The sequence below is a fragment of the Pseudomonas sp. ADAK13 genome (assembly GCF_012935715.1).
Taxonomy (GTDB): domain Bacteria; phylum Pseudomonadota; class Gammaproteobacteria; order Pseudomonadales; family Pseudomonadaceae; genus Aquipseudomonas.
On record NZ_CP052860.1, the window covers coordinates 57,672 to 115,342 of the forward strand.

A 57,671-nucleotide genomic window follows, 5' to 3' on the forward strand; every position below is an offset into this window, starting at 1 on the left:
GAACTTGGCTTCGCGGCTGTGCCACGCCAGCTCGTCGGCGAGCAGGCCCGGCAGGCGGCGCAAGGCACTCAGGTCGCGTTGCTGGTGGTTGAACATCACCTGGAACAGGCCTTGTTCCCGGGCTTGCGGAAAGGCTTCCAGCAACTGCTCGAACGGCAGGTCCTGATGGGCCTGGGCACCCAGCGCGGTGGTTCGCGTCGCCGCCAGCAACTCGGCGAAGGGCAGGCGTGCATCCAGTTCGGCGCGCAGCACAAGGGTGTTGATAAAGAACCCGATCAGGCCCTGGGTTTCCTGGCGCGGACGGTTGGCGTTGGGCACGCCGATGCGGATATCGCGCTGGCCGCTGTAGCGATGGAGCAAGCTCTGGAACGCGGCGAGCAACAGCATGAACGGGGTGGATTCGTGGGTTTGGGCGGTCTTGCGAATGGCTTCGCCGAGGCTCGCACTCAAACGCACACTGTGGCGTGAAGCACTGCGTACCGTTTGAGCCGAGCGCGGGTGATCGGTGGCCAGGCTCAGGGTCGGGTGTTCGTCGCCAAGCTGTGTTTTCCAGTAAGCCAGTTGCCGCTGGCTCTCGCCTTCGGCCAGCCACTGGCGCTGCCAGCTGCCGTAGTCGGCGTATTGCAGGGCCAGCGCCGGCAGCTCAAGGGTTTGGCCCTGGGACGCTGCGGCATACAGGCGCGAGAATTCGTCGATCAATACTGTGAGCGACCAACCGTCCGCGATGATGTGGTGCATCGTCACCAGCAATTGGTGGTCTTCGTCGTCCAGGCGCACCAGCGTCACCCACAGCAACGGGCCTTTCTCCAGGTCGAACTGGGTGCGGGCTTCGTCTTCGCGGATCTGGTTCGCGCGGGCTTCGCGCTCGGCGGCAGGCAGGTCGCTGAGGTCGATGACTTGCAGCTCGAAATCAACCTTGGCGTCGACTCGCTGGAAGGCTTGGCCATCGCGTTCAAAGAAGCGCGTGCGCAAGGCTTCGTGGCGCTGGATCAGTTGCTGGAAGCTCACACGCACCGCGTCTTCGTCCAGCTCGCCGCGCAAACGCAGGCCGCCGGGGATGGTGTAGGCGCTGCTGTGCGGGTCCAGTTGCCAGGTGATCCACAGGCGGTTTTGTGCCAGGGATTGCGGCAAGTCTTCCTGACGCGACAGGGCATGGATCGCGCCTTGGGCGACGCCGCCGTCCTGCTGCAATTGCGCGACGCTGGCGGCGAAGGCAGCCAGGGTTGGCGCTTCGAACAACAGGCGCAGGTTCAGCTCCAGACCCAGGGTTTCCCGCAGCCGGGCGACCACCTGGGTGGCGCTGATGGAGTTGCCCCCCAGCAGAAAGAAGTGATCGTCGGCAGCGACTTGCGCCACCTGCAATTGCTCGCACCAGATCGCGGCAATCTGGCTGTGCAGTTCGGATTCCAGCGCCGCATCACCGGCCTGGGCCTGCACGCCGGGGAACTGCGCATAACTGTCGAGACTGCCATCCGCCAGGCGCGTGCGGCAAGCCGAACGCTGCACCTTGCCGCTGGAGGTTTTCGGCAAGCCACCTGGGTTAAGCAACACCACCACGCTCGGGGCTTCCTGGCAGGCTTCGGCCACCGCTTGGCGGATCGCCTTGATCAACGCTTCGGGCGGCAGGATTTTTTGCACGCTGCGGCTGATTTCCGCGGCGATGCCGATGCCTTCCTGGCCGTTGTCATTCACCGCAAACGCCGCGACGCGGCCCTTGCGCACCACTTCCACTTCACGCTCGATGGCTTGCTCGATGTCCTGAGGGTAAAGGTTGTGGCCCCGCACGATCAGCAGGTCTTTGAGGCGGCCGGTGATGAACACCTCACCTTCGCGGATAAAACCCAGGTCGCCGGTCCGCAGCCAGGTGCGACCAGCGTGCTGGACGAAGGTCTTGGCGGTGGCTTGCGGGTTGCGCCAGTAACCGTGGGCGATGCTCGGGCCGGCAGCCCAGATTTCACCCACGGCATTGTCAGGGAGCGTCATCAGGCTGGCGGGGTCGGCAATCAACACGGCATGTTCAGGCTGGCTGGTGCCGCAACTCATGATCGCCGCGCCCTGCCCCGGCTCGGCGCGGTTGGCGGCCAGGGCCTTGTCGTCCAGGCGCAGGGCCGGGATGCCCTGGCCTCGGGTGCCGCCGGCAACAAACAGCGTGGCTTCAGCCAACCCGTAGGAGGCGAAGAAACTGTTCGGGGTGAAACCGCAGGCGGCGAACTTCTCGGCGAAGCGTTCCAGGGTATCGAGGCGGATCGGCTCCGAGCCGGAATACGCCACGCGCCACTTGCTCAAGTCCAGGCGCTCCAGGGCCGAATCACTGACCCGCTCGCTGCACAGCCGATAGGCAAAGTCCGGCCCGCCGCTGATGGTGCCGCCGTATTCGCTGATCGCTTCCAGCCAGCGCAGTGGCCGGCCGAGGAAGTACGCCGGCGACATCAAGACGCACGGCACCCCACTGAAGATCGGTTGCAGCAGGCCGCCGATCAGGCCCATGTCGTGGTACAGCGGCAGCCAGCTGACGATCACGTCATCGGGGTTCAGGTCGATGCCAAAGCCCCGGCGAATCAGCAGTTCGTTGGCCACCAGGTTGCCGTGGGTGACTTGCACCCCCTTGGGCAACGCGGTGGAGCCGGAGGTGTATTGCAGGAACGCGATGTCATCGTCCGAAAGGTTCGGCGCCACCCAGTCGGTGGCGATGTCGGCACTCAGTTGGTCGACGCACAGCAGCTGCGGCGCACCTTCCAGTTGCTGCAGCGAATCACCGAGGCTGGCGGTGGTCAGCAGTAACCGGGGCTCGGCGTCCGCGATGATCGACAGCAGCCGCTCCTGATGATGACGGCGAGCGGACTCCGGCGGATACGCCGGCACCGCGATCACCCCGGCATACAGGCAACCAAAAAACGCCGCGACGTAATCCGGCCCACTGGGGAACAACAGCACCGCGCGATCACCCAGCCCGGCGCTGGCCTGCAAGGCGGCGGCGATCGTGCGGGCGCGCAGGTCAAGGTCACGGTAGCTGAGGACAGCGCCCTGCTCAGCCGTCTCGGCGAGAAAGCGCAACGCCGTTTGATCCGGGGTTTGCGCGGCGCGGCGTTGAAGGGACTGAACCAGGGTGCGGGGAAGTTCGAAGGCGTCCATCATGGGGTTCCTGCCTGAAATCGGCTTACTGGGAAATCGGGGAATGTGTGGCCGGAGTGGGCTGGTTCAGCCGGTCGCCCGGGCCATCTGCCGCGCCGCGCCATTGCGCCAGCGGGCCAGGTGTTCGTCGGCATAGCGCCGCACACAGCGCAGTACAGAACTTTCGTGCTGCACCAGGAAGAAGTGGTGACCGTCAAACATGTCGAGGGAGAAACCGCTGGCGGTGTCTTGCTGCCAATCCAGTAGTTGATCGGCGCGCACACTGTCCTGCTTGCCGCCAAACACATGGATGGGCAGGGCCAACGGCTCACGTTCGCCGTATTCAAAACTGCCGCACAGGAGGAAGTCGGCCCGCAGGATCGGCAGCATCAACTGCATCAGCTCGGCATTGGCCAGCACGTCTTCGCCGGTGCCCTTGAGTTCACGCAGGCGGGCGATCAGTTGTTCGTCGTTTTTCTCGATGGCGTACTCGCTGACATCCCGACGGGCCGGGCCGGCAGTGCCCGACGCAAACAACGCCAGTGGCTGCGGCACACCTCGCTCACGCAGGGCATGGGCCAACTCGAATGCCAGCAGACCGCCGAGGCTGTGGCCAAACAAGGCGTAGGGGCCGTCCAGCTCCGCACTGATCTCTTCGGCGAGTTGCCCCGCCAGGGCCTTGATGTCGCGCTGCAACGGCTCGTCCATGCGCATGCCGCGCCCCGGCAACTCCAGCGGCCGCACCTGCAACCACTCGGGCAGCACCCGCCGCCAGCGGCTGTAAACCATGGCGCTGGCGCCGGAATAAGGCAGGCAAAACAGGCGTAATCGAGCCGGCGTGTTCATTTCAGACCACTCCCGCTCACACGATAAAAACCCATTTTGTCCTCCTCCAGGCGCTGATCCTTGGCCGGTTTGTTAACTGGCCTGTCACCCATGAGAACGGATGGCCCCTGGAAATAATTAGTCAGCGAGACGCGGTTCACACCTCTCGATAAGGCATAAGATTAGTTCGTCTTCTCATTTGACAATCATTATCATTAAGCATAATTTGTTGCCCGATGTGTAGGAGGCCTCAGCAAGGACGCCCTCCCCCAACCTTCTCTTGCAACAAGGTGATTTCCATGACGGAACAAGTATCCACAGGCAGGTGCGACTCACCCCTCCTCCAGGCCTTCGTCGATAACCGGCTGATCCTGGTCAAGATCGCGGCGCGTATTACCGGCTGTCGCTCCCGCGCCGAAGATGTGGTGCAAGATGCCTACTTCCGGTTGCAATCGGCACCGACTATCACCTCATCGTTCAAGGCGCAGCTCAGTTACCTGTTCCAGATCGTGCGTAACCTGGCCATTGATCATTACCGCAAGCAGGCGTTGGAGTTGAAATATTCCGGCACTGAAGAGGAAGGGTTGAATGTGGTTATTCACGGGGCTTCACCTGAGACTTCGCACATCAATTTTTCTACGCTGGAAAACATCGCGGATGCGTTGACGGAGTTGCCTCAGCGCACGCGTTATGCGTTTGAGATGTACCGGTTGCATGGGGTGCCGCAGAAGGATATTGCCAAGGAGCTGGGGGTGTCGCCGACGCTGGTGAACTTTATGATTCGGGATGCATTGGTGCATTGCCGCAAGGTTTCCGGGACCCATAGCGACACGTTTGCGCGGCGGGTTTGATTGGCTTTGCTTTGCCCCGCCCTGCCCTGCCCTGCCCTGCTGCTGAGTGCATATCCGTTATTTGGGTGATGGCTGGTATGGGTTCCGCTCTTACAGCGGGTCACTTTTGAAAGGAGCCCAAAAGTAACCAAAAGGCTCTTGCCCCACCACTCGGCACCTCGCCTAGGCTCGGTGTGCCCGCACTCCGGCATTACTACGCGGGCCGCCGCGACGGGGCGTCCCTGCCCCGTCGCGGCTAAACCGGCGTCCTGCCGGTTTACCCGCTCCGTACTACCTGCGTTCGGCCAGCGTGGTTTAACGGGGCGCCTAAGATCAAGATCAAAAGCAGATCAACAGCACAGCGGCCTACAGGCCGGCTTGAGTGGTGTGGAGCAAAAGCAAAATCAAAATCTAAAGCGGCCACGATCCCCTGTAGGAGCTGGCTTGCCGGCGATGGCATCAACTGGGTGTACCTGAAAAACCGAGGTGTCTGCATCGCAGGCAAGCCAGCTCCCACAGAAAAGCAGAGCTGCATCAGTTTCAGATTTGGCTTTGGCTTTTGCTCTGGCTTCTACCACTCAAGCCGGCCTGTAGGCCGCTGTGCTGTAGATTTTGATCTTGATCTGACTGCCCCAATAAGCCCGAGGCCGAACGCAGGGATTGAGGAGCGGGTAAACCGGCAGGACGCCGGTTTAGCCGCGACGGGGCAGGGACGCCCCGTCGCGGCGGCCCGCGGAGCAATGCCGGAGTGAGGGAACACCGAGCCTAGGCGAGGTGCCGACAGGCGGGGCAGAGCCCTTTGCTTACTTTGGGGCTCTTCCAAAGTGAGTCGCTGTAAGAGCGAAACCATATTCAGCCGTTACCTAAATAACGGATATGTACACACTCAAACCAACCCACACCGCTCAAAAAACCGCTCCCGCCCCAGGATCATCAACGCCGCCCGCTTATGCGGAAAATCAAACTCCTTCTCACAGTGGAAACACTGATTCTGCATATACCCAATCATCTTCCCGTTATCCGCCCGAGGCTCAGCCACCACCCGCTGCGTACGCGGATCATCCAGAAACAGGTAATGCACCAACGCCGACAACCAACTCGCTACCTTGTGCGGCCCCCGGTGATGCTCTTCCCCCACCAGCATATGAATCCCACGATCGTAATCCGCCACGTCATAGAACGGCGCAATCCGATCCTCCTTGGCCCAATACGCCTCGAAATACGCAAACGGCTCATCATCGAAACAGCCGATCAACGTCAACGCATGAGGATCCGCTTCCAGCGTGTCCAGATACTCCCGATGCTGCTCAAGGCTGCCACTTTCCTGCCAGAAATTCGCCACGCGCGTGCTGTTCTGCCACCGATTAAACCGCGCCAGGTCAACATCAATCTCCACCGTGCGCAGTGAAATCCACGCCCCCAACCGCGCATCGAACCGTCGATAAACCTCACCCCGAGGCTTCGGCGCACGGGCAGGATGACGCTTACCCGCGCTGATAATCATCTGCTGCGGATAAGTCCCTGTGAGGGATTGCCCCAGCCACGGTTGCGGCAATTGCCAAAACAACGTGCGCTCGCAATAAAACTGCCCGGCAACCTCGGTGGCCACCAGCAACCCACTGCGCAAGGCATCCTCCGGCACATGCTCAAGGCGCCAGACCAGCCGCTGCCGCCCGGGCTCCCTGGCAAACAACCAGTAACAGGCCGCCCACAACGCACGGGCAGCCGGCACACTGCCGGGCTCCTGCAAGTGCACCTGCAGCTCATCGCCCCGCTCAAGGCGCAGGCGAATCAGCGGCTGCCCTTCAAGGGTAAGGCTCAGGCGCGTGTCAGTTTCATCAGCATTCAGGGCAGGCCCCGCCGGCAACGGCAGGGAAGACAGGTCATTCAGATTGGACATGGGGTGGGCTCACGAATCGTCGACAGTTCAACAAGTGACGTGAGCCACGGGCAAAAATTTAGACGATCAGGGCACCGGCATCACATCAATGCGGTAAGGCTCGAAGATCTTCAACAACTGGCCATTGTCCCGCAACTGCTTGAGCAGCCCGGCGAACGCCGGCCCGGTGATCGGTGCCTTGGGCCGCAGCAATGCGTAGTGGTGGTACACCTGGTCAATTCGCTCGGACACCAGGAATTGCCCCGCCGTGTCGGCATTGCGCACCAGGAAATCGCTGAGGTAGGAGCGCGTCACCAGGGCGATGTCGGCCCGACCCCGGGCGACCATCAGCAGGTTGCTGTCGTGGGAATAGGTCAAGGTGGCGTTGAAGTGCTCCGCCATGTACTTGGGGTCCGGGTTGAAATTGGCGAACGCGTAGTGATAACCGCTGAACACCGCCAGGCGCTTGCCGGCCAGGTCGGTGAAATAGGATTGGTCGCGGCCGGGCTCCCGCTGAGCGACGAAGATTTCGGCGTCTTCCAGGCCCATGTCGACCGCCGTATGGGGAATATCCTGCCAACCCCATTTCGGGTTTTCGAAGATCGCCATGTCGACCCGACCTTGCTGGAAATCGCGAAAACGCCGGGGAATCGAGGTGGGCACCAGCACAAACTGGTAGTCGGTTTGCAGCGCGTTCAAGGCTTCTACCAGTTGCGGCAACAAACCGGTGTCGGCGCCCTGCTCCGGGCGCACGGTGTACGGCGGAAAATGCGCAGCACCGATCCTCACCAATTGGGCAGCCGAAGCCGGCATCAGCCACAGTGCGCCAAGCGCCAATATTGAGAGTCCTGCAGCCAGTCGCCAAGGCGAAAACATCAAGGCACACACCGTCGAAAACTTTGATCCCGCTAAGCTAGGCGTTTTTGTCTATCGAGACAACTTTCTGCCACACAATTAATAGCTTGCACGAACGGGCTAGTCAGCTTTCAACACCATCAGCAAGGCTTCATCGGCCAGTTGCTCCAGGGTCATGCTGCCCTGGGCGCGAAACCAGGTGGTGGTCCAGGACAACGCGCCGGTCAGAAAGCGCCGGGTGATAAATACATCGCCCCTGATATAACCGGCCTCCTTGGCCTCTCCCAGCACCTGCAACCAGATGTCTTCATAAATATCACGCAGGGCCAGCACCTGGGCCTGGCCCTCGGCCGAGAGTGAGCGCCACTCGTACACCAGCACCGCCATGGCCTCGCCGCTGCCGCCCATGATCGACTGCAATTCGCAGCGAATCAGCGCCAGCACCCGTTCACGCACGTTATTCGCTTCGGCCAGGGAAGCGCGCATCAGGGCGGTGTTGTAGTGGATGGTTTCCTCCATCACCGCCCGCAGGATTTCGTCCTTGCTCTTGAAGTGATGAAAGATACTGCCGGACTGAATCCCGACCGCGCCGGCCAGGTCACGCACGGTGGTGCGCTCAAAGCCCTTATTGCGAAACAGGTGCGCCGCGGTTTGCAGCAGCTTGCCACGGGCACTGTCGGGGTCGGTCAATTGGCCGGCGTCGACCATGGTGCGCATCACCCGCAGGGCTTTTTGCTCATCCATGCTGCTCTCCTTAACTTCTGATTACGTCTTGGCCGGCAATTTAGGCCGTGGCAGCCAACCAAGCAAGCGCTTGGGGCAAAGTTGTGACCAGAGTTTACAAACCAAGCGCTTGCTTGGTAGTCTCGACTCATCCAACCGGAGGAAGGACGCCCCATGAACAAGACGGTACGCATCGGCTGCGCCAGCGCCTTCTGGGGCGACACCTGCACCGCCGCTGCTCAGTTGGTGCACGGCGGCGCGCTGGATTACCTGGTGTTCGACTACCTGGCGGAAGTCACGATGTCGATCCTGGCCGGGGCACGGATGAAGGATCCCCAGGCCGGCTATGCCACGGACTTCGTCGAAGTGCTGACGCCGCTGTTGGCGGATATCCAGCGCCAGGGCATTCGCGTGATCAGCAATGCCGGCGGGATCAACCCCCAGGCCTGCGCTGCCGCGTTGCAGGCGGCCTGCGACCTGGCCCGAATTCCATTGAAGATCGCCGTGCTGCTGGGGGATGACCTGCAACCGCAGTTCAAGCAGTTGCACGGCATCACCGACATGTTCAGCGGCGCGCCGCTGCCGGCGATGTGCGTGTCCACCAACGCCTACCTCGGCGCGCCGGGCATCGTGCAGGCGCTGAAGCTCGGTGCCGATATCGTCATCACTGGCCGTGTGGTCGACAGCGCGGTGGTCAGCGCGGCGCTGGTGCATGAGTTCGACTGGTCCTGGCAGGATTACGACCGCCTGGCCCAGGCGGCATTGGCCGGGCATATCATCGAATGTGGCGCCCAGTGCACCGGCGGCAACTTCACCGATTGGCGGGAAGTGCCGGACTACGAACACATCGGTTTCCCGATTGTGGAGGTCAGTGCCGACGGCCAGTTCACCGTCAGCAAAGTAGACGGCACCGGCGGGCTGATCAGCGAACTGAGCGTCGCCGAGCAACTGTTGTATGAAATCGGCGACCCGCGCGCCTACTTATTGCCCGACGTGATCTGCGACTTCAGCCAGGTGAAACTCCAACAGCAAGGCAAAAACCGCGTGCACCTGCACGGCGCCAAAGGCCTGCCACCGACCGACCAATACAAGGTCAGCGCCACCTACCCGGACGGCTTTCGCTGCACCGCCAGTTGCCTGATCGCCGGGATCGACGCAGTGGCCAAGGCCGAGCGGGTCAGCCAGGCGATCATCAACAAGACATCAGAACTGTTCAGCCAGCGCGGCTGGGCGCCCTACACCGACATCAACATCGAACTGCTGGGCAGCGAAGCCACCTACGGCCCCCACGCCCAACGCCAGGACTGCCGCGAAGTGGTGGTGAAACTGGCGGTGCGTCACCCCAACAAACAGGCGCTGGTGCTGTTCGCCCGGGAGATTGCCCAGGCAGCCACCGGCATGGCGCCGGGGCTTACCGGCATCGTCGGCGGGCGGCCCACGGTGTACCCGCTGATTCGGCTGTTTTCGTTCCTGATCGATAAAAGCGTCTGCCCATTGCAGGTCGATTTCCTTGGCGAACGGCATGCCTGCGAGTTGCCTGTCGCCGAACCGTTGAACACGTCAATCGAATTGATTGACCCGCCCAAACCCCAGGGTCGCGCCGACGCCAACGTGCCGCTGGTCAAACTGGCCGTGGCCCGCTCCGGCGACAAGGGCAACCACAGCAACATCGGGGTGATCGCCCGCGACCCCGAGTACCTGCCGTGGATCGCCGAAGCGCTGACGCCCGAAGTGATCGTCGACTGGATGAGCCACGTGCTCGACCCGATTCACGGCCGCGTCGAACGCTGGTACTTGCCCGGCAGCCACAGCCTGAACTTCCTGCTGGAAAACGCCCTGGGTGGCGGCGGGATTGCCAGCCTGCGCATCGACCCGCAAGGCAAGGCCTTCGCCCAGCAACTGCTGGAAATCCCGATTGCCGTGCCGCAGCACATCGCCGATCAACTCACTTAAAGGACCCACGCCGTGGCCTTCGACTCGATCTTCAAAGCCGACCTGTTCCAGGGGCAGAGCATTATCGTCACCGGCGGCGGCAGTGGCATTGGCCGCTGCACCGCCCACGAACTGGCGGCCCTTGGCGCCCATGTGATTCTGGTGGGGCGCAAGCCGGAAAAACTGCAAACGGTGGCGGCAGAGATTGTTGAAGACGGCGGCCGCGCCAGTTGGCAGGCCTGCGACATCCGTGATGAAGAGGCGGTCAAGGCGCTGGTCAGCCAGGTTCTGCAGGAACACGGCCCGATTCATGGCCTGGTGAATAACGCCGGCGGCCAGTACCCCTCGCCGCTCGCGTCGATCAACCAGAAGGGCTTTGAAACCGTGTTGCGCACCAACCTGGTGGGTGGTTTCCTGATGGCTCGGGAAGTGTTCAACCAGTGCATGAGCAAGCACGGCGGGTCGATCGTCAACATGCTCGCCGACATGTGGGGCGGCATGCCGGGCATGGGCCACTCCGGCGCGGCGCGTTCGGGCATGGACAACTTCACCAAGACCGCCGCCTTCGAATGGGGTTACGCCGGGGTGCGGGTCAACGCCGTGGCGCCCGGCTGGATTGCCTCCAGCGGCATGGACACTTACGAAGGTGCGTTCAAGGCGGTGATTCCGACCTTGCGCGAGCATGTGCCGCTCAAGCGCATCGGCACCGAATCGGAAGTCAGCGCGGCGATTGTGTTTTTGCTCAGCCCCGCCGCCGCGTTCGTCAGCGGCAGCACCCTGCGCATCGACGGCGCCGCCAGCCTCGGCAGCCGCGCCTGGCCGCTGCACAAGGCGCAACCACCGAGCGTGTCCTTTAATGGTTTCCACCGGGCCTACGTGCCGGATGTGCTCAAGGAGGAGAAATAAGCCATGCCGGTGATCGACTCGCAACTCGACGCCCACAGCGTGCCATTCGCGCAGAACCGCGAAGCGATGCTCACGGGCGTCAATCAACTGCGCCAGTTGGAGCAAAACCTGCTGGCCAAGGCAGCTGAAGCCAAGGCCAAGTTCGACAAGCGCGGGCAACTGCTGCCGCGGGAACGCCTCAATTTGCTGCTGGACCCCGGCGCGCCGTTCCTCGAACTGGCAAGCCTGGCCGGCTACAAGCTGCACGACGACAAGGACGGCAGCGCCGCCGGCGGCGGGTTGATCGCCGGTATCGGCTACGTCAGCGGCGTGCGTATGCTGGTGGTGGCCAACAACAGCGCGATCAAGGGCGGGACCATCTCCCCTTCGGGCCTGAAAAAATCCCTGCGCCTGCAACAGATCGCCATGGAAAACAAACTGCCGGTCGTGACCCTGGCGGAAAGCGGCGGCGCCAACCTCAACTACGCCGCCGAGATTTTCGTCGAAGGCGCCCGCAGCTTCGCCAACCAGGCGCGGATGTCGGCCATGGGCCTGCCGCAGATCACCGTGGTGCATGGCTCGGCCACGGCGGGCGGCGCGTATCAGCCAGGGCTTTCGGATTACGTGGTGGTGGTGCGCGGTAAAGCCAAACTGTTTCTGGCCGGCCCGCCACTGCTCAAGGCCGCCACCGGCGAAATCGCCACCGACGAAGCGTTGGGCGGCGCCGAAATGCACGCACAAACCGCGGGCACCGCTGAGTACCTGGCGGAAAACGACGCTGACGGTGTGCGCATCGTGCGCGAGATCGTCAGCCTGTTGCCGTGGGATGACCGTTTGCCGGTCGTGCAAAAACGCACGTATAGCGAGCCGCTGTACCCGATTGAAGAGCTGCTGGGACTGATCCCCGACGACCCGAAAAAACCCTATGACGTGCGGGAAATCCTCGCGCGGCTGGCGGACGGTTCCAACTTCCTCGAATTCAAGGGCGAGTTCGACCCACACACCGTCTGCGGCCACCTGCATATCCAGGGCCGCGCTTGCGGTTTTATCGGCAACAACGGGCCGATCACGCCGAAGGGCGCGAGCAAGGCCGCGCAATTTATCCAGCTGTGCGACCAGAGCCGGACGCCCCTGCTGTTCTTCCATAACACCACCGGCTTCATGGTGGGCACCGAGTCGGAACAGCAAGGCGTGATCAAGCACGGTGCGAAGATGATCCAGGCGGTGGCCAATGCCCGGGTACCGAAGCTGACCATCGTCGTCGGCGGCTCCTACGGCGCCGGCAACTACGCGATGTGCGGCCGAGGCCTCGACCCGCGTTTTATCTTCGCCTGGCCCAACAGCCGCACCGCCGTGATGGGCGGCGCCCAGGCCGGCAAGGTGCTGCGGATCGTCACCGAGGCCAAGCAACTGAAAGACGGCCTGGTGCCTGATCCCAAGGTGCTCGACATGCTCGAACAGGTCACCGCCCAGAAACTCGACAGCCAGTCCACCGCGCTCTACGGCAGTGCGAACCTGTGGGACGACGGGCTGATTGATCCACGGGACACCCGGACCTTGCTGGGGTTTCTGCTGGACATCTGCCATGAGGCCGAAGTGCGGCAGTTGCAGCCCAACAGCTTTGGTGTGGCGCGGTTCTAAACCCTCAGGAGAACAATAAAAATGATCTTCACCCAGGAACACGAAGAATTGCGCCGCACCGTCCGCGGCTTTGTCGAGCGCGAGATCAACCCGCACGTGGATGAATGGGAAAAGGCCGGGCGCTTCCCGATCCACGAGATCTTCCGCAAGGCCGGTGACCTCGGATTACTGGGCATCTCCAAGCCGGAAAAATTCGGTGGCATGGGTCTCGACTACAGCTATTCCATCGTCGCCGCCGAAGAGTTCGGCAGCATCCGTTGCGGCGGCATCCCCATGTCCATCGGCGTGCAAACCGACATGTGCACCCCGGCCCTGGCCCGCTTCGGCTCCGATGAACTGCGCGACGAATTCCTGCGCCCGGCCATCAGCGGCGAACAGGTGGGCTGCATCGGCGTCTCGGAAACCGGCGCCGGCTCCGACGTGGCCGGGCTGAAAACCCATGCCCGCAAGGACGGCAGCGACTACGTGATCAACGGCAGCAAGATGTGGATCACCAACTCGCCGAGTGCCGACTTTATCTGCCTGCTGGCCAACACGTCGGACGACAAGCCACACATCAACAAGTCACTGATCATGGTGCCGATGAACACCCCCGGCATCAGCGTCAGTCCGCCGCTGGAAAAACTCGGCATGCACAGTTCGGAAACCGCCCAGGTGTTTTTCGACGACGTGCGCATCCCCCAGCGCAACCGCATCGGCCACGAAGGCGCGGGGTTCATGATGCAGATGTTGCAGTTCCAGGAAGAGCGGCTGTTTGGCGCGGCCAATATGGTCAAGGGCCTGGAGTACTGCATCGACAGCACCATCGAGTACTGCAAGGAGCGCAAGACCTTCGGCAAGGCGTTGATCGACAACCAGGTGATCCACTTTCGCCTGGCCGAACTGTCCACCGAAATCGAGTGCCTGCGGGCGCTGGTGTACCAGGCCACCGAGCAGTACATCAAGGGCCAGGACGTGACACGCCTGGCCTCCATGGCCAAGCTCAAGGCCGGGCGCCTGGGTCGGGAAGTCAGCGACAGTTGCCTGCAATACTGGGGCGGCATGGGATTCATGTGGGACAACCCGGTGGCCCGGGCTTATCGGGATGTGCGGCTGGTGTCGATTGGCGGGGGGGCGGACGAGATCATGCTGGGGATCATCTGCAAATTGATGGGCACCCTGCCGGGGAAAAAGTCGTGAATACGTTGCTGCTGGAGCCGCATAACGGGGTGTTGCACGTGACCCTCAACCGGCCCGACAGCCGCAATGCCATGAGCTTGGAGATGGTCGAGGAACTGCGCGCGGTGCTGGCGGATGTGGCTGGGGACCAGAGCGTACGGGCACTGGTTATCAGTGGCGCGGGTGGGCATTTTTCGGCGGGCGGGGATGTGAAGGACATGGCTCGCGCGGGGGCCGCGGGTGGCTTGCAGGCGTTGAACCGGGCGTTTGGCACGCTGTTGCAGGAGGTTGAGGCGCTGCCGCAGGTGGTGATCGTGGTGCTGCAGGGGGCGGTGTTGGGCGGTGGGTTTGGGCTGGTGTGTGTCAGTGATGTGGCGATTGCGGATCATCAGGCGCAGTTTGGGTTGCCGGAGACCAGCCTGGGGCTGCTGCCGGCGCAGATTGCGCCGTTTGTGGTGAAGCGCGTTGGGTTGACTCAGGCACGGCGGCTGGCTTTGACCGCGGCGCGGTTTGATGGGGTTGAGGCGCAGCGGTTGGGGTTGGTGCATTTTGTGGAGCACGATTCGCAGGCGTTGGCGGAGCGGGTGGATGAGGTGTTGGGGCAGGTTTTGCGCTGTGCTCCCCGGGCTAATGCGCGGACCAAGGCGTTGGTGTTGGCCAGTGGTGAGCAGGCTTTGGGGCCTTTGCTGGACCAGGCTGCCGAGTGGTTTGCCGAGGCGGTGGGTGGGGAAGAAGGGATTGAGGGGACTCAGGCTTTTGTGCAGAAGCGTAAGCCGGGGTGGGCGCGATGAATCGGGGGCATATCCGTTTTTTGGGTGATGGCCGCTTAGGGTTCCGCTCTTACAGCGGGTCACTTTTGAACAGCGCAAAAGTAACCAAAACGCTCTTGCCCCACCACTCGGCACCTCGCTCAGGCTCGGTGTGCCCGAACGCAGGCATTACTCCGCGGGCCGCCGCGACGGGGCGTCCCTGCCCCGTCGCGGCTAAACCGGCGTCCTGCCGGTTTACCCGCTCCGTACTACCTGCGTTCGGCCAGCGTGGTTTAACGGGGCGCCTAAGATCAAGATCAAAAGCAGATCAAGAACACAGCGGCCTACAGGCCGGCTTGAGTGGTGTGAAGCAAAGGCAACATCAAAATCTAAAGCCAGAGCGGGCACGGTCAAATGTGGGAGCTGGCTTGCCTGCGATAGCATCGCCTCGGTGCACCTGAGAGACCGAGTTGTCTGCATCGCAGGCAAGCCAGCTCCCACAGAAAAGCAGAGCTGCATCAGTTTCAGTTTCAGATTTGGTTTTCGCTTTGGCTTTTGCTGTGGCTTCTACCACTCAAGCCGGCCTGTAGGCCGCTGTGCTTTTGCTTTTGATCTTGATCTGGCTCTGACTGCCCCATTCAGCCCGAGGCCGAACGCAGGTGGTGCGGAGCGGGTAAACCGGCAGGACGCCGGTTTAGCCGCGCTGGGCCAAGGATGGCCCATCGCGGCGGCCCGCGGAGCAGCGCCGGAGTGAGGGAACGCCGAGCCTAGGCGAGGCGCCGACAGGCGGGGCAGAGCGTTTTGGTTACTTTTGCGCTCTTCAAAAGTGACCCGCTGTAAGAGCGGAACCAATAGCAGCCGTTACCGCAGGAATGGATATGTACACGGTAAACGCCAACCCAAGGGATCACTCATGTTCAACAAAATCCTGATCGCCAACCGTGGCGAAATCGCCTGCCGCATCCAGCGCACCGCCCAAGCCCTGGGCTACCGCACAGTAGCGGTCTACAGCGACCCCGACGCCAACAGCCTGCACGCCCAGATGGCCGACGAAGCCGTCAACATCGGCCCCGCCCCGGTCAACCAGTCCTACCTGAACATCGAAGCCATTCTCGAAGCCGCCCACCGCACCGGTGCCGACGCCATCCACCCCGGCTACGGCTTCCTCTCCGAAAACCCCGACTTCGCCCGAGCCTGCGCAACAGCCGGCCTGACCTTCATCGGCCCCAGCCCCGAAGCCATCGAATTGATGGGCAGCAAACGCCTCTCGAAAATCGCCATGCTCAACGCCGGCGTCCCCTGCATCAAAGGCTACCAGGGCCCCGACCAGGACGACCCCACCCTGCAACAACACGCCACCCACATCGGCTACCCCCTGATGATCAAAGCCAGCGCCGGCGGCGGCGGCCGTGGCATGCGCCTGGTGCACAGCCCCGACACCCTGCTGGAACACCTGCGCACCGCCCGCTCCGAAGCGCAAAACGCCTTCGGCAGCGCCGAACTGATCCTCGAACAAGCCTTGATCGACCCACGCCACGTCGAAATCCAACTGTTCGGCGACACCCATGGCAACCTGATCTACCTCGGCGAACGCGACTGCTCGATCCAGCGCCGCCATCAAAAAGTCATCGAAGAAGCCCCCTGCCCCGTCATGACCCCGGAGCTGCGCCAGGCCATGGGCGAAGCCGCGCTCAAGGCCGCCCGCGCCGTCAGTTACGTCGGCGCCGGCACGGTCGAATTCCTGCTCGACCGCAACGGCAACTTCTACTTCCTGGAAATGAACACTCGCCTGCAGGTCGAACACCCGGTCACCGAACTGATCACCGGCCTCGACCTCGTCGCCTGGCAACTGCACATCGCCGCCGGCCAACCCCTGCCCTTGCGCCAGGAACAAGTCACCCTCAGCGGCCACGCCATGGAAGTGCGCCTCTACGCCGAAGACCCGGCCCAGGGCTTCCTGCCGCAAACCGGCGACGTGTTGCGCTGGGAACCGACAGCCGGTGTGCGCGTCGATCATGGCGTGCTCGAAGGCCAACGCATCACCCCGTTCTATGACCCGATGCTGGGCAAGATCATGGCCCACGGCGCCACCCGCGAAGAGGCTCGGCGCAAGCTGGTACGGGCGGTGGAAGACTGCGTGCTGCTCGGCGTTTCCACCAACCAGCGCCTGCTGGCCAGCCTGCTCAAGCACCCGCAATTTATCGCCGCAGACTTCAGCACCGGCTTTATTGCCGAACACTTCAGCGAAATCGCTCTCACCAAAGCGACCGACGATGAACTGGCGCTGGCCGCCGCCCTGTTTTATCACCACAGCGCCAGCGCTCATGCCACGCCGCTCTCCGGCTGGCGCAACAACGCCAGCGTGCCGTGGACCTGGCAGTTGGCCGAACAGGATGAGTCCCGCACAGTCAGCCTCAGTGTGCTGGCAGACAACTGCCTGCACGTCGAGATTGACCGGCACGCTATCGACTTACGCGACCTCACCACCGACGGACGCTGGGCCACCGCCGTTCTCAACGGCATTCGCCGTCGCATCGCGTACCACCTGCAAGGCACCCGGCTCTGGCTGCCTGGCGTGCGCATCGATAACCGCACCCAGGCCGTTGCCACCCGCCAGGCCGAGGCCGGCAACGGCACGGTCAAGGCGCCGATGGATGGGGCAATTGTCGAAGTTCGGGTCAGCGAAGGCGATTCGGTCAGCAAGGGCCAGCTGTTGCTGGTGCTGGAGGCGATGAAAATGGAGCACCCACTCAAGGCCGGCATGAGCGGCGTGGTCAAGCGGATCCAGGCAGTTGCAGGAGATCAGGTGAGGAACCGTCAGATTTTGCTGGAGATCGAGTAACCCCTGGGCGGAACTAGCAGGCTTGGCTACGCTCTATCCCCATCAGGACGGGAAGAGTACGGGAACCTGCGATGCCTCATTGGCTGATTATTGATCTTGAAGCCACAACGGATGAAGGCGGCTGGCCCGTGACCGAGATGGAAATCATCGAAATCGGGGTGAGCCTGGTCAACCGCCAGGGCCGTGAGCTGGACCATTTCCAGCGTTTCGTGCGGCCGTTGCGCAGGCCGCTGCTGACGCCGTTCTGCCGCCAGTTGACCCACATCACCCAGGCGAATATCGATGCTGCCGCGCCGTTGAATGACGTGTGGCCGTTGTTCGAACGCTGGCTCGGCCAACACCAGGCACGCCTGGAAGGCTGGGCGAGCTGGGGCGACTATGACCGCCAGCAACTGGAACTGGAGTGGCAGCGCCATGGCTTGAGCAGCGTGCTGGGCCAGACGCCTCACGTGAACCTCAAGCAGCGCTTCGCCAAGGCCCGGCGCCTGGACAAGCCGCTGGGGCTCAACGGCGCGCTGCAACTGGCGGGTATGCAGTTCCACGGCCAACAGCACCGGGCGCTGGAAGATGCGCGCAATACCGCACGGCTGCTGCCGTTGATTTTGCCCGTGTAGAAGGCATACTGGCCGACCTTTCTTGACCCTTTTCCGAGGATTCGCCCATGTTTAAAGTCAACGAGTACTTCGACGGCACCGTCAAGTCGATCGCTTTCGGCACTGCAGAAGGTCCGGCGACCATCGGCGTCATGGCCCCGGGTGAATACGAGTTCGGCACCGCCCAGCGTGAAATCATGCACGTGGTGTCGGGCGCACTGACGGTCAAGCTGCCAGACAGCACCGACTGGGAAACCTTCGCCGCCGGCAGCCAGTTCAACGTGCCCGCCAACAGCAAATTCCAGCTGAAAGTTGCCGTCGACACCGCCTACCTGTGCGAATACCGCAGCTAAACGTTCGATAGCCGAAAAAAAAATGCCCGTCTCGCGAGAGACGGGCATTTTTTATTGCACGGGCGGTTACTCGAGGATCGTCACCGGCATGCCGACTTCCAGGCGACCCACGCCATCGTTGACCAGGTTCTGCCCGAACATCACATCACCCTCTTGTTCGCGGTAGGTCTTGAGCGTGGCCAAGGGTTCGCGGTCGGCACTGCGCTCGCCGCTCGCCGGGTCAATGGTGGTCAGGATGCAGCGTGAGCAGGACTTGACCACCCGAAACTCCACATCGCCGATTCGTACGCGTTTCCAGCCATCTTCGGCAAAGGCTTCGCTGCCCTCGATCACCAGGTTGGGACGAAAGCGCAGCATCTCCATGGGCCGGCCGACCCGCCGGGACAGGTCATCCAGAGACGCCTGGCCAATCAGCAGCAACGGAAAGCCATCGGCAAACGCGACCTTGTCATCATCCTTGCCGTAACCGGCCTCGGTAGTGCGCGCACGCGCCAGCGGCACTTGCACCAGGCGTGTGGGTTTGCCGATGAATTCGCTGAGCCAGGCACCTGCTGCATCACCGGCATCCGGCACGCGCAAGGTGTCGCGCCAGATGGTCACACCGCGCAACTCGGCATCGCTGCCGGGCAGTGGCACGTCGAGGGCGGGCTGCCCTTCGGCGCTCAAGGTCAGGCCACCGGCGCTGTTCCACAGCGCCGACAGCTGGCTCATTTTTGCCACCGCCCGCTGGGTCAGGAAACGCCCGCTGGCTTCGTCCACCAACATCCAGCGTCGATCTCCGTCGAGCCCGAGTGCGTCCAGGCCGATCTGCTGCAAGGTTTCACCCTTGCCAGACTTCAAGGGGTATCGGTACAACGCGCTGAGACGAAGCATGGGCCTGCATTCCTGAGGGACAAAGCCGTCACCCTAAGCTCAAGCCGGGACTTCGTCCAGCATCAGACGCTGACGAACCACGTCCACCAACTTGTCGGGCTGGAACTTGGAGAGGAAGTTGTCGCAACCGACCTTCTTCACCATCGAATCGTTGAAGCTGCCGGACAACGAGGTGTGCAATACCACGTAAAGGCTGCGCAGGCGTGGGTCGTTGCGAATCTCGGTGGTCAGGCGGTAGCCGTCCATCTCGGGCATTTCGGCGTCGGTGAAGATCATCAACAGTTTGTCGGTCATCACCTGGCCGGTGTCGGCCCAGGCCTTGAGCATGTTCAGGGCCTTGAGGCCGTCGCTGGCAATGTGCATTTTCACCCCCAGTTGGCCGAGGGTGTCACGCAGTTGCGAGAGGGCCACGTTAGAGTCATCCACCAGCAGCACTTCGCGGCCACGGGCACGCTCCAGCACCGGGTCTTCGAGTTTCTCGCGGGAGACCTTGGCGTTGTAGGGCACGATTTCGGCGAGGACTTTTTCCACGTCGATGATTTCCACCAACTGGTCATCGACCTTGCTGATGGCCGTCAGGTAATGCTGGCGCCCGGCACTGGCCGGTGGTGGCAGGATCGCCTCCCAGTTCATGTTGACGATGCGGTCTACGCCACCAACCAGGAATGCCTGCACCGAGCGGTTGTACTCGGTGACGATAATGGTGCTGTTGGGCCCCGGAATCAGCGGGCGCATGCCAATGGCCTGGGACAGGTCGATCACCGGCAGCGTCTGGCCACGCAGGTTGACCACGCCACAGACAAAGGGATGACGCTGGGGCATGAGGGTCAACTTGGGCAGTTGCAGCACTTCCTGCACCTTGAACACGTTGATCGCGAACAGCTGCCGCCCGGCCAGGCGAAACATGAGGATCTCCAGGCGATTCTCACCCACCAATTGTGTGCGTTGATCTACCGTGTCGAGAATGCCGGCCATTAAAGACTCCTGGGTTTAGCGGATGGATAGTGCTGGTCACTGAAGGAAGTTATCGGCCGTAAACGCCGGACCTTGACCCCCTTTAAAATGCCATGCAAATCCATTGATGTCACACTGACATCATGCTTTACTGAGCCAGCTTAAACGCAAGGCCCATCACCACCGCCGCGTGACCACAAAGTCAGCGCGAGGTTCCCCCATGTAAGGGATTCCCCTATCCACGATCAGGACCAACCTGATATTCGCGATATCTAATAGCCATTAATGTGACGCCATTCTCATTGCATGAATGGAGTCAGGCTTTTGTTTGCTATCGCAAGCCCTCGGCCCACGGGTCGTCCACAGACTTATGTCTTGGCAACCGAAGAAGTTATGCGAATGGCCCTGAAGATGGTGGGGGGTTCGGACGAGCGCGGGCACCATTCAAATAAATGCCCTACTGAAAAGTCGGAACTGACCTACAGATCTTCGTCATATTTCAGCAGTACTTTTAAGCCATTCACCCGGTGCGACATCTCATTATCCGACCGTATGTTGTGGAGACTTGCATGATGAACGACGGCAAAGAGTGGCAACTTGCACTTCCCGAGTTCCTCCTTGAGGCGGAAATGCTGCTGGCCAAGTCCCAGGAATGCTTGAGCCACCTGCACTTGATCCGTAACGACAGCGACGCCATCGACTGCATGAAAAGCAGCCTGATCAAGCTCGCGGAAAAGTCCGACGCCCTTGCGCTGCGGGCCATCGGCGAATTTTCCCGGCATGTGCAGTACCTGATCGCCAATGCCGCCAGCCCGTTGCAATTACACGACGAGGCACTGGACGCGCTGAATGCTTGCCTGACTTTGCTCGCCTGGCAACTGGAGTTGATCGACGCCAAAACCGGCAAATTGGGCCTGGATGAAACGGAACAAACCGTATTGATCGCCACCGTCGTCCTGCACATCCCGCAAAGCGACTTTGGTTATAAGCAACAACGCAGCATGCCTTACGCGATTTGAATATCCTTCGCATTTAACCGACAAAAACGTCGTATTCAATGGCCGACTTATCCAAAAACGACAGCCACAACTAACCCTGCATGACGTGGTCGTTAGCAGAAAAATATCAATAAGCCACTAACGACAATACCGATACAAAATAACTTCAATGATACAACTCCCCGCCTATTTGAACTCCGGGACTACCTCCTGGGGCGCTGCCGCTATTAATAACCCTGATCCCGCTCGGCGCCAGGCGACCAACGGTAATAGTGGTGGTACCATGCCCCGCTCGAAGTGACTCAACTTCATGATGCATATAAACGTGAAATGCGCCTCCTATGTACGCCAGCCTGAAGTCACTCATCGCAAGGTCCGTGTCCCGAAGCAATGCACGCTGGATGACCCTCGCGCTATGCCTGTGCTCGTGCCTGCTCAGCCTGTGGGCTTATGCACACTCGGCCGATCTACCTTTAGCCCTGTTGTGGGTGAACCTGGCCACCCTGCTGGTGGTAGGCCTGCAACAGTGGCGCTCACGCAAGTCCATCAAGTTCCAGCCCCAGGAACTGGCCGACCGCCTGCTGCAGGTGCAGGAAAACGAGCGTCATCGCCTGAGCCGCGAACTGCACGACGATATAGGCCAGCTGTTGACCGCCGCCAAGCTGCAAAGTGAATGGCTCAAGCGTCGTTTGCCGGAAGACTTGCAGGGCCATTGCGCCGTGCTGTGCAACACCTTGAACGAAACCCTGGCCAAGGTGCAGGACGTGTCGGCCATCCTCAACCCCCGTCAGCTGGCGAGCCTGGGGCTGGAGGCGAGCCTGCGGGCGCACCTGCTCAAGACCCTGGAAAACACCCGGGTCAGCTGGAGCCTGGAATGCCATCAACGGCTGACCGGCATCCCCGAAGAGATGGCCGTCGCCGCCTTTCGGATTACCCAGGAAGCCGTCACCAACATGCTGCGCCATGCCCAGGCACGTAACCTGCTGGTACGCCTGCAACGCCTGCCTGAAGGCCTGTCGCTGTTTATCAGCGATGACGGCCAGGGCTTTTCGCCCGCCATCAACCCCGCCCAGGAAGGCCAGCGGGGCATGGCCGGGATGTCCGAGCGGATTGATCAACTGGGCGGCACATTGTCCGTCAATAGCCAGCCAGGCTTTGGGACAAGGATCGAAGCGCTTTTCCCCTGGGCGCCCCGCGCCCTCGAACGGGCCAACCCCCATAAGGTTCTAGAGTGACGTGCAACTTACTCCTGGTGGATGACCACTCCCTGATCAGGGCCGGCGTGCGTGCGCTGGTCATGGATATTCCCGGCTACGCGGTGGTCGGCGAAGCCAGCGATGGCGCGCAGTTGCTGGAGCGGTTCGACGCGCTGCAACCCGACATCGTGCTGCTTGACCTGTCGATGAAACACACCGGCGGCCTCGACGCGCTGAAGGAGCTCAAGCGCGCCTACCCAAAGAGCAAAGTGCTGATCCTGTCGATGCACACCGACCCGGAACTGATCATGTGCGCCCTGGAGTCCGGCGCCCATGGCTACCTGCTCAAGGACACCACGGCCAATGAGCTGGAACACGCGCTCCTCGCCTTGCGCAACAACGAACGCTACCTGAGCCCGGCGATTGCCCACACGGTGATCAACCAGGCGCTGGTGCGCAATCAGGCCCAGCCCAACCCGCCGCCCCACAGCCACAACCTGACGGCCCGCCAGCTGGAAATCCTGCGTTTGATCGTGCGCGGCAAATCCACCCGGGAAATCGCCAATGGCTTGGGCTTGAGCATCAAGACCGTGGAAGCCCACCGTTCGCAGATCATGAAGCGCCTGCAGATTTTCGATGTGGCGGGCCTGGTGTTGTTCGCCGTGCGCGAGCAGATCATCAGCCTGGACGATTAGTCAGCAACGGCGAATCCTCCGGCAAGTGCACCCGCAACGCCTGGGGCAAGGCCGAGAAATGCAGGTCGTCGCCCTGCAGCGGTTCGCCATCGAGGTTGATCGCCAGCCCTTCGGCCACTTTGATCTCGACCCACGGCAACCGCGCCCGCACAAACATGTTGTCCAGGCCCCAGCCGTCCGTCATCAGGTTACGCAGGGTGCCCACCACTTCCTGGGGCGCTGGCAAAATGCTGATGTCCAGCAAACCATCATCGGCCAGCGCATCGGGGCACAGCACATGGCCGCCACCGGCCTGGCGCCCGTTACCGATGCCCAATGCCAGCAACTCGCCACGCCAATGAAAGTCGGGCCCCTGCAATTCACCGTAGGCCGCGCGCAACTCGCTGAAGCGTGACAGCCCGGTAAACAGGTACGCGGCGCCACCGAGGACTTTCTTCAGGTCTTCAGAGGTGTTGGCGGTGACCTGGCTGCCAAACCCGCCAGTGGCCATATTCAGGAAGATCTGCCCGCCCACCTCGCCCAGGTCGATAGCCCGGGCCGGCACATCCAGCAGGTCCAGGGCCTGTTCAGGCTCCAGCGGCACGCCGGCGGCGCGGGCAAAATCGTTGGCGGTACCGAGGGGCATCAGCACCAGGCTGGCCTCGGTTTTGGCCCGGGCCATGGCCTCGGCCACATCCCGCAGGGTGCCATCACCACCGCCGGCAATCAGCCGCGTGTAGCCATCGGCCAGGGCCTGCTCGACAAAGCGCTGGGCATCACCGCCTTCCCACGTCACCCGCACGGCCAGTTCCCAACCCTGCTCGCGCTTGCCCTGCACCGCCGCCCGCACCTGCTCGTTGAGGGCTTGCTTGCCGTGCAGAATCAACAGTGCCTTGGGTGTGCTCATGGATGAATGCTCCTGGGTTTAAGGGTTCCTGAGGGATGTTGACCGTGGCCAATCGAAAAAAAGCCATCGGGTGTAGAAATTAACCGGGATTTGTAGCGTTTCTGACACTGATCAACGTGCACTTCGCAAAATCGACCTAGACTTATACCCATCTTCCATCCGACAAGGCCGTCGCCCCATGATCACCATGTCCGCCTTCCACTCCATGCTCATCCCCATCCTGACCGGCATGATCCTCCTGGCCATCGGCTTCAACTTTCGCGACAAAGCCATTGGCGTGTTCGGCATGTGGATCGGCATGCTGCTGATCCTCGGCACCGTGGTGTACAAGATCCTCGCCAAACTCGCTGAATGACAATCTCACTCGCATTGCACATGACGGCCTCGTACACTCGGTCAATTCGTCGTTTTTAAGGTTGACCGCCTCGTGCTTGCCCGTCTGTTTGCCCTGCCTTGCTGCCTGTTTATCTGCCTGCTGACCCTGCTGCCCATGGCGCCTGCCCACGCCGTGAGCCTGCCGGGGCTGCTGGGCAGCACCAACAAAACCCAGCCGCAAGCCGACGTACCGCTGGGCCAGTCCCTGGATGAGGTGATCAAGACCCTGGAAAACGACCAGCAGCGCACCAAGCTGCTGACTGACCTGAAAAAGCTCCGGGAAACCACACAAAAGGCCCAGCCCGCCGCCGAACTCGGCGTACTCGGTTTGATCGGTGGCACCCTATCCAGCCTGGAGCAACAGTTCTCCGGTGCCGACAGCCCGATCAATCGCTGGTCCAGCGAGTTCGACCTGGCGAAGGACGAACTCACCGCACTGATGCTGCCGGCCAGTGAATGGCTGCCGATCATCTTTGCGTTTGCCATGATCCTGATGCTCTGGAGCCTGCTGGCCGCGATCCTGATCTGGCTCAGCCACCGGGTGCGCGAGCGCTTCGGCCTGACCGAAGAACTGCCCCAACACCCCAAGACCTGGGACCTGCTGCGCTTTGCCCTGCGCAAGCTCGGCCCGTGGCTGATCGCGTTGGTGATCACCGTCTACATGAGCTACGCACTGCCCTCGTCCCTCGGCAAATCCCTGGCGATGGTGCTGGCCTACGCGCTGGTGGTGGGCACCTGTTTCTCGGCGATCTGCGTGGTCGCGTTTTCCGTGCTGGACGGCCCGCACCGCCACCGCGCCTTGTACATCCTGCGGCACCAGGCCTTCCGCCCACTGTGGCTGATCGGCAGCTTTGCCGCCTTTGGCGAAGCCGTCAGCGACCCGCGCCTGGCCGAGAGCCTGGGCCAGCATTTGTCCCATGTCGCCGCGACCATCGCCAATGTCATGGCAGCGCTGTCCACCGGCGTGTTCATCCTGCGTTTCCGCCGGCCCATCGCGCACCTGATCCGCAACCAGCCGCTGTCCCGCCGCCTGACCCGCCGTGCCCTGAGCGACACCATCGAGATCGTCGGCAGCTTCTGGTACCTGCCGGCGTTGCTGCTGGTGGGCATCTCACTGTTCGCCACCTTCGTCTCCGCCGGCGACACCAGCACCGCCTTGCGCCAGTCGTTGTTGTGCACGGTGTTGCTGGTGCTGTGCATGGTGATCAACGGGCTGGTGCGCCGCCATTCCCTCAAGCCACAGCGTGGGCACAAGCGCCATGCGCTGTACTCCGATCGCCTGAAAAGCTTCGTCTACACCCTCGCCCACCTGGTGGTGTGGCTGGTGTTTATCGAACTGGGCCTGCGGGTCTGGGGCCTGTCGCTGATCCGCTTTACCGAAGGCGACGGCCATGAAATCAGCGTCAAGCTGTTCGGCCTCGCGGGCACCTTGCTGTTCGCGTGGCTGATCTGGATCCTCAGCGACACGGCCATCCACCACGCCCTCACCCGCTCGCGCAAAGGCCTGGCCAATGCGCGGGCACAGACGATGATGCCGTTGATTCGCAACGTGCTGTTCGTGACCATCTTCATCATCGCCGCCATCGTCGCGCTGGCGAACATGGGCATGAACGTCACGCCACTGCTGGCGGGTGCCGGCGTGATCGGTTTGGCCATCGGTTTTGGTGCGCAGTCGCTGGTGGCGGATTTGATCACCGGCCTGTTCATCATTATCGAAGACTCCCTGGCGATTGATGACTACGTGGACGTCGGCGGCCACCTGGGCACCGTGGAAGGCTTGACCATCCGTACGGTGCGCCTGCGGGACATCGACGGCATCGTGCACACGATTCCGTTCAGTGAAATCAAAAGCATCAAGAACTACTCCCGGGAGTTCGGCTACGCGATCTTCCGGGTGGCGATTCCGTACAACATGGAAATCGACGACGCCATCAAGCTGATGCGCGACGTTGGGCAGAAGATGCGCAACGACCCGCTGCAGCGGCGCAACATCTGGTCGCCGCTGGAGATTCAGGGTGTAGAAAGTTTCGAGTCCGGCAGTGCGATTCTTCGCGCCCGCTTCAAGACCGCGCCGATCAAGCAGTGGGAGGTTTCGCGGGCGTTCAACTTGTCGCTCAAGCGTCACCTCGATGAAGCAGGGCTGGACCTGGCCACCCCACGCTTGAGCGTGCAAGTGGTGACGGCGGCGGGAGGCGTGCAGGAGAAAGAATAAGCGCGGCCCGGACGACGTCAGGATCAACAACAATAATCATGGAGAGTCCTTATGCGTTTGACCGGTCTTACACACCAATGGGTATTCGGCGTGCTGTGCGGTGTCGCCAGCAGCGCGGTCATCGCCGCCAGCAGCGGCCAGGACAGTGCCCGTGAAACCATCGCCGCCCAGGCGAAAGTGCTGGAACCGGCCTTGCTGGAAACCCGGCGCGACATCCACGCCCATCCTGAACTGGGCAACACCGAACATCGCACCGCGGAGCTGGTGGCCAGGCAACTGCGGGAACTGGGGCTGGAGGTCAAGACAGGCGTTGCCCGCACGGGCGTAGTCGCCGTCCTCAAAGGCGCCCTGCCGGGCCCGACCGTTGCCTTGCGCGCCGACATGGATGCGCTGCCGGTCAAGGAAGTGTCCGGCCTGCCCTTCGCCTCGAAGGCCAAGGGTGTGTACCTCGACAAAGAAGTCGACGTGATGCACGCCTGCGGCCACGACGCCCACACTGCCATCCTGCTGAGCACGGCGAAAATCCTCACTGGCATGCGTGATCGCCTGCCGGGCACCGTGGTGTTTTATTTCCAGCCGGCTGAAGAAGGCCCGAGCGACTTTATCCCCGACGGCAAGAACACCTGGGGCGCGAAAATGATGGTGCAGGAAGGCGTGATGAAATCGCCCAAGCCGGATGCGGTGTTTGGCCTTCACGTGTGGGCCGGGGTGCCTGCGGGGCAGATCGCCTATCGGCCGGGGCCGACCCTGGCCAGCTCGGATGACCTGCGGATCAAGATCCTCGGCAAACAGACCCATGCCGGGCGGCCGTGGGATGGGATCGACCCGATTACCGTGGGCGCGCAGGCGATTGTGGGGCTGCAGACGGTGGTCAGCCGGCGTACCGATATTTCTTCGTTTCCGGCGGTGGTCAGTATTGGCACCATCAACGGTGGCACGCGGTACAACATCATTCCCGAGTCGGTGGATATGAGTGGGACCATTCGGTCCTACGACTATGGCATTCGCCAGAAGCTGCATGCGGATGTGCGCCAGACCGTGGAGAAAATCGCCGAGAGTGGTGGGGCCAAGGCTGAGGTTACGATCATTGAGAAGTACGATCCGACCATCAACAACCCGGCGCTGACCGAGAAGATGCTGCCGAGTTTGCGTTGGGCGGCGAATGGCGACGTAGTGAATGCCCCGTTGGTGGGAGGGGCTGAGGACTTTTCGTTTTATGCCAAGGAAGCGCCGGGGTTGTTTGTGTTTCTGGGGGTGACGCCTAGGGATCAGGATATGAGCAAGGCGGCGCCGAATCATAATCCGGGGTTCTTTGTGGATGAGTCGGCGTTGGTGGTTGGGGTTCGGACGTTGGCTTCGTTGGCGACTGATTATTTGTATGCCAATGCGGGGAATTGAGGGTATATCCGTTATCTAGGTTATGGCCACTATGGGTTCCGCTCTTACAGCGGGTCACTTTTGAAAGGAGCCCAAAAGTAACCAAAAGGCTCTTGCCCCACCACTCGGCACCTCGCTTGGGCTCGGTGTGCCCTCTCTCCGGTACTACTGCGCGGGCCGCCGCGACGGGGCGTCCCTGCCCCGTCGCGGCTAAACCGGCGTCCTGCCGGTTTACCCGCTCCGTACTACCTGCGTTCGGCCAGCGTGGTTTAACGGGGCGCCTAAGATCAAGATCAAAAGCAGATCAACAGCACAGCGGCCTACAGGCCGGCTTGAGTGGTGTGAAGCAAAGGCAAGATCAAAATCTAAAGCGAGCACGATCTCCTGTAGGAGCTGGCTTGCCTGCGATGGCATCGCCTCGATGTACCTGAAAAATCGAGGTGTCTGCATCGCAGGCAAGCCAGCTCCCACAGAAAAGCAGAGCCGCAGCAGTTTCAGCTTTGGCTTTCGCTTTGGCTTTCGCTTTGGCTTTGGCTTTCGCTTTGGCTTTGGCTTTGGCTTTGGCTTTTGATCTGGCTTCTACCACTCAAGCCGGCCGGTAGGCCGCTGTGCTCTTGCTTTTGATCTTGATCTGACTGCCCCAATAAGCCCGAGGCCGAACGCAGGGATTGAGGAGCGGGTAAACCGGCAGGACGCCGGTTTAGCCGCGACGGGGCAGGGACGCCCCGTCGCGGCGGCCCGCGGAGCAATGCCGGAGTGAGGGAACACCGAGCCTAGGCGAGGTGCCGACAGGCGGGGCAGAGCCCTTTGCTTACTTTGGGGCTTTTCCAAAGTGAGTCGCTGTAAGAGCGAAACCATAAGCCGCCGTTACCGCAGAAATGGATATGTACACGGTCAACGGGTCAAACCACATCCACCCCCACATGAATCGCATCATGCCGCCAAAACTCCAGATCACAATCAATCAACCGCTCATGCTGATCATAATTAACCCGGGCAATCCGCAACCCCGGACTCCCCACCGACACCCTCAACGCCGCCGCCGCCTCAACCTGCAATGACGTCGGCACAATCTCAAACCGCACCCGCCCGTAGTGCAAGTCATACACCCGCGCATACAGCTCCGTAATCGACTGATTCAAATCACACTCCAGAATCCCCGGAAAATACTGCGGGTTCAGATAGTGCTCCACATACAACACCAACCGCCCATCAATCCTGCGCCCCCGGCAAATCTGGATCACGCTGGACAACGCCGGCAACTGCAACCACGCACACACCGCCGCCGAAGCCGGCTGCAACCGCGCCGAGATCACCTCAGTCGACGGCACCCGCCCCTGCGCACTCACCATCGCGTGAAAATGACTGCGCTGCATCAGGTTGTAGGCAAGCCTGGGCGGCGACACAAACCACCCCCGCCGCTCCTCGCGATAAATCTGCCCTTGGGCCTCAAGTTGTAACAAGGCTTCCCGCACCGTGATCCGGGTGGTACCAAACAACTCGCTGAGCTTGCGCTCGGCCGGCAGCTTACTGGCAGGCGCCAACAACCCATGGTCGATCTGCTCTTGCAGCGCCAGGCCAATGGTTGTCACCGCTTTGGTTGCCTCATCACGCATCAACGTTACCTATCTGGACTAGACCAGCACTATTCAGGTGCACAAAACGCCCTCGAAACGCGCCTCTGCTGTTGCGTGCAAGCCTAGGCATTGCACATGACCGACAGATGACAGCGCCCCGCGACGTCCGGCCACAAGACCTGCAATACATCGGCCAAGTCCAAGGCTTCCGGGCGGTTGGGCATGGTCTACGCTTACCCGGCGATCCCCCGTCCAGGCCAACAAAAAACGACATCGACATGAAACTGTCATCCGCCAAGCCTAAATTGGCTCAGGTATTGCTGACCTAGACCAACACCACCGCAAACGTCGATAAAAACGCAGCGTTGAAAACGCCCAAAGGAGCTTCGGATGAAACAGCTTTTCCTGGCATCACTGTTAGGCTCGACCATTGCCATGTGCACCGCCGCCATGGCTGCTGATACCGATTTGAAAACCCTTGAAGCCGCCGCGAAAGCGGAAGGCGCCGTCAACAGCGTCGGCATGCCCGATGACTGGGCCAACTGGAAAGGCACCTGGGAAGACCTGGCCAAGATCTACGGCCTCAAGCACATCGACACCGACATGAGCTCGGCCCAGGAAGTCGCCAAGTTTGCGGCAGAGAAAGACAACGCCAGCGCCGACATCGGCGACGTCGGTGCCGCCTTCGGCCCGATCGCGGTAAAACAGGGCGTGACCCAACCGTACAAACCGACCACTTGGGCACAAGTCCCGGATTGGGCGAAAGACAAAGACGGTAACTGGGCGCTGGCCTACACCGGCACCATCGCGTTTATCGTCAACAAAAAGCTGCTGCACGGCTCCGAAGCCCCGAAAAGCTGGGCTGACCTGAAGACCGGCAAATACAAGGTCTCCATCGGTGACGTGAGCACCGCCGCCCAGGCTGCCAACGGCGTACTCGCCGCAGCACTGGCCAACGGTGGCGACGAGAAAAACATTCAGCCTGCACTGCTGATGTTCGCCGACATCGCCAAGCAAGGCCGCCTGTCGCTGGCCAACCCGACCATCGCCACCATGGAAAAAGGCGAAGTGGAAGTGGGCGTGGTCTGGGACTTCAACGGCCTGAGCTACAAGGCCAAGATGGCCAACCCGGATGACTACGTGGTGCTGATCCCGTCGGACGGCTCGGTGATTTCCGGCTACACCACCATCATCAACAAATACGCCAAGCACCCGAACGCCGCCAAGCTGACCCGCGAATACATCTTCAGCGACGCCGGCCAGACCAACCTGGCGCGAGGCAATGCGCGGCCGATTCGTGCCGAGCACCTGACCTTGCCAGCTGATGTGCAGGCCAAGCTGCTGCCGAACGAGCAGTACAAGAAAGTGACGCCGATCAAAGATGCCGACGCTTGGGAGAAGACCTCCAAGGCCCTGCCGCAGAAGTGGCAGGAAGAAGTCATCATCAATATGCAGTAAGAACGCGGCCAGTGTAGGAGCTGGCTTGCCTGCGATAACGGTATGACATTCAGCATTGTTGTCGACTGACACACCGCTATCGCAGGCAAGCCAGCTCCCACATTTCACCCGGTTCCACCCGAAAAACCGAGTCAAGCCAATCTGTTGCGGAGCCCCAGCCCCTATGAAGCACAACGTCATCCTTGTCGTGCTCGACGGCCTGAACTACGAGGTTGCCCGACACGCCATGGGGCACTTGCAGGCCTATGTCGGCGCAGGACGCGCAGCACTCTACAAACTGGAATGTGAACTGCCGGCCCTGTCCCGGCCACTGTACGAATGCATCCTCACCGGCGTCCCGCCGATCGAGAGCGGCATCGTCCACAACAACGTCTCGCGCCTGTCCAACCAGCGCAGCATTTTCCATTACGCCACCGACGCCGGTTTATCCACAGCGGCGGCGGCTTATCACTGGGTCAGCGAGTTGTATAACCGCAGCCCTTTCATCGCCGCCCGTGACCGTCATACCCATGACCCGGCACTGGCGATCCAGCACGGGAATTTCTACTGGAATGACCATTACCCGGACTCGCACCTGTTTGCCGACGCCGAAAGCCTGCGCCTCAACCATGCGCCGAATTTCCTGGTGGTGCACCCGATGAACATCGACGACGCCGGCCACAAGCACGGCCTCGATACCCCGCAGTACCGTAACAGCGCGCGCTCGGCCGACATCATCCTGGCCGATTACCTGCAAGGCTGGCTCGACGCCGGTTACCAGGTGTTGGTAACGGCTGACCACGGCATGAACAACGACCGTTCCCACAACGGCCTGTTGCCGGAAGAACGGGAAGTGCCGCTGTTTGTGCTGGGGGATGCCTTCAGCCTCGATGCCCACGCCACACCCAAACAGACCGAGCTGTGCGGCACCGTCTGCGAGCTGCTGGGTGTGCCCCACGACAAACCTGTATGCCGGGAGCTGTTGAAGTGAATTCAGTAATCCGCGGCAAATGGCTGGCCGCCCTGTGCCTGGTGCCCTTCGCCCTCTTCTTTATCGTGTTCGAGATCGCACCGCTGTTCTGGGTACTGGTCAGCAGCCTGCAATCGGAAGAGTTCGGTTGGGGCCTGGCCAACTTCAGCAAGATCGCCAATTCGAAGTTCTACCTGCAGGCCATCCAGTACAGCCTGGAGATCAGTTTCTACTCCAGCGTGTTCGGGATCGTCATCGCAGTGCTGGGCAGTTACTCGCTGCGCCGGGTGGACGGGCGTCTGCGCAATTTCGTGACGGCCTTCGCCAACATGACCAGCAACTTTTCCGGTGTACCCCTGGCCTTCGCCTTCATTATCCTGCTGGGGTTCAACGGCAGCATCACCATCATGCTCAAGCAGGCGGGGATCATTCAGGACTTCAACCTGTACTCCAAGACCGGCCTGATCATCCTTTATACCTACTTCCAGATTCCCCTCGGCGTGCTGCTGCTCTACCCGGCGTTTGACGCGCTGCGCGAAGACTGGCGCGAGTCGGCTTCGTTGCTCGGCGCGGATGGCTGGCAGTACTGGCGGCATATCGGCTTGCCGGTGCTGACCCCGGCGCTGCTGGGCACCTTCGTGATCCTGCTGGCCAACGCCCTCGGCGCCTACGCCACCGTGTACGCGCTGACCACCGGCAACTTCAACGTGCTGCCGATCCGCATCGCGGCGATGGTCTCCGGCGATATTTCCCTGGACCCGAACATGGCCAGCGCCCTGGCCGTGGTGCTGGTGGCGCTGATGACCGTAGTGACGGTGGTCCATCAACTGCTGCTCAAGAGGAGCTACCATGTCTCGCGCTGAACCTGGCTCGGCCGCCCTCTACCATCGCGTAGTGGTGTACCTGTTGCTTGCGATCCTGGTGCTGCCGTTGCTCGGCACCCTGGTCTACTCCATCGCCAGCAGTTGGTCGGCGACCATCCTGCCCTCCGGTTTTACCTTCAAGTGGTACATCCAGTTGTGGAGTGACCCGCGCTTTCTGAATGCGTTCGGCCAGTCGTTGCTGGTGTGCGTGGGTGCGCTGATTTTGTCGGTGGTGCTGATCCTGCCGCTGCTGTTCGTGGTGCATTACCACTTCCCCAAACTCGACGCCCTGATGAACATTCTGATCCTGCTGCCCTTCGCGGTGCCGCCGGTGGTGTCGTCGGTGGGACTGCTGCAACTCTACGGGTCGGGGCCGTTTGCGATGGTGGGTACGCCGTGGATTCTGATCGGTTGCTACTTCACCGTGGCATTGCCGTTCATGTACCGGGCGATCACCAACAACCTGCAAGCGATCAACCTGCGCGACCTGATGGACGCCGCCCAACTGCTCGGCGCCAGCACCTTCCAGGCGGCGTTCCTGGTGGTGCTGCCCAACCTGCGCAAGGGCCTGATGGTGGCGTTGCTGCTGTCGTTCTCGTTCCTGTTCGGCGAGTTCGTGTTCGCCAACATCCTGGTGGGTACTCGCTACGAGACCTTGCAGGTGTACCTCAACAATATGCGTAACAGCAGCGGCCACTTCACCAGTGCCCTGGTGATCTCCTATTTCTTCTTTGTGCTGGTGCTGACCTGGGCCGCCAACATCTTGAACAAGGACAAAAGCCAATGAGCTTCGTCAGCGTCCAACACCTGCAAAAAGGCTACGCCGGCACGCCGGTCTTCAGCGACATCAACTGCGAGATCGCCAAGGGCGAATTCGTCACCCTGCTCGGCCCGTCCGGCTGCGGCAAGTCCACGCTGCTGCGCTGCATCGCCGGCCTGACCTCGGTAGACAGCGGGAAAATCCTGCTGGACGGCCAGGACATCGTCCCGCTGAGCCCGCAGAAACGAAATATCGGCATGGTGTTCCAGAGCTACGCACTGTTCCCCAACATGACCGTGGAACAGAACGTCGCCTTCGGCCTGCGCATGCAGAAGGTCAATGCCGACGACAGCCACAAGCGCGTGCAGGAAGTGCTGCAACTGGTGGAGTTGAAAGAGCTCGCCGGGCGCTACCCGCACCAGATGTCCGGCGGCCAGTGCCAGCGCGTAGCCCTCGCCCGCTCCCTGGTGACACGCCCGCGCCTGCTGTTGCTGGATGAGCCGTTGTCGGCCCTCGATGCGCGGATTCGCAAACACCTGCGTGAACAGATCCGCCAGATCCAGCGTGAGCTGGGCCTGACCACCATCTTCGTGACCCATGACCAGGAAGAAGCCCTGACCATGTCCGACCGGATCTTCCTGATGAACCAGGGCAAGATCGTGCAGAGCGGCGATGCCGAGACCCTCTACACCGCGCCGGTGGATGTGTTCGCCGCCGGGTTTATCGGCAACTACAACCTGCTTGACGCCGACAAGGCCAGCAAACTGTTGCAGCGCCCGATCACCGGGCGCATCGCCATTCGCCCTGAAGCCATCGAGCTCAGCCGCAGCGGCGAGCTGGACGCCTTGGTGCGCAGCCACAGCCTGCTGGGCAACGTGATTCGTTACCGCATCGAAGCCCGTGGGGTGGAACTGGTGGTGGATGTGCTCAACCGCTCGGCCGACGATTTGCACCCGGACGGCCAACGCCTGGCACTTTCCATCGATCCCAGCGCGCTATGTGAGGTAGCCTGAGGGCATCCCGTTTAGACGACTTGAGTTGAGGAAGCACGACTGATGGCTTTGGTAATTTTTGATCTGGACGACACCCTGATCCACGGCGACTGCGCCACCCTGTGGAGCGAGCAGATGGGCCGCCTGGGCTGGGTGGATGGCGAGTCGTTCATGCGCAGGAACGACGAACTGATGGCGGCCTACAGCCGCGGCGAACTGGCCATGGAAGATTTCATGGACTTCAGCCTGGAGCCGATGATCGGCCGCACGCCAGAAGAAATCGAGCACCTTGTAGAGCCTTGGGTGGAAGACGTTATCGAGCCGCTGATCTACAGCGAAGCCACCAAGACCATCGCCCGGCACCGCCAGAACGGCGACCGGATCCTGGTGATCTCGGCGTCGGGCACACACCTGGTCAAGCCGATTGCGGCACGTATCGGCATTGATGAAGTGCTGGGGATCGAGTTGGACGTCGCCCATGGGGTGTACAGCGGCAAGACCACCGGTGTGCTGACGTACCGTGAAGGCAAGATCACTCGCCTGATGGAATGGCTGGAGCAGGAAGGCGAGCATCTTGATGGCGCGTACTTCTACTCGGATTCGCGCAATGACTTGCCGCTGTTGCTGAAGGTTGAGAACCCGCAGGTGGTTAATCCGGACCCGGTGTTGCGTGCTCATGCTGAACAGGCTGGGTGGCCGATTCATCATTGGGTCTGAGACTTCGCGCTGTTTTGAGGTGAGTGCATATCCGTTATTTAGGTAACGGCCGCTATGGGTTCCGCTCTTACAGCGGCTCACTTTGGAAAAGCCCCAAAGTAAGCAAAGGGCTCTGCCCCGCCTGTCGGCACCTCGCTAAGGCTCGGTGTTCCCTCACTCCGGCATTGCTCCGCGGGCCGCCGCGACGGGGCGTCTCTGCCCCGGCGCGGCTAAACCGGCGTCCTGCCGGTTTACCCGCTCCTCAATCCCTGCGTTCGGCCTCGGGCTTATTGGGGCAGTCAGATCAAGATCAAAATCTACAGCACAGCGGCCTACAGGCCGGCTTGAGTGGTAGAAGCCAGATCAAAAGCCAAAGCGAAAGCCAAAGCGAAAGCCAAAGCTGAAACTGCTGCGGCTCTGCTTTTCTGTGGGAGCTGGCTTGCCTGCGATGCAGACACCTCGGTTTTTCAGGTACACCGAGGCGATGCCATCGCCGGCAAGCCAGCTCCTACAGTGGATCGTGCTCGCTTTAGATTTTGATCTTGCCTTTGCTTCACACCACTCAAGCCGGCCTGTAGCCCCCGGTGTCAGGGTAGTTGTCGCGTCCACCGCTTTTTGAACACATTTCGGGGGCGGCAAGAGTATGGTCATGCCTTTCTACTCAGATGAACGTAAAGCCGCACTGCTGAAAATGATGCTTCCGCCCCTGAGCCTTTCAGCAGCGGAGGTCGCTCGCCGCGAAGGTTGCAGCGATATGTCTCTCCATTATTGGCGCAAACAAGCTGCTGCCAGAGGAACGCAATTGTCCGACGCTAAACAACCCGCCGAAAATTGGTCAGCCGAATCCAAACTGACGGTCATCATAGAGACCGGTTCGCTGTCGGAACTGGAGATCGGTGAATATTGCCGAAGAAAAGGTATTTTTCCCGAGCAGATTACCGATTGGCGTAATGCGTTTATCGCCAGTAGCACCCAAAAACCAGCTGCGAAAACGGCGAGTTCAGGGCAGTCACGGGATGATAAAAAAAGGATCCGTGAGCTTGAGCGCGAACTACGCCGCAAGGATGCGGCGCTGGCCGAGACGGCGGCGTTACTGGTGCTGAGAAAAAAGCTCAATGCCTACTGGGGGAGCGACGACGAGGACAACTGACCTTGTTGCCAGAACGGTATTTACTCGTTGGTTGGCTCAATGAAGCCATCCTGGCGGGCGCCCGCAGGGCGCCTGCTTGTCAGGAGGTAGGCCTTTCACTGAGGACACTGCAACGCTGGAATTTGCCGGAAGAAATCTTGGCGGATGGGCGCACGACGACGCTCAGGCGGATGCCGAACAACGCACTCAGTGAGCTTGAACGGCAAAGTATCGTGACGCTGTGCAACAGCAAAACCTATGCGCATCTGCCGCCGAGCCAAATCGTGCCACAGCTGGCTGACGAGGGGCGTTACATGGCCTCGGAGGCGACATTTTATCGCGTACTGCACGCGGCAGGTCAGCAGCAACATCGCTCGCGTGCCAAGCGGCCGCATCGTCATGAGGCGCCCACGACTTATGCGGCGACCGCCGCCAATCAAGTGTGGTCATGGGACATCACTTACTTGCCGTCACCGGTTCGCGGAAAGTTTTACTACCTCTATCTGATCGAGGATATCTACAGCCGGAAGGCGGTGGGTTGGGAAGTTTACGAAGCAGAAAGCGGTGAAAAAGCAGCCGCGTTGCTGCAACGAAGCGTGACTCAGGAAAAGTGTTGGCTCCAGCCGTTGGTGCTTCACTCGGACAACGGTGCGCCGATGAAATCGTTAACGCTACTAACCAAGATGTACGACTTGGGCATCACGCCGTCTCGCGGTAGACCACGGGTCAGTAACGACAACCCGTACTCGGAATCGTTGTTCAGAACGCTGAAATACTGCCCGCAGTGGCCGCAGGACGGGTTTTCCAGCCTGGATGAGGCGCGTATCTGGGTAAGGAATTTTATGACCTGGTACAACACCGTGCACCGTCATAGTCGGATCCGCTTCGTGACACCCGCTCAACGTCACGAAGGGAAAGACCGGGAAATCTTGGCTCGCCGAGATGCGGTATACAGGCAAGCCAGAGAGAGAAGACCGGAAAGATGGTCAGGTGAGACACGCAACTGGAACCCTATCGGGACGGTGTATCTGAACCCTGAAAGGGAGCTGACAGTGGTGATAAAAGCCGCGTAGTACGACGGTGAACGCGACAACTACCTTGAAAAACGCCGGTAGGCCGCTGTGCTGTTGATCTGCTTTTGATCTTGATCTTAGGCGCCCCGTTAAACCACGCTGGCCGAACGCAGGTAGTACGGAGCGGGTAAACCGGCAGGACGCCGGTTTAGCCGCGACGGGGCAGGGACGCCCCGTCGCGGCGGCCCGCGCAGTAGTACCGGAGAGAGGGCACACCGAGCCCAAGCGAGGTGCCGAGTGGTGGGGCAAGAGCGTTTTGCTTACTTTTGCGCTGTTCAAAAGTGAGCCGCTGTAAGAGCGGAACCCATATCAGCCATCACCCAAATAACGGATATACACCCAGCCCAACTCAACCCCAACACAAATGATGCATCTGAAATCAGGTCAGACTCTCGTCGATCACCAACACCAGCTTCCCGGAAATCTGATTGGTAGCCAGCTCCGCAAACGCAGCCTCGGCATCTTTGATAGGAAATGTCTTGGCCAGTTGCGGACTCAAACGGCCCTCGGCAAACAACGGCCATACATGCTGGCTCAAGTCACTGAACAGGTCAGCCTTGAACTGATCATCCCGGCTACGCAACGTCGACCCCAACACCTGCACACGCTTGGCCAACACCTGCGCCAGGTCGAGCTGCGCCTCACGGCCGCCCATCAACCCAATCAACACCCAACGCCCATCACGAGCCGCAAGTTTCAGGTTCAGCGCCGCGTAGTTGCCACCCACCGGGTCAAGAATCACGTCAAACGGGCCAAAATCACTCAAGCTCTCGATGCCGTCGGTACGTACCACACCGCCCTGGGCCCCCAGCGCTTCACAGTAGGCCAGGCGATCCGCCGAGCCAACGCTGACCCAGCATGGGCTGCCAAATGCCTTGCACAGCTGGATCGCCGCCGAGCCCACGCCGCTGGCGCCGGCATGCAACAACACCTTCTCGCCGGGCTTGAGGCCCGCCAACTGAAACAGGTTCAGCCACGCGGTGCTGTACACCTCAGGCAACCCGGCCGCTTCGGCCAGGGATACGCCTTCCGGCACCGGCAGCACATGACGGGCATCCACCACCACTTCCTCGGCCATCCCGCCGCCGGCCAGCAGGGCGCAAACCCGGTCACCCAAGTGCCACGACGAACCGGCGCCGACTTCGCTGATCACCCCGGAACACTCCAGGCCCAGCACTTGGCTCGCGCCGGGAGGCGGAGGATAGAGCCCCGAACGCTGTAATAAATCGGCCCGATTCAGGCCCGCAGCCGCCACACGAATGCGTACTTGGCCTACATCGCATGTAGGACTCGGCTCTTCTTGCCACTCCACATGACCTTCAACGCCTTGCAATGCTTTCACAGTGCCTCCATAGTGAGTCTGGACTGAGCCCGTTGCTGTAGCGCCGGGCTTTTTGCATTATGCGACCGGCCCATATGGAACCGGCGACTTCAAAGACGGCCTAATATGCGTTATCAATTGCCCCCGCGTCGAATCAGCATGAAGCATTTGTTCCCCAGCACCGCCCTCGCTCTTTTTATCGGTATCGGCCTTTTGCCGCTATCGAGCAATACGTTCGCAGCCAACAGCTGGGACAACCTTCAGCCTGATCGCGATGAGGTGATTGCGAGCCTTAACGTCGTTGAGTTGCTCAAGCGCCATCATTACAGCAAGCCGCCGCTGGACGACGCTCGCTCGGTGATCATTTACGACAGCTACCTCAAGCTGCTGGATCCCTCGCGCAGCTATTTCCTGGCCAGCGACATCACCGAGTTCGACAAGTGGAAGACGCAGTTTGACGACTTCCTCAAGAGCGGCGACCTGCAGCCCGGCTTCACCATCTACAAGCGCTACCTGGACCGCGTCAAGGCGCGCCTGGACTTCGCTATTGGTGAGCTGAACAAGGGCGTCGACAAATTCGATTTCACCAAGAAAGAGACCTTGCTGGTTGACCGCAAGGACGCTCCTTGGCTGACCACCGAAGCCGAGCTGGACGACCTGTGGCGCAAGCGCGTCAAGGATGAAGTCCTGCGCCTGAAGATCGCCGGCAAAGAGCCGAAGGCCATTCAGGAACTGTTGACCAAGCGCTACAAGAATCAGCTGGCACGTCTGGACCAGACCCGTGCCGAAGATATCTTCCAGGCCTACATCAACACCTTCGCGATGTCCTACGACCCGCACACCAATTATCTGTCGCCAGATAACGCGGAAAATTTCGATATCAACATGAGTCTGTCGCTGGAAGGCATCGGTGCCGTCCTGCAAAGCGATAACGACCAGGTGAAAATCGTGCGTCTGGTGCCGGCAGGTCCGGCCGACAAGACCAAGCAGGTCGCTCCGGCCGACAAGATCATCGGTGTGGCCCAGGCCGACAAAGAGATGGTCGACGTGGTCGGCTGGCGTCTGGACGAAGTGGTCAAGCTGATCCGCGGGCCGAAAGGCAGCGTGGTGCGCCTGGAAGTGATTCCGCACACCAACGCACCGAACGACCAGACCAGCAAAATCGTTTCGATTACTCGCGAAGCGGTGAAACTGGAAGACCAGGCGGTCAAGAAGTCGATCCTGAACCTCAAGCAGGATGGCAAGGACTACAAGCTGGGCGTGATTGAAATCCCGGCCTTCTACCTGGACTTCAAAGCGTTCCGCGCCGGTGATCCGGACTACAAGAGCACCACCCGCGACGTCAAGAAACTGCTGACTGAGCTGCAGAAAGACAAAGTCGACGGCGTGGTCATCGACCTGCGCAACAACGGCGGCGGCTCCCTGCAGGAAGCCACCGAACTGACCAGTCTGTTTATCGACAAGGGTCCGACCGTGCTGGTGCGTAACGCTGACGGCCGTGTGGACGTGCTGGAAGACGAGAACCCGGGTGCCTTCTACAAAGGGCCAATGGCGTTGCTGGTCAACCGCCTCTCGGCGTCCGCTTCGGAGATTTTTGCCGGCGCGATGCAGGACTACCACCGCGCGCTGATCATCGGTGGCCAGACCTTCGGCAAAGGCACCGTGCAGACCATTCAGCCGCTGAACCATGGCGAGCTGAAACTGACCCTGGCCAAGTTCTACCGGGTTTCCGGGCAGAGCACCCAGCATCAGGGCGTACTGCCGGATATCGACTTCCCATCGATCATCGACACCAAGGAAATCGGCGAGAGCGCCCTGCCCGAGGCGATGCCGTGGGACACCATCCGTCCTGCGATCAAGCCGGCGGTGGACCCGTTCAAACCGTACGTGGCGCAGTTGAAAACTGATCACGAAGCCCGCTCCGCCAAGGATGCCGAGTTCATCTTTATCCGCGACAAATTGGCCCTGGCCAAGAAGTTGATGGAAGAGAAAACCGTCAGCCTCAACGAAGCCGACCGTCGTGCGCAGCACACCGACATCGAGAATCAGCAACTGGTGCTGGAGAACGCCCGCCGCAAGGCCAAAGGCGAAGCTCCACTCAAGGAACTGAAGAAAGAAGACGAAGACGCGATCGCCGCCGAGCCTGATAAAACCAAGCCGGAAGATGATGCCTACCTGAGCGAGACCGGGCGCATCCTGCTGGATTACTTGAAAATCAGTAAGACGGTGGCCAAGCAGTAAATGATGGCGATTTAATGTGAACGCTCCCCGGAGTGTCATCAAATAGACATCATTCTGTCGTGAAATGAAGGACCTGCTTAAGCAGGTCCTTTTTTTTCGACCAGAGAAAATCATGACCATGACCGAACAGCTGAACGCATTGGGCTCAATCCTGGCTCAAGGCAGTTTGCACAGTCTGTTCCAACCGATCATTTCCCTGTCCGAACGACGTATCGTCGGCTACGAAGCCCTCAGTCGCGGTCCGTCCAACAGCCCGCTGCACTCCCCCATCGCACTGTTCTCCGTGGCCCGTCACGCCGGGCGCCTCAGTGAACTGGAGATGCTTTGCCGGGAAAGTGCCTGCCGGCGTTTCAGCGACCAGAAACTGCCGGGCAAGCTGTTCCTCAACGTCTCGCCTGAGTCCCTGCTGGAAACCGCCCACCAGCCCGGCCGTACCCTGCAACTGCTCAGTGACTTCGGCATCCCGCCCAGCCAGGTGGTGATCGAACTGACCGAGCAAACCCCGACCGACGATTTTCAACTGCTGCAAACCGCGCTGCATCATTACCGCGCCATGGGTTTTTCGATTGCCCTGGATGACCTGGGCGCCGGCTATTCCAGCCTGCGGCTGTGGTCGGAGCTGCGCCCGGACTACGTGAAGATCGATCGGCACTTTATCGACGGCATCCATCAGGACGCCCTCAAGCGCGAGTTTGTCGGGTCCATCCTGCAAATCGCCAAGGCCTCCCGGGCACAAGTCATCGCCGAAGGAATCGAACTACCGGAAGAGCTGGCGGTGCTCACCGAGATGGGCGTCGACCTGGTGCAGGGCTACCTGCTCTGCCGCCCTCAGGAACATCCGCCGCAGGAAGCGCGGTTGATGCTGCCCAAGCCCGACAGCGCGAACGTCGCCCTGAACGACGAAGGCAGCGACCTCAGCGCCCTGCTCAACGAACAACCGGCCGTGGGCCAGCACACCGCCACGGCGCAGGTGCTGGAAGCCTTCCGCCGCCAGGCCAACCTCAACTCTTTGGCGGTGCTGGATGAGCGTGGCCATCCGATCGGTATCGTGCACCGGCACTCGTTGTCGGACGCACTGCTCAAGCCATTCGCCACCGACCTGTTCGCCCGCAAACCCATCAGCCGTTTGATGAGTGATGACTTCCTCGCCGTGGAACTGAGCCAGTCCTTGCAGCAAGTCAGCCGCCTGCTCACCAGCCGTGCACGCCAGCGGATCGAGGAAGACTTCATCATCACCCTCAACGGCGATTACCTGGGGCTGGGCCGGGTGATCGATGTGCTCAAGCTGATTACCGAGCTGAAAATCCAACAGGCGCGTTACGCCAACCCGCTGACCTTGCTGCCGGGCAACGTACCGATCCAGCAGTGCCTGACGCGGTTGTTGCAGCAACAGCGTGAGTCGGTGATCTGCTACGTGGATATCGACAGCTTCAAGCCGTTCAACGATATCTACGGCTATGGCCGGGGCGATGAGGTGCTGCTGTGCCTGGCGCAATGCCTGAACGACCGGGTAGACCCCAGCCGCGACTTTGTCGGGCATATCGGCGGTGATGACTTTTTGCTGGTGCTGGGGCCGCAGGATTGGCGCAAGCGGCTTAACCAGTTGCTGGACGACTTCCATACCCAGTGCCGGCGTTTCTATCGCAGCGAGCACGTGGACGCGGGGTGTTTTGTCGCGTTGAACCGCCAGGGGGTGCGCCAGGAATTTGCATTGCTGTCGCTGTCGATCGGCGTGGTGCACTTATATCCACAGGCCTGTGGACAACTCGATGCCAGCCAGTTGGCGGAACTGGCCTCCCAAGCCAAGCACCACGCAAAAAACGTGGCGGGCTACAGCATTCATGTGATCGACAGTCTGCAGCTGGAAGAGCCGGAATCCCTGTAGCAGCGGCGTGCGCCTAAGCTTCGGCAGACTCGGGATAATCGTACTCAAACACCCGCACCACTTCCGATGCGTGCCACGACGCGGCGGCCACGCCATCGGACGGCCCGCAGAAGCGTCCAAGACGCTCCACACATTCAAAGAATCCGGTACGTGGCAGACGGCTCGCCCCCTGGCTGATCACCAGGGAACTGCGCAGCGGCTGGTCCGCCTTGGCATCCAGCGCCGCCAGGTGTTCCAGCGCGGCTGTCAGGGTTTGCATGGCTGGCGTGGGAAATTGCAGGCGCTCCAGCAAGGCGCGATACGTCAAGAGGTGGCGCTGTCGGCGCGCCTGGTCAAGTTCGTTGATTAACCCATCCCAATGTTGACGGCTGATGCGTACGCTCACGTTTCGTCCCTCCAACCTGCAACGCCCAACTCCCAAGCCAGGCTGCGGCGGATGGCAGCGTCCGGCTGGCGTTCACCACTTTCGATCAAGCCCAGGTAAGACGGGCTGATGCCCACTGTGCGTGCCAATGTCTCGATGGCCAGGCCCTTGGCCTCGCGCAGGCTTCGCAGCTGCTCCAGGGGGCGCAGATCCGGTTCGGCAGCGGTTTGGCTAATGGTCGAAGCAGGAGGTGTCGGCTGTTGCTGACCGGCGGCTTTTAGCAGCGCCTGGTACTGAGCCCATGGCAGAACCGCGTACTCGGGTTCGCCATCCTTTGTAATTATCTGAATATCCATGACTGCCCCGTAGGATCACAACACTTACTTCGTAAGTACTTTCCTTAGGAGTGTAATCCTAACAGCCACAAAGAGCGCAGGGGGATATTCGCAAGGTTCAGTTTTTTTGCGGATTTTCTTGAGCGAGCAGCTGAGGCGTCGCAGGAAGGCGCTCAACCACCGCGAGCTTCTCGGGGCGCTGACGCTCGCGCCAGGCGCGAAAAGCGCTCAGCTCGCCGTCCAGGGTCTTCATGACCCACGCCAGCACGGCAATGTCGTCGAGCATGCCGAACACCGGGATAAAGTCCGGAATCGCGTCAATCGGGCTCAGGAAATACATCAGCCCCGCCACCACCGAAATCAGCGCCTTGGGGCTGATGGCCCGGTACTCGCCGCGCCAGTAGGCCAGGCACAACGCCTGCAGCAACTTGAGATCGTCCTTGAGCTTGCCCAGCCGGTTGCCCTGGCTCGAACCTTTGGCCGCCACCGCGAACAGCAGCGTAGGCAGGCGCCCGCGGCCGAGCAGGCGAGCGGCCATCGGCAGGAAGCGGGTGAAATTAAACGGCGCTTTCATCGTCACTCCAGTTCCAGGCGACAGAAAAGGTTATCCACACAAATTGTGGATAACCTTGTGAACAGAGCCCATTTTCCAGGCTGAAAGCCACGTAATACAAGGCCTACAGTCAGATCGGGCATTTTTTGCGCACATAAAAAAAACCCAAGAATTCATTGACTTGAAGTTGATCTGCGTCTACCCGTGCTCGAGTCTTTTATCAGACTGCTCTAGACCGCAGGGGTTCGGTTGGATCCAGCCTGGATTCAACTGGAAAAGTTATGCACAGGCCAGAAACAACAACGCCCCGTCGAGACGGGGCGTTGTAGGTTCAGACGCTGATTACTTCTTGGCAGCAGGAGCAGCCGGTGCGTCAGGAGCGTCAGCCTTGGACGGATCCTTGATGGCCAGCAGTTCCAGGTCGAATACCAGCACGGAGTTGGCTGGAATCGCCGGGCTCGGGCTCTGGGCACCGTAGGCAAGGTCGGACGGGATGTACAACTCGACCTTCTCGCCAACGTGCATCAGTTGCAGGCCTTCGACCCAACCTGGGATCACGCCGCTGACCGGCAGGTCAATCGGGCTGCCGCGATCCACGGAGCTGTCAAAGGTGGTGCCGTTGGTGAGCTTGCCGGTGTAGTGAACCGTCACGACGTCGGTAGGCTTGGGCTGGGCACCGTCCGCTTTCTTCACGATCTTGTATTGCAGACCGGAAGCGGTGGTGACAACGCCGTCTTTCTTGGCGTTTTCTTCGAGGAATTTCTTGCCGGCGGCTGCCGACTCTTCGCTCATCTTGGCCATACGTTCTTCAGCACGCTTTTGCAGTGCGGCGAACGCCTCGACCAACTCGTCGTCTTTCAGCTTCTGTTCTTTCTTGCCGACGGCATCTTCGATGCCTTGGGCTACCGCTTTGGAGTCCAGGTCATCCATGCCTTCTTGAGCAAGGCTTTTGCCCATGTTCAGGCCGATACCGTAGGAAGCTTTTTGCGCCGGGGTTTTCAGCTCTACGCTGGTTTGCGAATCACAACCCGCAAGTACCAGGCTAACCAGGGCCACCGCCGCCGCCAACCGATGCTGTTTCATGCTATTTCCTTGTTCGTGTGCCAAAAGGGCATTCGAGTAAAGTCGCGAGCTTATCAGGCGGCCACGACCAATGGCTACCGGCATGTGAGCAGGAAACTTCTGATAAGTTCACGTGTTTAAAAGCATTTTCATTCATTCTATGGCTCTGCAACGGAAGGCAGGACCGCTGGAACCAGGCTCATGGCCACTTGCCGCACTGGTGGCCTGATGGCATAAGAACGACACAACTCGACAAGGATAGTTATCTTGCGCATTTTTTCCCGTGTTTTGCTGATGATTTTCATACTGCTGGGGCTGATCCTGGCGGTGGTGCTCTATTACGTGGTCAACCCGAAGCTGCCGGTTTATGTGCCGGTGGAACAGGTGCACTACCAGGACCAATGGAGCGCCGCAGATCGCCAGACGTATTACTTCACGCCCCAGGGCACCCAGGTCAAGGGCCTGCGCTATGACTGGTTTACTGCACTGGAACTGCCGTTCTCCGAGCAGCGTTTCGCCACGCCCGAATACCTGGCGCGCTTCGGTTTCCTGGTAGACCCAAAACAGGTGCCTACTGCGCAGAACCCCGGCAACCTGCCGGTGGGTTTTGCCCGGCATACAAACCCCGGCAGCCGTGATGAGTTCCTCGACATCACCTGCGCCGCCTGCCACACCGGCCAGTTGAATTTCAAAGGCCAGGGCCTGCGTATCGACGGCGGCCCGGCGCAACATGTGTTGCCGTCCAGCGTACCGACGCTGCGCGGTGGCAGCTTTGGCCAGGCGCTGGTGGCCAGCCTCACCTCGACCTACTACAACCCGTGGAAATTCGAGCGTTTTGCCCATACCGTCCTGGGACACGACTACAACGACCAGAGCAAAGCGCAACTGCGCCAGGACTTCAAAAAGTCCCTGAACAACTTCCTCAAAGTTGCCTGGAACGACACCCACCGCGGCCTCTACCCCACCGAAGAAGGCCCGGGCCGCACTGACGCCTTTGGCCGCATCGCCAACGCGAGCTTCGGCGACGCCATTTCCCCGGACAACTACCGCATCGCCAACGCCCCGGTTGACTACCCGCAACTGTGGGACATCTGGACCTTCGACTGGGTGCAATGGAACGGCTCGGCCCAGCAGCCCATGGCCCGCAACATCGGTGAAGCCCTGGGCGTCGGCGCCACGCTGGACTTCTTCGACAGCGCCGGCCAGCCGCTCAAGGGCGATGCGCGCTATCCCTCCAGCGTGCGGGTACGCGACCTGAGTACCCTCGAAGAAACCCTGAAACGCCTCAAGCCGCCGACCTGGCCGGAAGACCTGTTCGGCGCCATCGACAAACCACTGGCCGCCCAAGGCCGCGCACTGTTCGCGGAAAACTGCGCGGGCTGCCACGTGCCGGCGGTGTCCCAGTTCGATGGCCGCCCCGTGCGGCAACTGAAAATGCTCCCGGTGGAGGTGATCGGCACCGACCCCAATACTGCCAACAATATCGCTGACCACCGCTTCGACCTCAGCGCCCTGCAATGGGACCCGGCGGAGCTGGCAAAAATGAACGTCGAGCTGCACCCCACGCCCACCGAACCGCTGGACTTGCGCAACCTCTCTTCAGCCAAAGGCCTGGCCTACATCACTGCCTTTGTCGAAGACCACGCCTACCGCGCCGCCGGCGTGACACCCGCCGAACGTCCTCAACTGGACGGTTTCGGCCTGCCCATCGGCGTGCGCGAACTGCGCGCCTACAAGGCTCGGCCCCTGGCCGGTGTATGGGCGACACCGCCGTTCCTGCACAACGGCTCGGTGCCGACGATCTACCAATTGCTCTCGCCCCAGGACGAGCGCAGCCCGACCTTCTATAAAGGCACCTTTGAATACGACCCGCGCCACCTGGGTTATCAAACGGCAGCGTTCCCCAACGCGTTCCTGTTCGATACGCGCATCACCGGCAACCACAACAGCGGCCATGAATTCCGTGCCGGCCAGCGTGGCAACGGGGTGATTGGCCGAGGCTTGCTGCCCCAGGAACGCTGGGCGCTGCTGGAATATTTGAAAGTGCTGGGCGGCCCGCTGGAACAGCAACTGCCCTGACCCACCGACTTCGCAGAAAAGGATTTTAAAATGCTCGCTCGACTTTGGCTGCGCCTCGGCGCGTTTCTCGGCAAGACCGTGTTATGGCTGGTGGGTCTGGGGCTGCTGGGCTGGTTGCTGTCCACCCTGTGGTTCAGCTGGCAGCACAGCGGCCCGGTGTCGCCGGATGAACAGATTCCTCCCGGGGAAGCGGCCATGACCCAGGGCATCATCCAGACCGCGGTGCGCATCGTTGATCAACACCGCGAAGGCACGCGCTACCTGCGGGATGCGCATGCCAAGGCCCATGGTTGCGTGAAGGCCGAGGTCAGCGTACTGCCGGACCTCGACCCGGCCCTGCGCCAGGGTGTATTCGCCGAGCCGGGCAAGACCTGGCAGGCGATGATGCGTTTGTCCAACGGCAATGCGTATCCGCAGTTCGACAGCATCCGGGACGCCCGGGGCATGGCGATCAAGTTGCTGGACGTGCCGGGCAAACAGTTGCTGGCGGATCAGCAGGCGCGGGGTGAGCAGGATTTTGTGATGTTCAGCCATCCGAACTTTTTTGTCAGTGATGTGGCGGAGTATGCGCAGAACATTTCGGCTCAGGCTGATGGCAAAAAAGTCATGGCGTTTTTCCCCGGGGTGGATCCACGCAGTTGGCAGGTGCGGCATCTGTTTATCGCGCTGGCGACGTTGGCGCCACCGCCGGGGAGCCCTGTGCAGACGACTTACTTTTCGGTGTCGCCGTATAAGTTTGGGACGGCGAATGTGAAGTTTCGGGTGGCGCCGGATCCCCAGGGTTGTCCTGCGTATGTGCTGCCCAAGCAGAACCAGGACCTGCCGAACTTTTTACGCAGTGCGTTGAATCAGCAACTGTCCACCGACCGGGTGGCGGCGTGTTTTGTGTTGCAGGTTCAGCGGCAGAATCCGCAGAAGTTCATGCCGATCGAGGACACCAGCATTGAATGGAAAGAGAGTGATGCGCCGTTTGAGACGGTGGCCAAGGTGGTGATTCCGGCGCAGGATTTTGATACGCCCGAGTTGAATCTGGCGTGTGATAACCAGTCGTTTAATCCGTGGTTTGGGGTGGAGGCGCATCGGCCGATTGGGGGGATTAATCGGTTGCGCAAGGCGGTGTATGAGGCGGTCAGTGATTATCGGCATAGCCGGAATTTGTAGTGCCCTGGGGTTGGGGGGCATATCCGTTATTTGGGTGATGGCTGGTATGGGTTCCGCTCTTACAGCGTCTCACTTTTGAAAAGCGCAAAAGTAAGCAAAACGCTCTTGCCCCACCACTCGGCACCTCGCCTAGGCTCGGTGTGCCCTCACTCCGGTACTACTCCGCGGGCCGCCGCGACGGGGCGTCCCTGCCCCGTCGCGGCTAAACCGGCGTCCTGCCGGTTTACCCGCTCCGTACTACCTGCGTTCGGCCAGCGTGGTTTAACGGGGCGCCTAAGATCAAGATCAAAAGCAGATCAACAGCACAGCGGCCTACAGGCCGGCTTGAGTGGTGTGAAGCAAAAGCAAGATCAAAATCAAAATCTACAGCGGGCACGGTCAAATGTGGGAGCTGGCTTGCCTGCGATGGCATCTACTGGGTGTACCTGATGCACCGAGGTGTCTGCATCGCCGGCAAGCCAGCTCCTACAGAAAAGCAGAGCTGCATCAGTTTAAGATTTGGCTTTCGCTTTTGATCTGGCTTCTACCACTCAAGCCGGCCTGTAGGCCGCTGTGCTTTTGATCTTGATCTGACTGCCCCAATAAGCCCGACCCCCGGTGTCAGGGTAGTTGTCGCGTCCACCGCTTTTTGAACACATTTCGGGGGCGGCAAGAGTATGGTCATGCCTTTCTACTCAGATGAACGTAAAGCCGCACTGCTGAAAATGATGCTTCCGCCCCTGAGCCTTTCAGCAGCGGAGGTCGCTCGCCGCGAAGGTTGCAGCGATATGTCTCTCCATTATTGGCGCAAACAAGCTGCTGCCAGAGGAACGCAATTGTCCGACGCTAAACAACCCGCCGAAAATTGGTCAGCCGAATCCAAACTGACGGTCATCATAGAGACCGGTTCGCTGTCGGAACTGGAGATCGGTGAATATTGCCGAAGAAAAGGTATTTTTCCCGAGCAGATTACCGATTGGCGTAATGCGTTTATCGCCAGTAGCACCCAAAAACCAGCTGCGAAAACGGCGAGTTCAGGGCAGTCACGGGATGATAAAAAAGGATCCGTGAGCTTGAGCGCGAACTACGCCGCAAGGATGCGGCGCTGGCCGAGACGGCGGCGTTACTGGTGCTGAGAAAAAGCTCAATGCCTACTGGGGAGCGACGACGAGGACAACTGACCTTGTTGCCAGAACGGTATTTACTCGTTGGTTGGCTCAATGAAGCCATCCTGGCGGGCGCCCGCAGGGCGCCTGCTTGTCAGGAGGTAGGCCTTTCACTGAGGACACTGCAACGCTGGAATTTGCCGGAAGAAATCTTGGCGGATGGGCGCACGACGACGCTCAGGCGGATGCCGAACAACGCACTCAGTGAGCTTGAACGGCAAAGTATCGTGACGCTGTGCAACAGCAAAACCTATGCGCATCTGCCGCCGAGCCAAATCGTGCCACAGCTGGCTGACGAGGGGCGTTACATGGCCTCGGAGGCGACATTTTATCGCGTACTGCACGCGGCAGGTCAGCAGCAACATCGCTCGCGTGCCAAGCGGCCGCATCGTCATGAGGCGCCCACGACTTATGCGGCGACCGCCGCCAATCAAGTGTGGTCATGGGACATCACTTACTTGCCGTCACCGGTTCGCGGAAAGTTTTACTACCTCTATCTGATCGAGGATATCTACAGCCGGAAGGCGGTGGGTTGGGAAGTTTACGAAGCAGAAAGCGGTGAAAAAGCAGCCGCGTTGCTGCAACGAAGCGTGACTCAGGAAAAGTGTTGGCTCCAGCCGTTGGTGCTTCACTCGGACAACGGTGCGCCGATGAAATCGTTAACGCTACTAACCAAGATGTACGACTTGGGCATCACGCCGTCTCGCGGTAGACCACGGGTCAGTAACGACAACCCGTACTCGGAATCGTTGTTCAGAACGCTGAAATACTGCCCGCAGTGGCCGCAGGACGGGTTTTCCAGCCTGGATGAGGCGCGTATCTGGGTAAGGAATTTTATGACCTGGTACAACACCGTGCACCGTCATAGTCGGATCCGCTTCGTGACACCCGCTCAACGTCACGAAGGGAAAGACCGGGAAATCTTGGCTCGCCGAGATGCGGTATACAGGCAAGCCAGAGAGAGAAGACCGGAAAGATGGTCAGGTGAGACACGCAACTGGAACCCTATCGGGACGGTGTATCTGAACCCTGAAAGGGAGCTGACAGTGGTGATAAAAGCCGCGTAGTACGACGGTGAACGCGACAACTACCTTGAAAAACGCCGCCGAGGCCGAACGCAGGGATTGAGGAGCGGGTAAACCGGCAGGACGCCGGTTTAGCCGCGACGGGGCAGGGACGCCCCGTCGCGGCGGCCCGCGGAGCAATGCCGGAGTGAGGGAACACCGAGCCTTAGCGAGGTGCCGACAGGCGGGGCAGAGCCCTTTGCTTACTTTGGGGCTTTTCCAAAGTGAGTCGCTGTAAGAGCGAAACCATAAGTAGCCTTCACCTAAAAAACGGATATACACACAACAGCCACGTAAAGAACCCGTATAGATTCAACCCAAGCCATAACGTTTACGTCGTCTCTATTGAGCAACTAATCCCCCCTCCACTACTGTGAACTCCACACCAATCACCCCCGCAGGAAGTCATCGTGGAAAGTTCAACTTTAGGCATGATCGTCCTCTCAATGATCGCCCTGTTCGGCGCCGCCGCGTTCTGCTTCGAACAACTCGCCACCCGCGAATCAAAGAAAAAGAAAGCCAAATAAGCTGATCATCAAAAGCAGCAGAACCCCAGACTTTCAAGGGATACCCCACCCCCGGGCTATCCCTTGTTTTCGTTCGCCCACCACAAATCCATCTATACACCGTCTTAATACCCGCACCGGCAATCAGTGCCCGAACTTGATGCCCAACCTCTTAACCTCCCCGCGTCCGCAATCGCGGCTTATTAATCAGGGGAGTTCCACCGTGCTCACACTCAAGTTCATCTATATCGCCAGCGGCTTATGCGCCGTCGGGCTGTTCGCTTATCTGGGTTATGCCCTCATTCGCGCCGAAAAGTTCTAGGGAGCCCGCCATGTACGACGTGATTTTTATCGGCCTCTCCCTGGTGTTTTTTGCCGCGACAGCCATGGCCATTGTCGCCATGGGCAAGATTTGAACGGAGCCTCGACATGCTAAGCACTTTGCTGGAATTTGCGCTGGTCCTGGGGTTGATGACCGGGCTCGCCGTGCTGATGGGCAAGTGGCTGACCCGGGTTTTCACCGGGACCCGCCACGCCCTGCCGGAACGTTATACCTACCGCATGCTGGGCATCGACCCGCTGGAAACCATGGGCTGGGCCCGCTATGGTTCGGCCCTGCTGCTGTCCAACGCGGCGATGATGCTGCTCGGCTACTTCATCCTGCGACTGCAAGCAGTGATGCCGATCAACCCACTCGGGCTGGCCGCGCAAACCCCGGACCTGGCGTTCAACACCGCCGCCTCTTTTATTACCAACACCAACTGGCAGGCGTACTCGGGCGAAACCAGCCTGTCGAACTTCAGCCAGATGGCCGTGATCACCTTCCTGATGTTTGTCGGTGCCACGTCAGGGGTGGTCGCCGCCGCCGGCTTCATCCGCGGTTTGAGCCGCTCAAGCTCGGCGGATATCGGTAACTTCTGGGTCGACTTCACCCGCACCCTGTACCGCGTGATGCTGCCGCTGTGTGTGGGCATGGCGCTGGTTTATGTGTGGCAAGGCATGCCGCAGACCTTTGCCTCGCAAGCCCTGGCGACAACGCTTGAAGGCGCGCAGCAACAGTTGATTGTCGGCGCGGTGGCGAGCTTTGAATCGATCAAGCATATCGGCACCAACGGCGGCGGCTTCTTCAGCATGAACGCCGCGCATCCGTTCGAAAACCCGACACCGCTGACCAACGCCCTGCACATCCTGAGCATGTTGCTGATCCCGTCGGCGCTGACTTACACCTTCGGCAGCATGCTGTTGCAACGCCGTCAGGGCTGGGTGTTTTTCGGCACGTTCCTGGTGATGTTCATCGGCTTTCTCGCGCTGGTGTATGGCGCGGAGCAAAACGGCAACCCGCTGCTGACCCAGGCCGGCGCCAACCAGACGCTGTCCATCGAGCAAAGCGGCGGCAATATGGAAGGCAAGGAGCTGCGTTTCGGCATCGCCGACAGCAGTCTGTTTATCGCCACCACCACTGCGGCCACCACCGGCTCGGTCAACGCGATGCACGACTCGTTGACCCCTATGGGCGGCTTCGTGCCCCTGGCGCAGATGATGCTCAACTGCGTGTTTGGCGGCGACGGCGTGGGCTTTATCAACCTGATCCAGTACGCGCTGCTGACGGTGTTCCTGGTGGGCATGATGATTGGCCGCAGCCCGGAATTCCTCGGCAAGAAGATCGAGGCCCGGGAGATGAAACTGGTGATGCTCTCGGTGCTCGCACACCCCATCAGCATCCTCGGTTTCACCGCCCTTGCCGCCTTGTGGCCCGACACCATGGCCAGCCTGAATAACCTCGGCCCACACGGGTTCAGCGAGGTGCTCTACGCCTACACCTCGGGCACCGCCAACAACGGTTCGGCGTTCGCCGGTCTGAATGCCAACACGCCGTTTTTCAACACCACCATTGGCCTCGCGATGTTGATCGGGCGCTTCTTCACCATGCTGCCGATGCTCGCCGTGGCGGGCTCCCTGGCGATGAAAAAGACCGTGCCTGCCGGTGCCGGCACCATCCCCACCGCGACGCCATTGTTCATGGTGCTGGTGGTGTTTGTAGTGCTGGTAGTGGGTGGCCTGACTTTCCTGCCGGCGCTCGCGCTCGGCCCGCTGGTGGAGCAACTGCAGTTGCTGTCCGGCCAGACGTACAACTAAGGACACGTTGATGACGACTCAATCGATATTCAAAGGGCTGTTGCGCCCGATGCTGGTTTCAGCGGTGTTTTTCATGGCGCTGACCGGCCTCGCCTACCCGATCTTCACCACCTTCGCCGCGCAGTTGCTGTTCCCGTTCCAGGCCCAGGGTTCGCTGATTGAACGTGACGGACTGGTGGTTGGCTCGGCATTGATCGGCCAGGATTTCACCCAGCCTGGCTACTTCCACGGCCGCCCGAGCATGACCCTCGGCGCCGACCCGCAAGACCCGGGCAAAAGCGTCTCGCAGCCCTACAACGCAGGCTCCAGCGGCGCCAGCAACCTGGGCCCGATCAGCCAGAAACTGGTGGACCAGGTCGCAGCCCGGGTTAAAGCCTATCGCCAGGACAACGGCCTCGCCCCCGACGCCCAGGTACCGGTGGATGCAGTCACCGCCTCCGCCTCCGGCCTGGACCCGCATATCTCGGTGGCCAACGCGCGCATCCAGTTGGCACGGGTCGCCCGCCTGCGGCAGATCCCCGAAGCCGACGTGCTGCAACTGGTGAACGAAAACACCGCCAGCCGCACCTTCGGTTTGCTCGGCGAACCCCGGGTCAATGTGCTGCAACTCAACCTCGCGCTGGACGCCCGCCTGCCCCTGCGTCAGCCCCCCCTTGCGGCCAGTGAGTAAGAGATTCCCCCATGATCAAGAAAGCTCGTTTACCTCTGTTTGACCGCGCCATCGTGCTCACTGCCTGCGGCGATGCGTTCAAGAAACTGCTGCCCCAGGCGCAGTGGAAAAACCCGGTGATGTTCGTGGTGTACCTGGGCAGCATCCTCACTACCCTGCTGTGGTTCCAGTCCCTCGGCGGCCAGGGTGAAGCCCCCAGCGGGTTTATCCTCAGCATCAGCTTGTGGCTGTGGTTCACCGTGCTGTTCGCCAACTTCGCCGAGGCCCTGGCCGAGGGCCGCAGCCGCGCCCAGGCCGCCAGCCTGCGCGGGATGAAACGCCAGACCCTGGCCAAGCTGCTGCAACAACCCAGGCACGGTGCGGCGTGGCTGCCGACCGAAGCGACGCTGTTGCGCAAGGACCAGGTGGTGCTGATCGAAGCCGGCGACCTGGTGCCGCTGGACGGCGTGGTGATCGAAGGCGTGGCCTCGGTGGATGAAAGCGCAATCACCGGCGAATCGGCGCCGGTGATTCGCGAAGCCGGCGGCGACTTTTCCTCGGTCACCGGCGGCACGCGGGTGCTGTCGGATTGGCTGGTGGTGCGCATCAGCGTCAACCCGGGCGAGTCATTCCTCGACCGCATGATCTCGATGGTCGAATCCGCCAAGCGCCAGAAGACCCCCAACGAAGTCGCCCTGACGATTTTGCTGGTGGGCCTGACCCTGTTGTTCCTGCTGGTGATCGCCACGCTGAGCCCATACTCGATCTTCGCCGTGGCCATGAGCGGCAGCGGCAGCGTGGTCAGCGCCACGGTGCTGGTGGCGTTGCTGGTGTGCCTGATCCCCACCACCATCGGCGGCCTGCTCTCGGCCATCGGCGTGGCGGGCATGAGCCGGATGATGTCGGCCAATGTGATCGCCACCTCGGGCCGCGCCGTTGAGGCAGCGGGTGACATCGATGTGTTGCTGCTGGACAAGACCGGCACCATCACCCTGGGCAATCGCCAGGCCAGCAGTTTCCTGCCGGCCCCGGGGGTCAAGGAAGCCGAACTGGCCGACGCGGCGCAACTGGCGTCCCTGGCCGACGAAACGCCGGAAGGCCGCAGCATCGTGGTGTTGGCCAAGCAGAAATTCGACATCCGCGCGCGGGACATCAACGCCCTGGGCGCAAGCTTTGTGCACTTCACCGCCCAGACCCGCATGAGCGGTGTCGACCTGCCCGAAGGCCGAGGCATTCGCAAGGGCGCAGCGGATGCCATCCGCAGTCATATCGAAGCGTTGGGCGGGAGTTTTCCGGCAACCCTGCAGGCCAAGGTCGACGAAGTATCGCGCCGCGGCAGTACGCCGCTGGTGGTGTCCGACGGTGCCAAAGCCTTGGGCGTAGTGGAGCTGAAGGACGTGGTCAAGGGCGGCATGAAGGGGCGTTTTGCCGAACTGCGGCGCATGGGCATCAAGACCGTGATGATCACCGGCGACAACCGCCTGACCGCCGCCGCGATTGCGGTGGAAGCCGGCGTGGATGACTTCCTGGCCGAGGCGCGCCCGGAAGACAAGTTGCAACTGATCCGCGACTACCAGGCCCAGGGCAAGCTCGTGGCCATGACCGGCGACGGCACCAACGACGCCCCGGCACTGGCCCAGGCCGACGTGGCGGTGGCAATGAACAGCGGCACCCAGGCGGCGAAAGAGGCCGGCAACATGGTCGACCTCGACAGCAACCCGACCAAGTTGATTGAGGTGGTCGAGGTCGGCAAACAGATGCTGATGACCCGTGGCGCCCTCACGACATTCAGCGTGGCGAATGATGTGGCGAAGTACTTCGCGATCATCCCGGCGGCGTTTGTCGCGACCTACCCGCAGCTCGGTGCGTTGAACGTGATGCACCTGACCAGCCCCAACTCGGCGATTCTCAGCGCGGTGATCTTCAACGCGTTGATCATTGTCGCGTTGATTCCGCTGGCCCTGCGCGGCGTGACCTACCGCGCGATGGGTGCGGCGGCGTTGCTCAATCGCAACCTGCTGATCTATGGCCTGGGCGGCGTGCTGGTGCCGTTTGCCGGTATCAAGCTGATTGACCTGGTGCTGACCGGGCTGGGTCTCGCGTAGCACCGCAAATCCACTGTGTGAGCGGGATTGCTGTGGCGAGCCCGCTCCCACAATTGAACCGCATTTACCAGGAATGACATGCCCGCATTAAACGAAGAACGCCCCGACCCCGACGCCCTGCTCGCCCGGGTCCAGCAGGAAGAACAGGCCGCCTTGCGCGGCAAATTGCGTATCTACTTCGGTTCCAACGCCGGTGTGGGCAAGACCTGCGCCATGCTCGACGCGGCGCAACGGGAAGTCAGCCTGGGCCGTGACGTACTCGCCGGCGTGGTGGAAACCCACGGCCGCGAGGAAACCGCCGACCTGCTCAACGGCCTTGAACAACTGCCCCGCGCCCACCGCCTGCACCGCGACTTTGCCCTCACCGAATTCGACCTCGACGCCGCCCTGCAACGTCGTCCTGCCGTGCTGCTGGTGGATGAACTGGCCCACAGCAACGTGCCCGGCTCGCGCCACCCGAAACGCTGGCAAGACGTGGAAGAACTGCTCAGCGCCGGCATCGATGTGTGGACCACCCTCAACGTCCAGCACCTGGAAAGCCTTAACGATCTGGTGAGTGGGATCATTGGCATTCGCGTGCGGGAAACGGTACCCGACCACGTGTTCGACAACGCCCACGAAGTGGTGGTGGTCGACCTGCCGCCGGATGACCTGCTGCAACGTTTGAAAGACGGCAAGGTGTACCTGGGCCCCCAGGCCGAGCGCGCGTCGCGGCACTTTTTCCGCAAGGGCAATTTATTGGCCCTGCGGGAACTGGCCCTGCGCCGCACCGCCGACCGGGTCGACACGCAGATGCGCGTGTACCGTCGCGAACAGTCAATCAAGACCCTGTGGCCCGCCCGCGAGCGGTTGCTGGTGGGCGTGGCCGGTGACGCCGGGGATGAGCGCCTGGTGCGCGAAGCTGCACGCCTGGCGCAAAAGCTCGAAGCCGACTGGATCGTGGTGCACGTCGCCGCAGCCCAGGGGCGCGGCGCCAGGCGCTACCTCACGGCGATGAAAACCCTGGCCCTGGCCAGCGAATTCGGCGCCGACACGGCAACATTGCCGGGCATGGACGTCGCCGAAGCGCTGGCCGCCTGTGCCCGGGAACACAACGCCAATCGCCTGGTGCTTGGCCATCACCCGCGCCGGGCATGGCGGTTCTGGCATCAGTCGGTGGGCGACCGGATCAGCCGGCATCATCCGCAAATCGACCAGATCGTGATTGCCCACGGCTTATTGCCTGCCACAGCCCCGCCCCATGAAAAACCGACGCCGGCGCCCGGCAAAACCCTGGCCTATCTCTGGGCGACCCTCGCCTGCTTCACCGCCAGCGCCATCGCCTCGCTGCTGCTGCAAGTGTTCGAGCTGGCCAACGTGGTGATGCTGTTCCTGCTCACGGTAGTGCTGGTGGCCCTGCGTTTCGGGCGCGGCCCCGGCGTCTGGGCGGCGATGCTGGCAGTGCTGTGTTTCGACTTCTTTTTCGTCCAGCCGCGCTACTCGTTTACGGTCAATGACACGCAGTATTTCTTCACCTTTGCGCTGATGCTCGGCATCGCCCTGATCACCGGGCAACTCACCGCCCGCCTGCGCCACGAAGCCCGCACCGCCGCCGCTCGGGAACGCCGCGCCACCTCGCTGGCACGC

The 57,671-nt window shown here is 61.1% G+C and carries 48 protein-coding genes (2 of these 48 cut by a window edge); 33 read left to right on the top strand and 15 right to left on the bottom strand.

Annotation, left to right across the window (positions count from 1 at the left end; translation table 11 throughout):
• A protein-coding gene (locus HKK54_RS00240; RefSeq protein WP_169385861.1) for a non-ribosomal peptide synthetase crosses the window boundary here: on the bottom strand, positions 1-3,135 show its 5' end (the start). Its footprint begins 9,804 nt before the window's first position; the window shows 3,135 of its 12,939 coding nt (coding positions 1-3,135); it begins with the start codon at positions 3,133-3,135; its stop codon lies off the left edge, out of view.
• A gap of 63 nt (positions 3,136-3,198) precedes the next feature.
• Positions 3,199-3,957, bottom strand: a complete 759-nt coding sequence (locus tag HKK54_RS00245) for a thioesterase II family protein (protein ID WP_010166501.1) — start codon at positions 3,955-3,957, stop codon at positions 3,199-3,201.
• A gap of 278 nt (positions 3,958-4,235) precedes the next feature.
• Between HKK54_RS00245 and HKK54_RS00250 the strand changes: the two genes are divergently transcribed.
• Positions 4,236-4,787, top strand: coding sequence for an RNA polymerase factor sigma-70 (locus tag HKK54_RS00250; RefSeq protein ID WP_076953019.1), 552 nt, complete (start codon positions 4,236-4,238; stop codon positions 4,785-4,787).
• An 865-nt stretch (positions 4,788-5,652) separates the two neighbouring features.
• Here HKK54_RS00250 and HKK54_RS00255 read toward each other — a convergent pair.
• From HKK54_RS00255 to HKK54_RS00265, 3 genes are all read right to left on the bottom strand, one after another.
• On the bottom strand, positions 5,653-6,666 hold the full coding sequence (locus HKK54_RS00255; RefSeq protein ID WP_010166496.1) for a GNAT family N-acetyltransferase: 1,014 nt from the start codon (positions 6,664-6,666) through the stop codon (positions 5,653-5,655).
• Positions 6,667-6,732: 66 nt separating this feature from the next.
• On the bottom strand, positions 6,733-7,521 hold the full coding sequence (locus HKK54_RS00260) for a substrate-binding periplasmic protein (RefSeq protein ID WP_169385862.1): 789 nt from the start codon (positions 7,519-7,521) through the stop codon (positions 6,733-6,735).
• 99 nt (positions 7,522-7,620) lie between these two features.
• On the bottom strand, positions 7,621-8,244 hold the full coding sequence (locus HKK54_RS00265) for a TetR/AcrR family transcriptional regulator (protein ID WP_010166492.1): 624 nt from the start codon (positions 8,242-8,244) through the stop codon (positions 7,621-7,623).
• A gap of 153 nt (positions 8,245-8,397) precedes the next feature.
• On the opposite strand from HKK54_RS00265, the gene HKK54_RS00270 reads away from it, so the two are divergent.
• From HKK54_RS00270 to ppnP, 8 genes are all read left to right on the top strand, one after another.
• A complete protein-coding gene (locus HKK54_RS00270; protein ID WP_169385863.1) occupies positions 8,398-10,176 on the top strand; it encodes an acyclic terpene utilization AtuA family protein in 1,779 nt (592 codons plus the stop codon).
• A gap of 12 nt (positions 10,177-10,188) precedes the next feature.
• On the top strand, positions 10,189-11,061 hold the full coding sequence (locus HKK54_RS00275; protein ID WP_169385864.1) for an SDR family oxidoreductase: 873 nt from the start codon (positions 10,189-10,191) through the stop codon (positions 11,059-11,061).
• Between the two features lie 3 nt (positions 11,062-11,064).
• A complete protein-coding gene (gene atuC / locus HKK54_RS00280) occupies positions 11,065-12,681 on the top strand; it encodes a geranyl-CoA carboxylase subunit beta (RefSeq protein WP_169385865.1) in 1,617 nt (538 codons plus the stop codon).
• A gap of 21 nt (positions 12,682-12,702) precedes the next feature.
• Complete coding sequence (gene atuD, locus HKK54_RS00285; protein ID WP_169385866.1) at positions 12,703-13,860, top strand: citronellyl-CoA dehydrogenase; 1,158 nt, start codon at positions 12,703-12,705, stop codon at positions 13,858-13,860.
• Positions 13,857-14,630 (top strand): enoyl-CoA hydratase/isomerase family protein, encoded by a 774-nt coding sequence (locus HKK54_RS00290; RefSeq protein WP_169385867.1) that lies wholly within the window; start codon positions 13,857-13,859, stop codon positions 14,628-14,630. Before atuD ends, HKK54_RS00290 begins: the two co-directional genes overlap by 4 nt.
• Positions 14,631-15,501: 871 nt before the next feature.
• Entirely contained in the window at positions 15,502-17,430 is a 1,929-nt protein-coding gene (locus HKK54_RS00295) for an acetyl/propionyl/methylcrotonyl-CoA carboxylase subunit alpha (RefSeq protein WP_169385868.1), read from the top strand.
• A gap of 71 nt (positions 17,431-17,501) precedes the next feature.
• On the top strand, positions 17,502-18,044 hold the full coding sequence (locus HKK54_RS00300; protein WP_169385869.1) for an exonuclease domain-containing protein: 543 nt from the start codon (positions 17,502-17,504) through the stop codon (positions 18,042-18,044).
• Positions 18,045-18,091: 47 nt separating this feature from the next.
• Positions 18,092-18,376: a pyrimidine/purine nucleoside phosphorylase gene (gene ppnP / locus HKK54_RS00305; protein ID WP_169385870.1), complete on the top strand. Its 285-nt coding sequence runs from the start codon at positions 18,092-18,094 to the stop codon at positions 18,374-18,376.
• Positions 18,377-18,442: 66 nt separating this feature from the next.
• Here the strand turns inward: ppnP and HKK54_RS00310 are convergent, their stop codons facing one another.
• Positions 18,443-19,249: an MOSC domain-containing protein gene (locus HKK54_RS00310; protein ID WP_010166464.1), complete on the bottom strand. Its 807-nt coding sequence runs from the start codon at positions 19,247-19,249 to the stop codon at positions 18,443-18,445.
• 39 nt (positions 19,250-19,288) lie between these two features.
• On the bottom strand, positions 19,289-20,224 hold the full coding sequence (locus HKK54_RS00315; RefSeq protein ID WP_010166462.1) for a chemotaxis protein CheV: 936 nt from the start codon (positions 20,222-20,224) through the stop codon (positions 19,289-19,291).
• A 551-nt stretch (positions 20,225-20,775) separates the two neighbouring features.
• On the opposite strand from HKK54_RS00315, the gene HKK54_RS00320 reads away from it, so the two are divergent.
• The 3 genes from HKK54_RS00320 (at position 20,776) to HKK54_RS00330 (ending at position 23,092) form a co-directional block, all read left to right on the top strand.
• Entirely contained in the window at positions 20,776-21,222 is a 447-nt protein-coding gene (locus tag HKK54_RS00320; protein WP_010166460.1) for a hypothetical protein, read from the top strand.
• 320 nt (positions 21,223-21,542) lie between these two features.
• The gene (locus tag HKK54_RS00325) at positions 21,543-22,436 is read left to right on the top strand and encodes a sensor histidine kinase (protein WP_029615739.1); all 894 of its coding nucleotides are present in this window, start codon (positions 21,543-21,545) and stop codon (positions 22,434-22,436) included.
• Positions 22,433-23,092: a response regulator transcription factor gene (locus HKK54_RS00330; RefSeq protein WP_010166456.1), complete on the top strand. Its 660-nt coding sequence runs from the start codon at positions 22,433-22,435 to the stop codon at positions 23,090-23,092. The genes HKK54_RS00325 and HKK54_RS00330 overlap by 4 nt, the downstream gene beginning before the upstream one ends.
• Here the strand turns inward: HKK54_RS00330 and yegS are convergent.
• A complete protein-coding gene (gene yegS, locus HKK54_RS00335; RefSeq protein ID WP_169385871.1) occupies positions 23,076-23,978 on the bottom strand; it encodes a lipid kinase YegS in 903 nt (300 codons plus the stop codon). The genes HKK54_RS00330 and yegS overlap by 17 nt on opposite strands.
• A 178-nt stretch (positions 23,979-24,156) precedes the next feature.
• On the opposite strand from yegS, the gene HKK54_RS00340 reads away from it, so the two are divergent.
• From HKK54_RS00340 to HKK54_RS00355, 4 genes are all read left to right on the top strand, one after another.
• Positions 24,157-24,333, top strand: coding sequence for a hypothetical protein (locus HKK54_RS00340; protein WP_010166452.1), 177 nt, complete (start codon positions 24,157-24,159; stop codon positions 24,331-24,333).
• A gap of 72 nt (positions 24,334-24,405) precedes the next feature.
• Positions 24,406-26,565 carry a mechanosensitive ion channel family protein gene (locus HKK54_RS00345; protein ID WP_169385872.1) on the top strand — a complete coding sequence of 720 codons (2,160 nt, stop codon included), beginning with the start codon at positions 24,406-24,408 and terminating at the stop codon, positions 26,563-26,565.
• Between the two features lie 51 nt (positions 26,566-26,616).
• Positions 26,617-27,963 (top strand): amidohydrolase, encoded by a 1,347-nt coding sequence (locus tag HKK54_RS00350; protein WP_169385873.1) that lies wholly within the window; start codon positions 26,617-26,619, stop codon positions 27,961-27,963.
• A gap of 400 nt (positions 27,964-28,363) precedes the next feature.
• Complete coding sequence (locus tag HKK54_RS00355; protein ID WP_169385874.1) at positions 28,364-28,513, top strand: hypothetical protein; 150 nt, start codon at positions 28,364-28,366, stop codon at positions 28,511-28,513.
• 331 nt (positions 28,514-28,844) lie between these two features.
• Here the strand turns inward: HKK54_RS00355 and HKK54_RS00360 are convergent, their stop codons facing one another.
• Positions 28,845-29,558: a UTRA domain-containing protein gene (locus HKK54_RS00360; protein ID WP_010166446.1), complete on the bottom strand. Its 714-nt coding sequence runs from the start codon at positions 29,556-29,558 to the stop codon at positions 28,845-28,847.
• Between the two features lie 351 nt (positions 29,559-29,909).
• Here HKK54_RS00360 and HKK54_RS00365 point away from each other — a divergent pair, with 351 nt between their 5' ends.
• The 6 genes from HKK54_RS00365 (at position 29,910) to HKK54_RS00390 (ending at position 35,258) form a co-directional block, all read left to right on the top strand.
• Positions 29,910-30,977, top strand: coding sequence for an ABC transporter substrate-binding protein (locus HKK54_RS00365; RefSeq protein ID WP_010166444.1), 1,068 nt, complete (start codon positions 29,910-29,912; stop codon positions 30,975-30,977).
• 163 nt (positions 30,978-31,140) lie between these two features.
• Entirely contained in the window at positions 31,141-31,947 is an 807-nt protein-coding gene (locus HKK54_RS00370) for an alkaline phosphatase family protein (protein ID WP_169385875.1), read from the top strand.
• A complete protein-coding gene (locus HKK54_RS00375) occupies positions 31,944-32,789 on the top strand; it encodes an ABC transporter permease (RefSeq protein WP_010166442.1) in 846 nt (281 codons plus the stop codon). Before HKK54_RS00370 ends, HKK54_RS00375 begins: the two co-directional genes overlap by 4 nt.
• Positions 32,776-33,576 carry an ABC transporter permease gene (locus HKK54_RS00380; protein WP_010166441.1) on the top strand — a complete coding sequence of 267 codons (801 nt, stop codon included), beginning with the start codon at positions 32,776-32,778 and terminating at the stop codon, positions 33,574-33,576. The genes HKK54_RS00375 and HKK54_RS00380 overlap by 14 nt, the downstream gene beginning before the upstream one ends.
• On the top strand, positions 33,573-34,562 hold the full coding sequence (locus tag HKK54_RS00385; protein ID WP_010166440.1) for an ABC transporter ATP-binding protein: 990 nt from the start codon (positions 33,573-33,575) through the stop codon (positions 34,560-34,562). Before HKK54_RS00380 ends, HKK54_RS00385 begins: the two co-directional genes overlap by 4 nt.
• A 42-nt stretch (positions 34,563-34,604) precedes the next feature.
• Positions 34,605-35,258, top strand: coding sequence for an HAD family hydrolase (locus tag HKK54_RS00390; RefSeq protein WP_010166439.1), 654 nt, complete (start codon positions 34,605-34,607; stop codon positions 35,256-35,258).
• Between the two features lie 342 nt (positions 35,259-35,600).
• Here the strand turns inward: HKK54_RS00390 and HKK54_RS00395 are convergent, their stop codons facing one another.
• On the bottom strand, positions 35,601-35,888 hold the full coding sequence (locus tag HKK54_RS00395) for a hypothetical protein (RefSeq protein ID WP_169385876.1): 288 nt from the start codon (positions 35,886-35,888) through the stop codon (positions 35,601-35,603).
• Here HKK54_RS00395 and HKK54_RS00400 point away from each other — a divergent pair.
• A protein-coding gene (locus HKK54_RS00400; RefSeq protein ID WP_169385877.1) for an IS3 family transposase occupies positions 35,887-37,439 on the top strand; the annotation gives its coding sequence in 2 pieces (ribosomal slippage) (positions 35,887-36,349 and positions 36,349-37,439; 1,554 coding nt in all). The two genes, HKK54_RS00395 and HKK54_RS00400, sit on opposite strands and share 2 nt — an antisense overlap.
• 379 nt (positions 37,440-37,818) lie before the next feature.
• Here the strand turns inward: HKK54_RS00400 and HKK54_RS00405 are convergent.
• Positions 37,819-38,781 carry a zinc-binding dehydrogenase gene (locus tag HKK54_RS00405; RefSeq protein WP_169385878.1) on the bottom strand — a complete coding sequence of 321 codons (963 nt, stop codon included), beginning with the start codon at positions 38,779-38,781 and terminating at the stop codon, positions 37,819-37,821.
• Between the two features lie 138 nt (positions 38,782-38,919).
• Here HKK54_RS00405 and HKK54_RS00410 point away from each other — a divergent pair, with 138 nt between their 5' ends.
• Complete coding sequence (locus tag HKK54_RS00410; RefSeq protein WP_178120968.1) at positions 38,920-41,001, top strand: carboxy terminal-processing peptidase; 2,082 nt, start codon at positions 38,920-38,922, stop codon at positions 40,999-41,001.
• A 112-nt stretch (positions 41,002-41,113) separates the two neighbouring features.
• On the top strand, positions 41,114-42,886 hold the full coding sequence (locus tag HKK54_RS00415) for a bifunctional diguanylate cyclase/phosphodiesterase (protein ID WP_085989901.1): 1,773 nt from the start codon (positions 41,114-41,116) through the stop codon (positions 42,884-42,886).
• A 13-nt stretch (positions 42,887-42,899) separates the two neighbouring features.
• Here the strand turns inward: HKK54_RS00415 and HKK54_RS00420 are convergent, their stop codons facing one another.
• The 4 genes from HKK54_RS00420 to HKK54_RS00435 form a co-directional block, all read right to left on the bottom strand.
• A complete protein-coding gene (locus tag HKK54_RS00420; RefSeq protein WP_010166435.1) occupies positions 42,900-43,271 on the bottom strand; it encodes a hypothetical protein in 372 nt (123 codons plus the stop codon).
• The gene (locus HKK54_RS00425) at positions 43,268-43,606 is read right to left on the bottom strand and encodes a helix-turn-helix domain-containing protein (protein ID WP_169385880.1); all 339 of its coding nucleotides are present in this window, start codon (positions 43,604-43,606) and stop codon (positions 43,268-43,270) included. The genes HKK54_RS00420 and HKK54_RS00425 overlap by 4 nt, the downstream gene beginning before the upstream one ends.
• Positions 43,607-43,703: 97 nt before the next feature.
• Positions 43,704-44,159, bottom strand: a complete 456-nt coding sequence (locus HKK54_RS00430; RefSeq protein ID WP_169385881.1) for a YkvA family protein — start codon at positions 44,157-44,159, stop codon at positions 43,704-43,706.
• Positions 44,160-44,480: 321 nt separating this feature from the next.
• Positions 44,481-45,221, bottom strand: coding sequence for an FKBP-type peptidyl-prolyl cis-trans isomerase (locus tag HKK54_RS00435; protein WP_010166430.1), 741 nt, complete (start codon positions 45,219-45,221; stop codon positions 44,481-44,483).
• A gap of 246 nt (positions 45,222-45,467) precedes the next feature.
• Between HKK54_RS00435 and HKK54_RS00440 the strand changes: the two genes are divergently transcribed.
• The 8 genes from HKK54_RS00440 to HKK54_RS00475 all read left to right on the top strand — a co-directional run.
• The gene (locus HKK54_RS00440) at positions 45,468-47,279 is read left to right on the top strand and encodes a di-heme-cytochrome C peroxidase (RefSeq protein WP_169385882.1); all 1,812 of its coding nucleotides are present in this window, start codon (positions 45,468-45,470) and stop codon (positions 47,277-47,279) included.
• 30 nt (positions 47,280-47,309) lie between these two features.
• Positions 47,310-48,440 (top strand): catalase family protein, encoded by a 1,131-nt coding sequence (locus HKK54_RS00445; RefSeq protein WP_169385883.1) that lies wholly within the window; start codon positions 47,310-47,312, stop codon positions 48,438-48,440.
• Between the two features lie 662 nt (positions 48,441-49,102).
• A protein-coding gene (locus tag HKK54_RS00450) for an IS3 family transposase (protein WP_169385884.1) occupies positions 49,103-50,652 on the top strand; the annotation gives its coding sequence in 2 pieces (ribosomal slippage) (positions 49,103-49,478 and positions 49,478-50,652; 1,551 coding nt in all).
• Between the two features lie 726 nt (positions 50,653-51,378).
• Positions 51,379-51,477 (top strand): K(+)-transporting ATPase subunit F, encoded by a 99-nt coding sequence (gene kdpF, locus HKK54_RS00455; RefSeq protein ID WP_003219423.1) that lies wholly within the window; start codon positions 51,379-51,381, stop codon positions 51,475-51,477.
• Positions 51,478-51,584: 107 nt separating this feature from the next.
• Positions 51,585-53,291, top strand: coding sequence for a potassium-transporting ATPase subunit KdpA (gene kdpA, locus HKK54_RS00460; protein ID WP_169385885.1), 1,707 nt, complete (start codon positions 51,585-51,587; stop codon positions 53,289-53,291).
• Between the two features lie 10 nt (positions 53,292-53,301).
• Complete coding sequence (gene kdpC / locus HKK54_RS00465; protein WP_169385886.1) at positions 53,302-53,961, top strand: potassium-transporting ATPase subunit KdpC; 660 nt, start codon at positions 53,302-53,304, stop codon at positions 53,959-53,961.
• Positions 53,962-53,972: 11 nt separating this feature from the next.
• Positions 53,973-56,045: a potassium-transporting ATPase subunit KdpB gene (gene kdpB / locus HKK54_RS00470; protein WP_169385887.1), complete on the top strand. Its 2,073-nt coding sequence runs from the start codon at positions 53,973-53,975 to the stop codon at positions 56,043-56,045.
• Positions 56,046-56,123: 78 nt separating this feature from the next.
• Positions 56,124-57,671, top strand: partial view of a sensor histidine kinase gene (locus tag HKK54_RS00475; protein ID WP_169385888.1) — the 5' portion only. The gene runs 1,104 nt beyond the window's last position; 1,548 of the gene's 2,652 nt are visible here — the first part of the coding sequence; its start codon is at positions 56,124-56,126; its stop codon lies beyond the right edge, outside the window.

Coding starts and splice junctions, on each gene's coding strand:
- HKK54_RS00385 (WP_010166440.1), top strand. CDS start 33,573: ATGAGCTTCGTCAGCGTCCAACACCTGCAAAAAGGCTACGCCGGCACG.
- kdpB (WP_169385887.1), top strand. CDS start 53,973: ATGATCAAGAAAGCTCGTTTACCTCTGTTTGACCGCGCCATCGTGCTC.
- HKK54_RS00425 (WP_169385880.1), bottom strand. CDS start 43,606: ATGGATATTCAGATAATTACAAAGGATGGCGAACCCGAGTACGCGGTT.
- kdpC (WP_169385886.1), top strand. CDS start 53,302: ATGACGACTCAATCGATATTCAAAGGGCTGTTGCGCCCGATGCTGGTT.
- HKK54_RS00370 (WP_169385875.1), top strand. CDS start 31,141: ATGAAGCACAACGTCATCCTTGTCGTGCTCGACGGCCTGAACTACGAG.
- HKK54_RS00250 (WP_076953019.1), top strand. CDS start 4,236: ATGACGGAACAAGTATCCACAGGCAGGTGCGACTCACCCCTCCTCCAG.
- kdpA (WP_169385885.1), top strand. CDS start 51,585: ATGCTAAGCACTTTGCTGGAATTTGCGCTGGTCCTGGGGTTGATGACC.
- HKK54_RS00255 (WP_010166496.1), bottom strand. CDS start 6,666: ATGTCCAATCTGAATGACCTGTCTTCCCTGCCGTTGCCGGCGGGGCCT.
- yegS (WP_169385871.1), bottom strand. CDS start 23,978: ATGAGCACACCCAAGGCACTGTTGATTCTGCACGGCAAGCAAGCCCTC.
- HKK54_RS00390 (WP_010166439.1), top strand. CDS start 34,605: ATGGCTTTGGTAATTTTTGATCTGGACGACACCCTGATCCACGGCGAC.
- HKK54_RS00320 (WP_010166460.1), top strand. CDS start 20,776: ATGAACGACGGCAAAGAGTGGCAACTTGCACTTCCCGAGTTCCTCCTT.
- HKK54_RS00365 (WP_010166444.1), top strand. CDS start 29,910: ATGAAACAGCTTTTCCTGGCATCACTGTTAGGCTCGACCATTGCCATG.
- HKK54_RS00270 (WP_169385863.1), top strand. CDS start 8,398: ATGAACAAGACGGTACGCATCGGCTGCGCCAGCGCCTTCTGGGGCGAC.
- HKK54_RS00435 (WP_010166430.1), bottom strand. CDS start 45,221: ATGAAACAGCATCGGTTGGCGGCGGCGGTGGCCCTGGTTAGCCTGGTA.
- HKK54_RS00315 (WP_010166462.1), bottom strand. CDS start 20,224: ATGGCCGGCATTCTCGACACGGTAGATCAACGCACACAATTGGTGGGT.
- ppnP (WP_169385870.1), top strand. CDS start 18,092: ATGTTTAAAGTCAACGAGTACTTCGACGGCACCGTCAAGTCGATCGCT.
- atuD (WP_169385866.1), top strand. CDS start 12,703: ATGATCTTCACCCAGGAACACGAAGAATTGCGCCGCACCGTCCGCGGC.
- HKK54_RS00325 (WP_029615739.1), top strand. CDS start 21,543: ATGTACGCCAGCCTGAAGTCACTCATCGCAAGGTCCGTGTCCCGAAGC.
- HKK54_RS00310 (WP_010166464.1), bottom strand. CDS start 19,249: ATGCTTCGTCTCAGCGCGTTGTACCGATACCCCTTGAAGTCTGGCAAG.
- HKK54_RS00410 (WP_178120968.1), top strand. CDS start 38,920: ATGAAGCATTTGTTCCCCAGCACCGCCCTCGCTCTTTTTATCGGTATC.
- HKK54_RS00340 (WP_010166452.1), top strand. CDS start 24,157: ATGATCACCATGTCCGCCTTCCACTCCATGCTCATCCCCATCCTGACC.
- HKK54_RS00360 (WP_010166446.1), bottom strand. CDS start 29,558: ATGCGTGATGAGGCAACCAAAGCGGTGACAACCATTGGCCTGGCGCTG.
- HKK54_RS00430 (WP_169385881.1), bottom strand. CDS start 44,159: ATGAAAGCGCCGTTTAATTTCACCCGCTTCCTGCCGATGGCCGCTCGC.
- HKK54_RS00350 (WP_169385873.1), top strand. CDS start 26,617: ATGCGTTTGACCGGTCTTACACACCAATGGGTATTCGGCGTGCTGTGC.
- HKK54_RS00415 (WP_085989901.1), top strand. CDS start 41,114: ATGACCATGACCGAACAGCTGAACGCATTGGGCTCAATCCTGGCTCAA.
- atuC (WP_169385865.1), top strand. CDS start 11,065: ATGCCGGTGATCGACTCGCAACTCGACGCCCACAGCGTGCCATTCGCG.
- HKK54_RS00260 (WP_169385862.1), bottom strand. CDS start 7,521: ATGTTTTCGCCTTGGCGACTGGCTGCAGGACTCTCAATATTGGCGCTT.
- HKK54_RS00265 (WP_010166492.1), bottom strand. CDS start 8,244: ATGGATGAGCAAAAAGCCCTGCGGGTGATGCGCACCATGGTCGACGCC.
- HKK54_RS00245 (WP_010166501.1), bottom strand. CDS start 3,957: ATGAACACGCCGGCTCGATTACGCCTGTTTTGCCTGCCTTATTCCGGC.
- HKK54_RS00355 (WP_169385874.1), top strand. CDS start 28,364: ATGTACCTGAAAAATCGAGGTGTCTGCATCGCAGGCAAGCCAGCTCCC.
- HKK54_RS00380 (WP_010166441.1), top strand. CDS start 32,776: ATGTCTCGCGCTGAACCTGGCTCGGCCGCCCTCTACCATCGCGTAGTG.
- HKK54_RS00300 (WP_169385869.1), top strand. CDS start 17,502: ATGCCTCATTGGCTGATTATTGATCTTGAAGCCACAACGGATGAAGGC.
- HKK54_RS00295 (WP_169385868.1), top strand. CDS start 15,502: ATGTTCAACAAAATCCTGATCGCCAACCGTGGCGAAATCGCCTGCCGC.
- HKK54_RS00445 (WP_169385883.1), top strand. CDS start 47,310: ATGCTCGCTCGACTTTGGCTGCGCCTCGGCGCGTTTCTCGGCAAGACC.
- HKK54_RS00395 (WP_169385876.1), bottom strand. CDS start 35,888: ATGACCATACTCTTGCCGCCCCCGAAATGTGTTCAAAAAGCGGTGGAC.